Consider the following 56713-nt stretch of genomic DNA (forward strand, 5'->3'; position numbering starts at 1 on the left):
TATTTCCACAGATAGGCCGCCATCGCGCCGGTGGCTGATCCGGTAAACGGGTCCTCCGGTGGGCTGGGTGGCGCCATCAGCAGGCGTGAGAAGGTGTCACCTGCCTCAGTCGCGCCTTTCAGCGTCACCAGAAAGGGTTCTGCCATATCCGACCCCGAACAGCCGGCTTTCGCAGCAATCTTGGGAAGCGCGCCTACATTCAGCGTCGCTTCACGCAAAGCGTCGTGATCGCGCAGAACCGTAACGCAGAAGGGCAAGCCGGTAGATACAAATTGCGGCGGAGAGATTATCGCGTCCTCAGGAAGATTGATGGCAGTCGCAACCAGATCGGCCGGGACAAGATCGCCGAATTGCGGCGCGACTTGCGTCATCTCAATCTCATCTCCTTGCAGGCGGATTGTGACGATCCCGGCACCCGTCTCCAGTGTCAGCGCGTCGCCTTCGAACAGGCCACGAGAGCGCATCGCTGCCACGGTTGCAATGGTGGGATGCCCAGCAAACGGGATCTCCTTGCTGGCCAGGAAATAGCGCACCCTTATATCCGCCACATCGGAAGGCCCGGTGAAGGTGCACTCGACCAATGAAGTTTCACGCACATACGCCGTGCAGATGTCCTCGGGCAGAATCGCTCCGCCATGAACCACGGCACAGCCATTTCCGCCAAATGCGTGGTCACTGAAGGCGTCAACCCAGTCAAAGTCAAACCAGCTCATGTGTCGCCCCTTTTAGATATGCGAACCGCTAAATGTCCGCATTTCTCGCCTGCGGGGCGACAGTTGTCACGGCGAAATCCTATGGATCAGTGCACGGCAACCGGAGAAAAGTCGTGCTCGCGCGCCAGAACGAATGCAAGCTTGCGATCCGCGACCAGCGCCAGCTGCTGACCGTCGGAATCATGGACCGCATAAAGCTGGTCCAGATCACCGGCCTGCTCTCGCACTTCCCGAGGCAGATCAGCAACGTCGACTGCTTTTACATAGACGATCCGATTGCCTTCGGCTTTCAGTTCGATCGGTGTATTCATAGCTCTTACCCCTTCTTTATGTTGATCGTTTGCACCACGGTTTCAGGTATGGCGCGGGTCAGATCCACATGCAGCAGACCATTTTCCATGATCGCCTCGCCCACTTCGACACCATCGGCCAGTACAAACATGCGCTGGAACTGACGCGCCGCGATGCCGCGATGCAGGAATATGCGCCCCTCGCTGTCGTCACGTTGGCGGCCCCGTATCACCAATTGGCGATCCTCGATCGTGATCGACAGGTCCTCTTCCGCGAACCCGGCCACGGCCAGGGTGATGCGATACGAAAAGTCCGAGGTCTGTTCGATGTTATAGGGCGGGTATCCTTCGTTGCCAGCCTTTGCAGACCGCTCCAGAAGGCGTTCCAACTGCTCGAACCCCAAAAGATGCGGGTATGAGCCAAGAGTAAGTTTTGACACGTATTATCGTCCTTTATTGCCAAAGCGACGTGTGATGCGGCCCCAATTTTGGCAACCGCGTATAGTAGAATATGGGAATATGCAGGGATGTCCACAAGGTCTGGCCGGATAAACCCTGACACACTATCTTGTGTGGTAAGCACCACAACAAATACTGAGTCGCCTATGAACGCGCCCACCGATCTTTCGATGAAAACAGACGAGGTTTTACGGGTTGAGCTGGAGGTTTTCCGCCGCCAACACCGTGATCTGGATGAAGCGATCGAGGCGCTACAAGCCACTGGTACGGCCGATCAGCTGACGGTCAAGCGGCTGAAAAAGCAGAAACTTCGTTTGAAAGACATTATTCGCCTGATCGAAGACCGACTGACGCCGGATATCATTGCCTAATATACCCACTATCGGGGAAATGGCCTGAGCGTTACGCCCACCCAACCAAAATTGGGTGAGCGGTAATCAGAAATTGCAGGGCCTTAGTCAGGGTGTAATATTTGCGTTTGCGCTGAAGAAATTGGTTGGATCATATTTCCGTTTAACCTCCTTCAACTGGCTCAGATTTTCTCCAAAAGCTGTTTCTATCGCACTGTCTTCGTCGGCACCCAGATAGTTCAGATAGGTTTCCCCCGTTGAAAACGGCTTCATCGCGTCATGCATCCTTCGCGCCCACGCAATCTGATCCGCATCGTCGGACGGGTCCGTCCAAAGTGGCAGAATCGCGATCAAGTAGTCATGACCCCGTTGTGCAAAGGCGTTGTCCCCGTTCATTTTGGATTTCGCCGCCCCGGCGCAATGTTCAATCAGAATACCTGAGCCAGGAATGGTCATACCTTTGGACTGCGCAACAATAGTGTCGATTGCTTCGTCAGGCAGCGCGTTGAGGTATGCAGATTTCCAATAATTCCGACTTCCGGGGCCATAGGCTGCATCTAGCATGGATTGCATGGCTGGGAATGGCATTTCCTGCACGTCAGCAACCAATGGTTCACCGATTTCCGTCAAGGGTTGAATCGCCCGGTGCCCTGCTTCCTTGTCGTCGCCGATCCAGCACGGCACCAATGCAGTCAGTGGTGTTCCATCCGGTCCCCAAAGCAGCGCAGCGTATACGGTTAGTTCATCTGGAGCCCGAGACATAATATCCCGATAACCTCGAAGGATTTCTGGCGCCGCGTCACGCGGGTACGCGATCATGCCACCCAACACGGTGGAAAGAGGGTAGGCCTTATACAGAAAAGACGTGACCACTCCGAAATTGCCACTGCCACCGCAAATTCCCCAGTAAAGATCGGGGTTGCTGTTTACGCTGGCTGTTTTGATCGCCCCATCCGCCGTGACAACCTCGGCTTCGATGACATTGTCACAGGCCGGACCGTATTTGCGCGCCAGCCACCCGAATCCTCCGCCGGTTGTCAGGCCGCCGATCCCGGTCTGCGAAACAACGCCCAAAGGTACGGCGAGGCCGTGCTGATGCGTTTCACGATCCACGTCGCCCAACAAAGCACCGCCCTGGGCACGCACAGTCTGGGCGTCCGGATCGACATGCACGGCGCGCATGTTCGATAGATCAATGACAAGCCCGTCATCGCATACTGCCCGCCCACCAACATTGTGGCCGCCCCCTCTGACTGAGACCAGTATATTGTTGGAAAACGCAAACTTGGCCGCGGCTGAAACATCGGCGGTGCCTTGACACCGCAGAATGGCACCGGGGTGTTTATCGATCAACGCATTCCAAATGCTGCGCGCATTGTCGTACTCGGCGTCACCGGGCAAAATGAATTCCCCTCGAATTTGCGTCCTGAACTCTTCAATACGGTCTTGCGGCACGGGCTCACCAGCCCGGTTCTTCAATACTGTAACTGTCATGGGTTCCTCCTCGGGGAAAAAAATCCCGAGGTAATCATACACTATTTTGAATGTATTTTCAGCCGACCGCCAAAAGGGCTTTAGAGCGCCCATACCACATTGCCTACGGGGCCGATTTGGCTATAGTGCGCGCTCTTTCTGAACGGCAGGGACGCAAGCGGATGAGCGATGTGAAAGTGGGGATCATCATGGGCAGCCAGTCAGACTGGCCCACGATGAAAGAAGCCGCAAAAATTCTGGATGAGTTGGGCATTGCGCATGAAAAACGCATAGTCTCAGCGCACCGCACCCCCGACCGCTTGTGGGACTACGGCAAAACCGCCGCATCCCGTGGATTGCACGTTATTATTGCTGGCGCCGGAGGTGCCGCGCACCTGCCGGGCATGATGGCCTCGAAAACGCGGGTGCCGGTGATTGGCGTCCCCGTGCAGACGCGCGCGCTGTCCGGTGTGGACTCGCTGTATTCCATCGTTCAGATGCCCAAAGGCTTTCCAGTGGCAACCATGGCGATTGGATCAGCCGGCGGTGCCAACGCGGGCCTGATGGCCGCCGGCATTCTGGCCCTGCAGGACGAAGCTCTGGCCCAGCGTTTGGACGCTTGGCGCGATGCCCTGTCGGCCTCAATCCCTGAGGAGCCTGTCGATGAGTGAAGCACTGCAACCTGGCGCAAAGATCGGAATACTGGGTGGTGGTCAGCTGGGCCGGATGCTTTCTGTGGCAGCGGCTCGGCTGGGGTTTGTAACGCATATCTACGAACCTAGCGCCAATCCACCTGCGGGCCAAGTGGCCGACCGAGTGACCACTGCCGCCTATGACGACGCCGATGCGCTGCAGGCATTTGCTGAGTCGGTCGACGTAATCACTTATGAATTCGAGAACATTCCGACCCAAGCGCTGGATGTTATTGAAGCCCATCGCCCGATCCGTCCAGGGCGCGAGGCGCTGCGGGTCAGTCAGGACAGGCTGACCGAAAAGAATTTTCTGCAAGGGTTGGGCCTGAACACCGCACCGTTTGCCGATATTACCGATCTGGATAGCCTGAACGCTGCAATTGAGCAGATCGGCACACCTGCCATTTTGAAGACCCGTCGCTTTGGCTATGATGGGAAAGGTCAGGCCCGACTGCGCGAACCTGAGGATGCCGAGAATGCGCTGGCTGATATGGCTGGTGCGCCTGCGATCTTGGAAGGGTTTGTGGATTTCAGCCACGAGGTTTCAATCATCGCGGCCCGCGGCCTGGACGGTCAGGTTGCCTGTTTCGACCCTGGCGAGAATGTCCATCGTGACGGCATCCTGCATACCACGACAGTCCCCGCCCGCCTGCGCCCCGCGCAGCGCACCGATGCGGTCCTGCTGGCCGCAAATATCCTGAACGCGCTAGACTATGTCGGGGTGATGGGGGTTGAGCTGTTCGTGACGCCCGGTGGTTTGATCGTGAATGAGATCGCACCACGGGTGCATAATTCAGGCCACTGGACGCAGAACGGTTGTGCTGTGGACCAATTCGAGCAGCATATCCGCGCAGTGGTCGGGTGGCCCTTGGGCGACGGACAACGCCATTCGGATGTGGTCATGGAGAACCTGATTGGTTCCGATATGGACCGCGTTCCCGAGCTGGCACAGGAACGTGACGTGGCCCTGCACCTATATGGTAAGGCCGAGGTCAAGTCTGGCCGGAAGATGGGGCATTTCAATCGTATTTCGCGCTAGCGCGCGATGCCTCTGGCGGGAGTATTTGGGAAAAGATGATGCTGCGGGTTCAAGCCATGAACCGCGCTGCTATATCTCCGGCCATGTAACTGACGCGCCCACCCGCCAGCGTGGCGGCAACGCGATGTGTGGCGGCGTCTAGGATCACCAAATCGGCGCGTTTGCCAGAGGCAAGCGTGCCGCGGTCCTTCAAGCCAAGTACGCGTGCTGGGCCGGATGACACCAATGCCCAGGCGCCAGCCATATCCATCAATCCAGACTTGGCCAGCATCAACGCGGCTCGGCGCGGGCTAGGATAGTGGTAATCCGACGCCAACGCATCGCAATATCCCATTGTGATCAGATCCAGCGCACTGGCATTTCCCTTGTGCGATCCGCCTCGTACGACGTTGGGGGAGCCGAGGATGACGTAATCACCAGCAGATCGGGCGGCCTCGGCGGCCTCGATCGTTTCGGGGAATTCTGCTATTCGCGCCCCGCGCGCGCGCCATTCGGAGCGTGTCTGGGCTGTGGCGTCGTCATGGCTCCCCATGCGGACGCCTTGTGCAGCTAAAGTTGTGCAAAGATCATCCAATGCGGCAGGTACCTCGGCGTTGCGGGCATGCATGGATAGAAGCAAATCAAAATGCACATCCGGGTTTCGCCCCGCTTTCAACGCCTGCCCTGTCAGGCGCGGCGGCTTGCGCCCTTCGGCCAAACGGTCATGCGGCAGATGATCGTTGAACACGATATAAGGTACATGCCAGGCCGCAATGCGCTCGGGCAGGCCCGCGTAGTCGTCTAGCATATGCGTTTCAAACCGCAGCTGGGGCATCAGGTCGGTGACAACTCGATCCTTGACCGAAGCGATTGCATCAAAAACCTGCCCAGCAAATTCGGGGCCGCGTACGCCCCCCTCCCAGCTATGAAATTGGGCCAAAACAGCGGTGGTAATGCCGTTGGCGGCCAGCTCGGCCTCGACCGATAGAATACCTTCATCCATCTGCTTCATTGCCCCGCGGCGCGGCGCGATGTGGCGCTCGAACCCGTCACCATGCAAGTCGATGATACCGGGCAGGACAAGGTAGCCTGACAGATCGATTTGACGCCCGATCCGGTTGGCCTGAATGATGCCGTCGGCAAACGGCAGATCGACAGGCACAAGACCTTTTTCCGGCAACAGCACCTCTGCGCCAGTCAGCGTCAGATTCAATGCGGTCATAGCGATGGCTCCGAAGCAGGTTCCGAACAATCCTGCCCAATGCAGATTTCGTCGATGACATCCAACACCCCGTCCAGCCAGGTTATCTGGGGATCAAATTGACCGTATTCGATGAAATGCAGCGCCTGGGCCATCACACGGGGGTTGTTCATCATGAATGTGTGGGTGACCGGCAGAACGATGTGATCCTTCATCCCATCGACCTTTGTAGTCTCGACCGAGACCTTACCGTCATCCTTCCCTTCGATCAGGGATGAAAACAACGGGTTCAGCGAATTCTCACCGGCGATAACGCCCACCTCGAAATCGACCGGGGGCAGCTTGCGCGGTATGCCCTCTGAGCCTGTGCCCAATGCCAGACCGGCAGGGCCGTTCAACATACCGAAGACTTCATATGCGCCCAATTCGTCGACCAGCTGACTGCCCTGGTTCGGCGGGCCAAGCATGACCACACGCCCCAAATTTTCTGGATGACGGTCCTGCAGCCAATAGCGCAACAAGATGCCCCCCATCGAATGGGCCACCACATTCACTGTATCGTCGCCGCAGCCCGCGAAGGCGTCTGGAAGCGTCTGCTCGGCCAGTTCTGGGATTGGCAGGTCGGTCGACGGATACCCCGGACGAATGACCGTGTAACCGTGCGCCTGAAACAGCTGCTCCATGACGGTAAAGGAGGCCTCAGTTCGCGCCAGCCCGTGCAACAGCACCACGCATTTCGCATGGACCACTGCAGGAACAAGGAACAAAAACAAGGCGATCAGATATCTCATAGCCGCCAAATAAGCGCTAACCACCGGTGATGAAACCCCTAGCGCGGTTTCAAGCGCAGGACGGCCAGCGCAATCCCGCCCAGAACCAGCGCTGCACCCAGAACCAGGCGCAAGCTGATGGCCTCTCCCAACAAAGTAACTCCACCGAGAATGGCAATGATCGGTACGCTGAGTTGAACCACGGCCGCTGTCGTTGGTGCCAGCAGCGGCAGCACACGGTACCAAAGCGCATATCCCATCCCAGAGGTAACGCTGCCTGAAATCATGGCGAGGAAGCAGCCAAAACCGGTCATCTGCCAATCCCCTCCAAGTACCAGAAGGAACAGTGCAGTGACCGGCAGCGCGACTACAAAATTGGCAGCCGTCCCGGCCAAAGCGTCCGGCTCTGATCGTCCGACTAGGGAATAGACGCCCCACCCCACCCCGGCGGCGGTCATCAAGGCTGCCCCCGTCAAATCCACCTGCACGGTGCCCGCGGGCCAGAGCACATAAGCCAACCCCGCCAACGCGATCATAGCACCAGCCAACTGTCGGGCAGTAGGGCTATTGCCCGCCAATGACGTCACCAAGAACATGGTGATCTGCACTACTCCGAACAGGATCAAAGCACCCAGCCCGGCATCCAGCGTTAGGTATGCAACGGAAAATCCGATCATATAGAGCGACAACGCCCCCGCCCCTGCAATTCTGCGCTTGTTGCGCAGCGACAAATGCGCAGCCTTAGACCACACAAGAACCGTCAGTACCACGGCACCGGCCAATACCCGCACAACAGCAAAGCCCGCAGGATCGCTGGCCCCGCTTTCAATAGCCAGACGGTTCAGGATCGAATTCGCCGCAAAGGCGCACATAGTCAGAGCGGTGAGCAGGAACAGCTTCATATCAACCGCATAGCGCTTTCGACCTGCTTTGCACATACACTTTGCTGCACAAGACGATCCGCGCTTCATCTTTTCAAAAATACTCCTACCAGAGGCATGGCCGCGAAGCGGGCATTCAAAAATGAAACGGGGCCGCCCGAAGGCGACCCCGATCATAAGCCTATGGCTTAAGCAGCTTACATCATGCCGCCCATGCCGCCCATGTCGGGCATGCCGCCACCAGGTGCCGCGCCTTCTTTGGCCGGACGATCTGCAACCATTGCTTCGGTGGTGACCAGCAGGCCAGCAACCGATGCCGCGTCTTCCAGAGCGGTACGGACAACTTTGGCCGGGTCGATTACGCCGAACGAGAACATGTCGCCATATTCTTCGGTCTGCGCGTTGAAGCCGAATGCTGCGTCGGAAGATTCACGGACTTTGCCTGCAACAACCGCACCGTCAACACCTGCGTTTTCAGCGATCTGGCGCAGCGGCGCTTCGATTGCTTTGCGAACGATGTTGATGCCTGCGCTCTGGTCAGCATTTGCGCCTTCCAGCGATTCCAGTGCTTTACCGGCCTGAACCAGAGCAACACCACCGCCGACAACAACGCCTTCCTGAACAGCAGCACGAGTTGCGTTCAGAGCATCGTCCACACGATCTTTACGCTCTTTCACTTCAACTTCGGTCATGCCGCCGACGCGGATAACAGCAACACCGCCTGCCAGTTTGGCAACGCGCTCTTGCAGCTTCTCACGGTCGTAGTCCGACGAGGTTTCTTCGATCTGAGTGCGGATCTGAGCAACACGTGCTTCGATCTCGGCTTTCTCGCCAGCACCGTCAACGATGGTGGTCTCGTCTTTGGTGATTTCGATTTTCTTGGCGGTGCCCAGCATGTCCATGGTCACGGACTCGAGCTTCATGCCCAGATCTTCGGAGATTACCTGACCGCCGGTCAGGATCGCGATGTCCTGCAGCATGGCTTTGCGGCGATCGCCGAAGCCCGGTGCCTTGACAGCAGCAATTTTCAGGCCGCCACGCAGTTTGTTGACCACGAGGGTCGCCAGCGCTTCGCCTTCAACGTCCTCAGCAATGATCAGCAGCGGCTTTTGCGACTGGATCACCTGCTCGAGCAGCGGAACCATCGGCTGCAGCGAGGACAGTTTCTTTTCGTGCAGCAGGATCATGCAGTCGTCGAGTTCTGCGATCATCTTGTCTGCGTTGGTGACGAAGTAAGGCGACAGGTAGCCACGGTCGAACTGCATACCTTCGACAACATCGGTCTCGGTTTCCAGACCTTTGTTTTCTTCGACGGTGATAACGCCTTCGTTGCCAACCTTCTGCATCGCGTCTGCGATCTGCTGGCCGATTTCGGCTTCGCCGTTGGCCGAGATGGTGCCAACCTGAGCAACTTCTGCCGAGTCTTTGACTTCGCGCGACGCGTCTTTGATGCCTTCAACAACCTTGGCAGTTGCCAAGTCGATGCCGCGCTTCAGGTCCATCGGGTTCAGGCCCGCTGCAACCTGCTTCAGACCTTCGCGAACGATTGCTTGTGCCAGAACGGTTGCGGTGGTGGTGCCGTCGCCAGCTTCGTCATTGGTGCGGCTGGCGACTTCTTTCACCATCTGCGCGCCCATGTTTTCGAACTTGTCTTCCAGTTCGATTTCCTTGGCAACCGAAACACCGTCTTTGGTGATGCGCGGTGCGCCGAAGGATTTGTCCAGAACCACGTTGCGGCCTTTGGGGCCCAGGGTCACTTTAACAGCATCGGCCAGGATGTTCACACCTGCCAGCATGCGGTTACGGGCATCGGTGTCGAACTTGACGTCCTTTGCAGCCATGTCGTTTCTCCTTGAGAAAATGTATTGGAAAGAAGATCAGAGAAGCGCGCGGGCTTACTCGATGATCCCCATGATGTCGCTTTCTTTCATCATCAGCAGCTCTTCGCCGTTGACCTGAACCTCGGTGCCCGACCATTTGCCGAACAGGATCTTGTCGCCAGCTTTAACAGCCATTGCGATCAGCTCGCCGCTGTCCTTGCGTGCGCCTTCGCCGGTCGCAACGACTTCGCCTTCGCTGGGCTTTTCTTTTGCGCTGTCGGGAATGATCAGGCCGCCTGCGGTTTTCTCTTCGCTTTCGGTACGGCGAACCAACACGCGGTCATGAAGCGGTTTCAATGCCATCTTTGCAGCTCCTTGGGCTCAAAGTTTATTTATCTTCCCCTCGCCGGCCGGCGAGGCATTAGCACTCGACCCTTGCGAGTGATAACGACGAATAGCTAGGGAGTCTGCCACCCCGAGTCAACAAGCTGTGATGGATTTTTTAGCAATCAGCTACAGTCGGCCGATTCCCAGCTATAAGCCCAGTGTCTCAGGCCCTCCTGCCCCGCCTCAGTCAGGACGTAAACACCCTTCTCAACCTTGCCGAACCAGCCATAGTGATTGTCCCGCATCAGTCGGGTCGCCTCGGCCACGCCTGTCGCTCTGGCAACGTCGGCCCCTTTTGTGGCCCCTCTCTCGGCCAGATGGGCCGCGCACTTCAACGCATCCTGGCGGTAGGCCGTGACGATGCCGTGCCGAGTGGCGCCGCCCGCGTTGGGATCACCCTCCAAGCGATCAAATTCACGCAGCAGCCGGGCGGCCTTGGCCTTGTTTTTGCGCGGCGCGTAGGGGCCAGGGTCGCACTGAACCTCAACCACGCCATCAGCGCGCACCGTGATCAGCCCAAGACCCAAACGTCTGCACAATGTCAGATTATCCTTCAACGCCCGTCGGGCCGTGCGCCCCAAAGGCTTGCAGACCGCAATATAAACCTGATCGGTCATTTTCAGCCGCGTTATCGCCTGATGAAACAGCGCCAGAGAAAACCGTAGCTTGAGCTCGACTATCACCGGCTCTTCCCCTTCCCGAACGGCGACGATATCGGCCGCGCCGACCTCGCCTTTGACGATATAGCCCTGACGCTCTAACAGCGCTTTGATGGGGGGATAAAGGTCCTGCTCACGCTCCATGTCTGCATGCTAGGCGATTTGTTGTGGAATGCCAGACACAGATAGGCCGGACATCACAGCAAGTTGCTTGAACCAGCGCCACGGCCACGGCAAGGTCACAGTAAATATCATTTCTAAGTTCACTGGATGGCCCTGATGCGTATTTTGTTCCTTTTCATTTTTTTGTTCTTGCCAATCAGCGCCTATGCGGCCTGCAAAGGCCGCGACCTTAGGGCGGATCTGACACCCGAGCTAAAGGCCGAGATTGAACAGGCGCTGGCCGACACCCCATTTCCCGAAGGCAATCATTGGACCGCGACCAAAGGCGACACTGTTCTGCATCTGATCGGGACACTTCACAGCAACGATTCACGCATGGATGCTGTGGTCGAACGTCTGACACCAGCGCTCAGCCAAGCCGACGCATTTTTCTTCGAAGTCACCGAAGACGAATTGACAGCCTTTGAAAAGAGCCTTGCCAGCGATCTTAGCCCAGTTCTGATCACTTCGGGGCCGACTCTGATCGATATGATGCCAGAAGAGGACTGGACCGCCCTTTCAGCGGGACTGGCCGAGCGTGGAATCCCAAGCTGGATGGCCGCCAAAATGCGCCCTTGGTTTCTTAGCATGATGCTGGGCATTCCCCCCTGCATGATGCAGGACCCCAACGCCAAGCACGGGATGGACGCACGCCTGACCGATCTGGCCGAAGAACACAGCATTCCACAGTACTCGTTAGAGGAAATTGACGATCTGATGGCCATGTTCGACAGCCACCCCATTGAGAAACAGGTGCAGTCCCTTGTCCGGATGGCCGGAGCGTTTGAGGGTAGCGAAGATCAGTTGGCGACCATGGCCAATGCCTATATTGAAGAGCAGCACAGCCAGATCATTCAACTGGCACGCCTTCAGGGGCGCGATGCGTCCGGCCTGTCGCAAGAGGACTTTGATGAGGAGTGGGCCGGGTTCGAGCAGCAGCTTCTTGTCGGGCGGAACAACAACTGGATGAAACACATTCTGGACATCCAAGATCAGACCGCGGTGATCGCGGTAGGTGCAGGACATCTGGGCGGAGAGCACGGGCTACTGAACCAGTTGCAGCAGGCCGGATACACTTTGACTCGCGCCCCATTCTAAGCGTGCCCGCCAAATATCAGACCAACCGTCGCAGCCTGATCACTGCCGGGTGACAACCCCGGCAGAGCGCCCTATAAGGCGCGCAAATTTATCATCCTCAGGACGCTGACATGACAACCCTTGTATTTGGTCACAAATCCCCCGACACCGACTCCACCGGCTCACCGATCCTGTGGTCATGGTATCTAAACGAAGTCAAAGGCGAGAAGGCCGAGCCAGTACTGCTGGGCGAGCCAAACACCGAGGCCGCCTTCATGCTGCAGCGCTGGGACCTGCCCAAGCCGCGCATCATCGCCGATGTTGAAGCAGACGCACCGGTTGTCATCGTTGACACCAACAACCCGGCTGAGCTGCCCGCCAGCGTCAACAGCGCCGATATCCGCGCCATCATCGACCACCACAAACTTGTCGGTGGCCTGGAAACCAAAGGCCCAATCGACATCACCGTGCGCCCGCTGGCCTGCACCGCGACCATTATGGTCGACCTGATGGGTGATGACGCCGCCAAAATGCCCGACGCCATCAAAGGCGCAGCACTGACGTGCATCCTGTCTGACACGCTGGAATTCCGTTCACCCACCACCACCGCGCATGACCGCGACGTGGCCGAGAAACTGGCCGCCGATCTGGGCCTGGACGTTTCGACCTATGCCGCTGACATGTTCGCAGCGAAGTCAGACGTCTCGTCCTTCTCGGACGCCGAACTGATCCGCATGGACAGCAAAGAGTATGAAGTCGACGGCACCAAATTCCGCGTCTCGGTTCTGGAAACCACCGCACCCGGCGTCGTGCTGGACCGCAAGGCCAGCCTGGCGGACTCGATGACAGACGTCGCCAAGGAAGACGGCGTCGATCAGGTTCTGCTGTTCGTTGTCGACATCCTGAACGAAGAAGCCACCCTGCTTGTGCCCAACGATCTGGTCAAAGCTGTGGCCGAGAAAAGCTTTGGCGCATCGGTCGATGGTGACGCCGTGGTCCTGCCCGGCATAATGAGCCGCAAAAAACAGATCATTCCGAACCTCAAGGTTTGATCCGATTTGCATATTGCAGAAAAGGCGTCCAGTTCGGGCGCCTTTTTTCATGGCCACCGGAGAATTGCCCGACATACATCAATGCGGGATGGCCAACGCCGGAAAGCTTTGCCATAGGTGAGGCAACTCCCATTTCAGACCCCGAGGTCCCTCATGACACAGATCATTCACGCTCTTTCCGAGGTTTCAGACCGTTACAAGGCGCTGTTTGTTGACCTTTGGGGCTGCGTTCACAATGGCATCACGGCCTTCCCCGAGGCCGTCGCTGCCCTGCAAGATTACCGTGCAAAAGGCGGGATTGTTGTACTGGTCACGAACTCTCCAAAACCGCGCGCGGGCGTGGCCGAACAGTTGAAACAGTTCAATGTGCCTGCAGATGCTTATGACACCATTGCCACCAGCGGAGATTCAGCGCGGTCAGCGATGTTCCGGGGCGCAGTGGGCGAAAAAGTTTATTTCATGGGCGAATGGCAGCGCGATGCGGGGTTCTTTGAACCACTGAAACTGCTGCACCACCCGATCCACATAGAACGCGTACCGCTGGCCGAAGCTGAGGGGATCGTCTGCTGTGGCCCGTTTGATCCGATGGCAGACCCATCTGTGAACCGCGCGGATTTCCTCTATGCCAAACAGAAGGGTATGAAACTGCTCTGCGCCAACCCCGATATCGTGGTTGACCGGGGTGAGGTTCGGGAATGGTGCGCGGGTGCGCTGGCGAAGCTTTATACCGAGATGGGTGGTGAAAGCCTTTACTTCGGCAAACCCCATCCGCCGATTTACGATCTGGCCCGCCGCCGCCTTCAAGAACTGGGTCACGACATCCCGGATGCCGACATTCTGGTGATTGGTGACGGGCCCCATACCGACATCCTGGGGGGCATGGGAGAGGGGATTGATTCTCTGTTCATCTCGGGCGGATTGGCCGCGGCAGAAACAAAAACTGAGCACCATCCGCACCACGAATCTCTAACCGATTATATCGCCAGGGAAAATATAAACCCCACCTACACAATCGGCCGCTTGAGATAGTCAGAAAAGACTTGATTTTCTGCGCTTGCGAAGTAATAAAGTTGCCGAACCTGGGCGACATTGATCTTTTTGTTGCTCAATGATTGCAAGTGAGGGCGACATGTTGGACAATCTTCCGCGCGGCACGATCTGTATTGAAGACATCGAAATGGGCATGACCCGTCACCTGCGCAAAGTGGTGACGGACGAAGATATCGAGATGTTCGCGCAGGTGTCGACCGACCGGAATCCGGTTCACCTGGATGACGACTACGCTCGCGATACGATCTTTGAAGGCCGCATCGCGCACGGAATGCTGACTGCGGGGCTGATCTCGGCCGTGATTGGTGAACAGTTGCCCGGTCACGGCACGGTTTACATGGGTCAGTCGTTGAAATTCCTGGCCCCTGTGCGCCCCGGCGACATGGTATATGCCGAGGTCAAGGTGATCGACATCGACTTTGCCAAGCGCCGCGTGAAGCTGGATTGCCATTGCGCCGTCGACGGTAAGAAAGTGCTGATCGGCGAGGCGATGGTTCTGGCCCCGTCCCGCAAATTCGACTGATCGGCTTAATTGCACTATCGGAAGGCGCCAAGTGGCGCCTTTTTGTTGTCCAAAACAACAGCGTCGCTGATCATAGGATTATCAGGCTAGTCGCGTACGCTTGCGTCCCTTTAACGCGCCGGATTCCAGAATAATTTTAGAAACCAAGTGTTCGCGCCGGTAGGCCATAACATGCACGCCTGAGACTCCGGCGATTTCCCGAATTTGTTGGATCAATTCGATGCAAATCATTTTACCTTCTTCAGCTGGGTCGCTCGCTTTTTCCATCCGGTCGATGACTTCGTCTGGGACGTGAATACCCGGCACGTTGCTACGCATCCAACGGGCCGAGCGTGCGGACGCAATCGGGCCAACGCCAGCGATTATGAATACCTTCTTGTCCAAACCGCTATCCCGTACACGCGCCATGAATTTTTCAAATAGCGGAATGTCGTAAATATAATTAGTCTGAATATACTCAGCACCGGCCTCGACCTTCTTCGCTAACCGATCCGGACGCCAATCATATGGAGGAATACAGGGATTCTCTGCCGCCCCCAGAAACAGTTGCGGCGGGCGCGTGATCTTTCGACCGGACAGAAACGTCCCTTGATCGCGCATGGTTCGGATGGTGCGTAACAATGTAAGAGAGTCAAAGTCGAATACCGGCTTGGCCCCAGGCTGATCCCCGACGCCGACCCCGTCACCCGTCAGGCACAAAACATTGCTAACGCCCAATGCAGCGGCTCCGAGAACATCACCCTGGATGGCGATCCGGTTTCGGTCACGGCAAGAGATCTGATAGACGGGCGAATATCCCGCCCGCGTTAACAAAGCACAGATCCCGATCGATGACATATGGCAATTGGCGCCCGAAGCGTCCGTCGCATTGATTGCATCTGCAACTTCTCCCAACGGCTGAGCAGCCTGAAAAACATCCTCTGGGTCGGCACTGTCGGGTGGGTTCAATTCCGCTGTTACTGCAAAACGGCCCGAGCGCAGAACTTTCTCTAACCGACTATGCGAAACATACCCCTCGGGCGTTGGGACATAGCCCGTGGTTTCTATTTCGCCTCTGCGCGTATCACTCATTTCTTCAGATCCCGGTTAATCGCATTGGGCGGCTCAGCGGCCAGCGGTGCCGCAGAAGGCTCATTTTTGCGCGCCTCGGGAAAGGCCTGCGCCAGTGTCTCGCGCGCAGCATCCCGCGCCTCTCGTTCTTTCGCGGCGATTTCTCGACTGACGCGCAGCCACGACGATGATCCGCGTAACGTGTGCTCGACCGGAGGAAGGACTTCTTTTATCTTGTCCCCGCCGTCCCGCATGCGGCTGGCCCCGTCCCAAGCCAAAGCCCAAACACATTTCATGTCGGGCTTTACTTCGCAATATTCGCCGGGTCGAACGCCTCCACATGGTCCGTTTCGCAATTGTTTCGGACAATTCATTGGGCAGGACATTCCAGTCGAAGACAGGACACATTGCCCACACATCTTGCAGTCGAACAGCAAAGTCTTCACACCTTTTTCGACCAACGCGATTGGGCGTTCAACCCGGTTGTAACCGATTTTCGCGAATACCGGATCCAGCGAGACCATAGAGCGTTCGACGCACTTATAAATCCACTCGAAAGTGCGGGCATGGCGTATCGCGAACAAACGCAATCTATACACAACTCTGCCTCCTCTGCTGGGTTCACCTGAACCTCGTCAGGACGCTAACCCGGAACATTTCATTCCCGGTGGTCGAACTTTCAGTCTACACTCAGGTTTTTTTTTAACTCAAGCAGTTGTGGACCAACCACTGACTTCGCAGGAACACAGCCAACCTTGACCAAACCGAAAAGGGCTGTCGGTAAGTGCGCCAACGCACCGTCAAAGTTCATTCTGGAGCTTGAACATGTGTCCCTGCCCGGTTACGCAAACTCTCATGCGCATCATCCGGGATTTTCAATTTATCGAGCCTGAAGACCGCGGCGCCAGCGTGGCGATCGGGAACTTTGACGGCGTTCATATCGGCCACCAATCGGTGATCGAGCTGGCGCGAAATGCCGCGCCGGATGCCCCCCTAGGCGTGCTGACATTTGAGCCTCATCCACGTGAGTATTTTGCGCCGGATGCCCCCCCTTTTCGACTGATGCGCGGCAATGCCCGCGCGCACCGGCTAGAGAAGCTGGGTGTCAAGAAACTGTATGAACTGCCCTTCAACGCCGCCTTGGCTGGGCTGACCCCGGAAGAGTTCGCGCGAAACGTAATTTGCGACGGGCTGGGCCTGTCGCATGTGGTGGTTGGTGCCGATTTCTGCTTCGGCAAAGGGCGCAGCGGCTCGGCTGAGGACATGGTTCGATTTGGGCAACAATTGGGGTTTGGCGTCACCATCGCGCCACTGATGGAACGCTCTGAGAATGTCGTGTCGTCTACGGCCATCCGCACCGCCCTGACCGAAGGCCGCCCCAGTGACGCAGCCAACATGCTGGGCCACTGGCACCGGATCGAGGGTGAGGTGATCGGCGGTGAACAGCGCGGGCGCGAGTTGGGCTTTCCCACGGCCAACATGTCTATCGAAGGTCTGCACCCGCCGAAATTTGGCGTCTATGCAGTGCTGGTTGACGTCTTGGACGGGCCGCATCACGGCAGCTATCACGGCGCAGCCTCGGTTGGGACACGTCCGATGTTCAATGGCGAAGTACCCAATATCGAGACTTTCCTCTTTGATTTCTCGGGCGACCTGTATGGCGCGACCCTTTCGGTCGGGCTGGTCGAATACCTGCGCCCCGAGATGACCTTTGATGGCCTCGACGGTCTGATCGCACAAATGGATTCCGATTGCGACAAGGCCCGCACCGTGCTGGCGGCGCTATGACCACTGACCCGATTGATCGAAACGGCCTCGCTCCTCGGTTCTGGGAACGCAAACCGCTGACCAAGATGAACCAGCAGGAATGGGAGGCGCTTTGTGACGGTTGCGGCAAATGTTGCCTGAACAAGCTTGAGGACGAAGACACTGGCGAGGTTGCCCTAACCTGCGTCGCCTGCCGCCTGCTGGACGACGCGAGCTGCCGCTGCACGCAATACGACATCCGCCACCAATTCGTGCCGGAATGTATCGTGATGAAGCCCGAGAATATCGACGATCACGCCTATTGGTTGCCGCAGACCTGCGCCTATCGGCTGCTGTGGGAAGGGAAACCGCTTTACGACTGGCACCCTTTGATATCTGGTACGCCAGACAGCGTGCACGCCGCAGGTATTTCGGTTCAGGGGCGCACGGTATCCGAGTTTGAAACACCCATCGAAGAGTGGGAAGACTATATCATCGAGGAGCCCAACTGATGTATTTCGCTTCTGACAATTCCGGCCCGGTTCACCCTCAGGTCATGGCCGCTTTGAACGAAGCAAATCAGGGCTATCAGATGGCCTACGGGGCCGACACCGTGATGAACGAAGTGCGGGATCGCATTCGCGGCATCTTCGAGGCCCCCGGCGCGGCGGTTTATCTGGTGGCCACCGGGACGGCGGCAAACGTGCTGGCATTGTCGACACTGGCAAACCCCTGGGAGACGATCTTTTGCTCTCCTGTCGCCCACATCCATGAAGACGAGTGCAACGCGCCGGAATTTTACAGCGGTGCCAAGCTGTCGCTGGTACCCGGCGGCGACAAGATGGAGCCTGAGGCCCTGCGCCAGTCTATCCTTGCCGAAGAAACGCGCGGCGTACATGGTCCGCAACGGGGTCCAGTGTCGATCACGCAAGTGACTGAACGCGGCTCGGTCTATTCGCTGAGTGAATTGCACGCGCTGTGCGGCGTCGCCAAGGAATATGGGTTGCCGGTCCACTTGGACGGTGCGCGATTTACCAACGCTCTGGTGGCGCTGAATTGTTCCCCTGCCGAGATGACATGGAAGGCGGGCGTGGATGCCGTCAGCTTTGGCGGTACCAAGAACGGGTTGATGGGTGTAGAGGCAGTCGTATTCTTTGACGAAACGAAAGCCTGGGAATTCGAGTTGCGCCGGAAAAGGGGCGCGCATCTGTTCTCAAAACATCGCTATCTGTCTGCTCAGATGGCAGCGTATCTACAAGATGACCTTTGGCTGCAGTCGGCACGCGAGGCTAACGCCAAATGCGCCCGGCTGGCCGACGGTCTGCGTGAAAAGGGCGCGAGTTTTCTGCATGAACCACAGGCGAACATGATCTTTGCACAGTTTTCCCGCGCCCGGCATAAGCAACTGCACGAGGCCGGGGCCGTCTATCACCTGTGGGGGGCCGAACTGGACGGGGCAAACGACGAAGAAATCCTTGCCTGCCGCCTTGTCTGCGACTGGTCGATCAGCAACGAAGATATCGACCGCTTCCTCGCCCTACTCTGACGAAAGGTCTGTCAGCCGCTCAATTCGGTCAGGTGGCGGTCCAGGTCATCCAACCGGTCCTGCCCCCAGAACCTCTGATCGTCTTCAGTGATGTAGAACGGAGCGCCAAAGGCCCCGCGTTCAACGGCCTCTTCCAGATTGGCGGCATAGGTCTCGGCCCCAACCAACAATCCACTATCGGCAAGGCTTGGATCGAACCCGGCCTGCGACAGGCAATCACGGATCACGTCATCTTGTGCGATGTCCTTTTCCTCGGCCCAGCAGGCCCGCAGAAAAGATTGAACCAGTTTGCCAACATCCCCTGATCCATCCTTCACCGCCGCAATTACCGCATAGGACGACAGTGCCATATTGGTTGGCCAATGCGCGGGCTGCAGGTTAAAATCCATGCCTAGGGCTTTTGACTGCCGCAGCAATTCCTGGACCCTGTATTCAATGCGCGAGGGATGGCGATCTTTCGGCGGAGTTCCCCCGGTACGTCCGAACAGCGCCATGATATCCAGCGGTTTGTAATTGATCGTAGCGCCATGCTTGGCCGCAATCTCTTCTAGCCTCGAACCCGCCAGATAAGTGTATGGCGAGATTGTCGCAAAAAAGTAGTCAATTTGGGCCATGTGCACTTTCTCCGCTGCGTTACCTTTGCTGGACGGTAAGGCCATGCTAAGCGGTGTCAAAATCACGAATCTGTCACATTTGCCATAGCTGCCCGGGGACCTCAGCCGATGCCGACACTCCACGAACCCAAGCTAATCGCTGGGAACGCGAACCTTCCGCTTGCCGAATCCATTGCTCGCCGCATGAGTCTGTATCGCGGTGTCGATCAGGGTCTGGTCGATGCGCGAGTCGAGCGGTTCAACGACGGTGAGATTTTCGTCGAAGTGTTCGAAAATGTGCGTGGCGAGGATATGTTCATCGTCCAGCCGACGTCGAACCCAGCCAATGACAACCTGATGGAGCTGCTGATCATCGCCGATGCTCTGCGCCGGTCGTCGGCCCAGCGGATTACAGCCGTGATCCCCTATTTCGGCTATGCCCGACAGGACCGCCGCACCAAGGCCCGCACACCGATCAGCGCCAAGCTGGTCGCCAACATGCTAACCGGCGCCGGGATCGAGCGCGTCCTGACCATGGACCTGCACGCGGCCCAGATTCAGGGCTTTTTCGATATTCCGGTGGACAACCTCTATGCCTCGCCGATTTTTGCGCTGGATGTGAAAAACCAGTTCAAGGGGCAGATGGACGAAATCATGGTTGTCTCTCCTGACGTGGGCGGCGTGGCCCGGGCCCGCGAACTGGCCAAGCGGATAAACGCACCGCTGTCGATCGTCGACAAGCGCCGCGAGAAAGCCGGTGAAGTGGCCGAGATGACCGTAATTGGTGACGTCAAAGACAAAATCTGCCTGATCGTGGACGACATGTGCGACACCGCCGGAACGCTGTGCAAGGCGGCTCAAGTGCTGCTGGATAACGGCGCGAAGGAGGTACACTCCTACATCACTCACGGCGTCATGAGCGGCCCCGCGGTTGAGCGTGTAACCAACTCGGTGATGAAATCTCTGGTGTTGACCGACACGATCCAGCCGACGCCCGAGATCAACAAGGCCAAGAACATCCGTATCGTGCCGACCGCACCGATCTTTACGCAGGCGATCCTGAACATCTGGAATGGTACCAGCGTATCTTCCCTGTTCGAGGATAAGACCCTGACACCGATCTACGAATCCATGTACAATATGGACTAAACCCGATGGGCGGCCCGCTTGGTCGCCCTTTTTTACATTCACCGACACAAAGGCAGGACTTTTCCGTGACCGCCAGCAAACGCATTGTCCTATCCAGCGACCACGCAGCCATTGAGCTGCGCCAAGCTGTAGCAAACCACATCGCCGCGCTGGGCTGGGACGTGGTCGACATCGGCCCCACCACCCCTGAAAGCACACATTACCCACTGCACGGCAAAGCCGCAGCACAGGCCGTCGCATCGGGTGATTGCCATCTTGGGATCGTTCTGTGCGGCACCGGTCAGGGCATCATGATGGCAGCAAACAAAGTGCCGGGCATCCGTTGTGGCGTGTGCTCGGATGCGTTCTCGGCCCGGATGATCCGCCAGCACAATAACGCCAATATGCTGTCCATTGGTGCGCGTGTTGTCGGCGAAGGTCAGGCCTTGGACATCGTGGATGCGTTTCTGACCGCCGAGTTCGAAGGCGGCCGTCACGCAACGCGCGTGGACATGATCGAGGCACAGGACAGCTGACACCATTTCCAGCGCGCTACTCACGGCGCGCTAGGAAATATCCCAGTCATCCTCGTGCGCGACCTCTCCGATCGCGGTCCAGTTCACCCGAATTCGAGCAATCCGGGTGTCAGACCAGGTCCGAAAGACCGCGCTGAACCCTTCGGGTGTAATGTCAGCAGTCGTTACTTCGGCCCGCAGGGCCGAGGACGTATCCACATCCCAAAGTGACACGCCGATCTGAACCACGGGTGCCGAGCGGAACGGCTGGCTGAACTTAATGGCTGAATGCCGCTCACGCGGTCCCTCACCTGTCCACATATCGCCGCCGTCGGCGAAATCTGAAAAGAGTACGACCTCGCCTTGGTCAATACCAATCGGGTGGGTTCGAAATGTCTTTATTCTGGTAATCTTTGTCTATTTATTCCTTACACTTATCCTGCGCCCCCGGCAAAATCACGACAAAAAAACGGCCCCGCGCAGGCGGAGCCGTTTTTGTTCTTTAGCACTTCCAGAGCCTTATAGGCTCATATGCGTCCCAAGGGCTTCCATATCGGCCAGCAGCTTGGCGGCGTCGTCGACGATGGTTTGATCGTCGCCTGCCTTGGCCGCTTCGTGCGAGGCGCGTGCGTCAGCGATCAGGACGTCCAGATGCGACCGGGTCACTTCAGCTACCGGAATGGCCTTTTCGGCCAGAACCGACAGGCCATCGCCGTTGATCTGGGCAAACCCGCCGGTGACCAGGTATTCGCTGGACCCTTCGGGTGCCTCAACCTTCAGCAGACCGGGGCGCAGCGTGGTGATGGTGGGAGCATGATCGGGCATCGCCGTCATATCCCCGTCCGCGCCGGGAATCTGGACCGCGGTAACCGCGAGCGAAGCTAGGCTCCGCTCGGGGCTGACGAGGTCGAATTGCATCGTGTTTGCCATCAGGTGTGCTCCTTAGGCGGCTTCTGCTGCCATCTTCTCGGCTTTGGCGATCACGTCGTCGATACCGCCAACCATCAGGAAGGCTGCCTCGGGCAGGTGATCGTATTCGCCAGCCACAACGGCCTTGAACGACGAGATGGTGACATCCAGGGCAACCTGAACGCCCGGCGAACCGGTGAAGACTTCGGCCACGTCAAACGGCTGCGACAGGAAGCGTTCGATCTTACGGGCACGGGCCACGGTCAGTTTGTCCTCTTCCGACAGTTCGTCCATGCCGAGGATGGCGATGATGTCCTGCAGCGATTTGTAGCGCTGGAGGATCTGCTGAACGTCGGTCGCAACCTTGTAGTGCTCTTCACCAACGATGGCCGGGTCGAGCAGACGCGAGGTCGAGTCGAGCGGGTCAACCGCAGGGTAGATACCCTTTTCCGAGATCGCACGGTTAAGAACGGTGGTCGCGTCCAAGTGAGCGAACGAGGTTGCCGGCGCAGGGTCGGTAAGGTCGTCCGCAGGCACGTAGATCGCCTGCACGGATGTGATCGAGCCAGATTTGGTCGAGGTGATGCGTTCCTGCAGGGCGCCCATATCGGTGGCCAGCGTCGGCTGGTAGCCCACAGCCGAAGGAATACGACCCAGCAGAGCCGAAACCTCGGAGCCCGCCTGCGTGAAGCGGAAGATGTTGTCGACGAAGAACAGAACGTCGGTACCGGACTGGTCGCGGAACTGCTCGGCCAGCGTCAGACCGGTCAGAGCAACACGCGCACGCGCTCCCGGAGGTTCGTTCATCTGGCCGTAAACCAGGGCCACCTGCGATTCCGACAGGTTGTCCGGCTTGATCACGTTCGATTCGATCATCTCGTGGTACAGGTCGTTCCCTTCGCGGGTCCGTTCACCAACACCCGCGAACACCGAGAAGCCCGAGTGCACTTTTGCGATGTTGTTGATCAGTTCCATGATCAGAACGGTTTTACCAACGCCGGCACCGCCGAACAGGCCGATCTTACCGCCTTTGGCGTAAGGGGCCAGCAGGTCAACAACCTTGATGCCGGTCACCAGAACTTCCGACTCAGTCGACTGTTCCGCGAAAGTCGGCGCAGGCTGGTGGATCCCGCGGGTTTCGGTTGCTTCAACCGGGCCCTTTTCGTCGATCGGCTCGCCGACAACGTTCAGGATACGGCCCAGGGTGGCGTTACCAACGGGAACCGAGATCGGTGCGCCCATGTCGGTCACTTCTGCACCACGGACCAGACCTTCGGTCGCGTCCATCGCGATGGTGCGGACAGTGTTTTCACCCAGGTGCTGGGCAACTTCCAGTACCAGACGCTTGCCGTTGTTTTCGGTTTCCAGCGCGTTCAGAATTTCAGGCAGCTGATCTTCGAAGTGCACGTCGACGACGGCCCCGATGATCTGTGTGACTTTGCCTTTTGCATTCGCCATATTGTTGTCTCCGGTTTTCTTACAGCGCTTCGGCGCCGGAAATAATTTCAATCAGCTCGTTGGTGATCACGGCCTGACGCGAACGGTTGAACTGGATCGTCAGCTTGTCGATCATCTCACCCGCGTTACGTGTCGCGTTGTCCATCGCGGACATCCGTGCACCCTGTTCAGACGCTCCGTTTTCGAGCAGAGCCGAGAAGATCGCGGTCGCAACCCCCTTGGGCAGCAGGTCGGCCAGAATGGCCTCTTCGCTGGGCTCGTAATCGAAGATGGCACCGCTATCGTCACCCTCGGTTTCCTCGAACGAGGCGGGAATGACCTGCTGTGCCGTTGGGATCTGGGTCACTACGTTGACGAACTTCGAGTAGAAGATCGTGGCAACGTCGAACTCACCCCCGTCAAAGCGAGACAGGATGTCCTTGGCGATGTCTTGCGCGTTGGAATAACCCAGACGCTTGACCTCGCTCAGGTCGATATGTCCAACGAACAGATCGCCTAAATCACGCTTGAGCGCGTCGCGGCCTTTCTTGCCGACGGTCAGAACCTTGACCGTCTTGCCTTTGCCGCGCAGCTCTTCCGCCTTTTGGCGGGCCAGCTTGGCGATGTTCGAGTTGAAGCCGCCGCAGAGGCCGCGTTCAGCTGTCATCACAACCAGCAGATGGACATCATCACTGCCCGTACCACGGAGCAGCTTGGGGGCGCTGTCGCTACCCCCGACCGATGCCGCCAGCCCCGCCATCACGGCATTGAACCGCTCGGCATAGGGGCGCGAGGCTTCGGCAGATTCCTGGGCGCGGCGCAGTTTTGCAGCCGCGACCATCTGCATGGCCTTGGTGATCTTTCGGGTCGATTTGACCGACTCGATCCTGTTTTTAAGGTCCTTAAGATTTGGCATATGCCCGCCTCTCCCTTAAGCGAAGGTTGCGGCGTATTCGTCCAGCGCAGCCTTGATCTTGTCGGAAGCGTCACCCTTGATCTTGGGATCTTCGTCCGTGATCCACTGAAGCAGATCCGCGTGTTTGCCACGCAGGTGCGCCAGCAGGCCAGCTTCGTAACGTCCAACATCAGATACTTCGATCTTGTCGAGGTAACCGTTGGTACCGGCGAAGATAACGCAGACGATTTCAGCGTTGGTCAACGGCGAATACTGCGGCTGTTTCATCAGCTCGGTCAGACGCGCACCACGGTTCAGCAGCTGCTGAGTTGCGGCGTCGAGGTCGGAACCGAACTGCGCAAACGCAGCCATTTCGCGGTACTGCGCCAGTTCCAGTTTCACCGGACCCGCAACCGATTTCATCGAGTTGGTCTGAGCCGAAGAGCCCACACGCGAAACCGACAGACCGGTGTTCACAGCAGGACGGATGCCCTGATAGAACAGTTCAGTTTCCAGGAAGATCTGACCGTCGGTGATCGAAATCACGTTGGTCGGAATAAACGCCGAAACGTCACCACCCTGAGTTTCGATAACCGGCAGAGCGGTCAGCGAGCCCGCACCGAAATCTTCATTCAGCTTTGCCGAACGCTCCAGCAGGCGCGAATGGAGGTAGAAAACGTCACCAGGATAGGCTTCACGTCCGGGCGGACGGCGCAGCAGCAGCGACATCTGACGATAGGACACAGCCTGCTTGGACAGGTCATCATAGATGATCAGCGCGTGACGGCCGTTGTCGCGAAAGTACTCGGCCATCGCGGTTGCGGCGTAGGGTGCCAGGAACTGCATCGGTGCCGGGTCGGACGCGGTTGCAGCCACAACGATCGAGTATTCAATCGCACCGGATTCTTCCAGTTTCTTTACCAACTGCGCAACGGTCGAACGCTTTTGACCGATCGCAACGTACACGCAGTACAGTTTCTTCGACTCGTCGTCGCCTGCTGCGTCGTTGTAGGTTTTCTGGTTCAGGATCGCGTCCAGAGCAACGGCGGTTTTACCGGTCTGACGGTCACCAATGATCAGCTCACGCTGGCCACGGCCAATCGGGATCATCGCGTCAACCGATTTCAGGCCGGTTGCCATCGGCTCATGAACCGACTTACGAGGAATGATGCCCGGCGCCTTAACGTCCGCGACGCCACGCTTGGTTGCGTTGATCGGGCCCTTGCCGTCCAGCGGGTTACCCAGACCGTCAACAACGCGGCCCAGCAACTCGTCGCCGATCGGAACGTCCACGATCGAGTTGGTGCGCTTGACGGTGTCACCTTCTTTAATGTCACGGTCAGAACCGAAGATAACGACACCGACGTTGTCGCTTTCCAGGTTCAGCGCCATGCCCATGATGCCACCGGGGAATTCGACCATCTCACCGGCTTGTACGTTGTCCAGGCCGTATACACGGGCAATCCCGTCACCGACGCTCAGCACGCGGCCGATTTCGGCCACTTCGGCTTCCTGACCAAAATTCTTGATCTGGTCCTTCAGGATTGCAGAAATCTCTGCAGCTTGGATTCCCATTTATCCGACCTCTTTCATTGCATTCTGTAGGGAGTTCAGCTTCGAACGGATCGAGCTATCGATCATTTTCGAGCCCACTTTAACGACAAGACCGCCGATGAGGCTTTCATCAACGGTCGCATTGATTGTCACGGTCTTGCCCACACGCTCGGACAGCGTTTTGGACAGTTTATCCAGTTGCGTCTTGGTCAGCGCCTTGGCCGAGGCGACATCGGCGGTCACTTCGCCGCGTTCGTCTGTCAGCATGTCGCGCAGAACCTGCACCAGTTGCGGAATAACAAACAGGCGGCGCTTTTCGGCCATCAGACCCAGCGTGTTGCGCAGGATGGTATGCAGACCCATCTTGTCGGCAATCGCGGTAATCGCTGCTTCCTGTTCGGCGCGGGATACCAGCGGCGATGCAATCAGGTCGCGCAAGTCGGCGCTTTCGCCCAAAGCTGCTGCCAAATCGTTGATGCCGGTTTCCAGACCTGCAAGGTCATTATTCTCTTTGGCGATCTCGAAGATCGCTGTGGCATAGCGCTCGGCAATGCCTGTGGAAATCGAAGCTGGTTCGGACACGTCCACCCTTCCGATATTTGAGGCCCTAATTTTGAGTAGCGGCCGCTACTTTGGGGCGTGAGGAAACCCCGTCCATTTAGGGCGGGGATCAAAATCACCGGGGATGTAGCAGAGCCGAACCAACCTAGCAATACGCTATAGCGGTAACAGATTTATCCACAAATCTATATTTTTCATACACTTACCATAAGTGCGACGGTTTGAACCCATTGGCCCAGTTGAAAAATGTTACGAATATGCAGTTTTTTGCGATTCCTGTGACCTATTTCCCGCATTTTTTCCGCCCCAGGAGGATGAAATTTCACGCGGGCTTCAACAACCCATCCAGGGCCTTGATGGGTCGCCGCTCGGTCTCTTTGGTGACGCTGCCACTGGGTGGCTGGATATGTTTGGTAACCTCGACCATCAGAACGCCCCCAGCCATAACCGTGGGGACACGTTGCCCGGTTTTTTCAATCAGGCTTCCCGATTTTAGCCAAAAGCGTCGAAACGACGGCGGCATGTATAGAGCCGAGCAATGCCTTTCCGGCAGAAAGTGATGTGCCTTTAACTGGCTTTCTAATTGCGACGCCGAATAGGGGCGCCCAAACCCGAATGGCGTTCTATCCGTCCGAGACCAAAGACCCGCCCGGTTCGGCACAACGAACAGAGCCCGCCCACCGGGACCTAGAACCCTCCAGCATTCATTCAGCAAATCGCTGGGGCGGCCAGAGGTTTCTAGCCCGTGCATGACAACCAGCTTGTCGACATGGCCGGTTTCAATCGGCCACAGTGTCTCTTCAGCCAGGACCGAGACATTGGGCATCCCCGCCGGCCAGGGCATCACGCCCTGCGGACCGGGCATGAGACCAATCACCCGCCGCGCATCCGCCAAATACGGCCGCAGCAGAGGCACGGCAAATCCAAACCCCACTACAGTCTGACCCTTGGCTTCAGGCCACATTTCGGTCAGCCGACCACGAATGGCCGCCTGCGCAGCGCGACCCAATGTGCTGCGGTAGTAGAAATTCCTCAGATCCTGCACGTCAAGATGCATTGCGGACACCCTGTCAATCGGCTTAGCTGAGCACACTCTAGCAACGAAAGGGCAAAAGGCCATGCCTCTTGAGATCGTCACCATCCCGTGCCTCAGCGACAATTACGCATTTCTGGCCCATGATCCTGCCAGTGGCCAGACCGCCCTTGTCGACGCGCCCGAGGCGGCCCCGATTCTAGCCGCGCTGGACAAGCGCGGATGGACGCTCAGCCACGTTCTGCTGACGCACCACCATTGGGACCATGTAGACGGCTTGGCGGGTATTCTGGAAAAACAGCCCGCCAAGGTTATCGGCGCCGCCGCCGACGCCCACCGCCTGCCCCCGCTGGATGAACGCGTGGCCGAAGGCGATGAGTTTGAGATCGGCGGCGAACCCGTGCAAGTGCTGGATGTCTCGGGGCACACAGACGGCCATGTTGCATACTATATGCCGCAAAGCGATGCCGTATTTACCGCAGACAGCCTGATGGCGCTTGGATGTGGCCGCCTGTTCGAAGGCACCGCGCCACAAATGTGGGCCTCGCTGTCCAAGCTGGCCGCCCTGCCCGACAACACACTGGTGTGTTCCGGCCATGAATACACGCAATCCAACGCGAAATTCGCCATAACAGTCGACCCGGACAATGCCGCACTGCAGCAGCGCATGGCCGAAATCGAGAAAGCCCGTGCAGCCGGACAGCCCACAGTGCCGTCAACCTTGGCGCTGGAGAAAGCGACGAACCCGTTCTTGCGCGCCACTGATCCGGCGATTCAGGCCGAACTGGGCATGGAAAACGCCGATCCGGCTACGGTTTTTGCCGAAATCAGGGCTAGAAAAGACCGATTTTAATGCCTAATTCGCTCTCTTCATGGCAACGGTCACGTTAAATGTGACTGTCAAGTGAAAGAAAACCCTTGAAGCCGGGCCACGATCAACCAAACTCTAATAGTATGAGGACATGGTTGGAATGGGGTTCCGGCCGAAAACCTGCCCCTTTCGACCCAAGACAGAGGAGCACCCGCGTGCCTTCATTCTCGAGCACATTAGAACAAGCCATTCACGCGGCCTTGGCGGCTGCGAATGAACGGCGCCACGAATTTGCAACGCTGGAGCACTTGCTGCTGGCGCTGCTTGAAGAACCTGATGCCATCCGCGTCATGAAGGCCTGCAGCGTTGATCTGGATGAACTACGCAGCACGCTGGTCGAATTCATCGACGAAGATCTGTCGAATCTGGTGACGGATATCGACGGGTCCGAAGCGGTTCCAACTGCCGCCTTCCAACGCGTGATACAGCGCGCCGCGATCCACGTACAAAGTTCGGGCCGAACCGAAGTGACAGGCGCTAATGTGTTGGTCGCTATTTTTGCCGAGCGCGAAAGCAACGCCGCTTATTTCCTGCAAGAACAGGACATGACCCGTTATGACGCGGTGAACTTCATCGCACATGGCGTGGCGAAAGACCCGGCTTATGGCGAAAGCCGCTCGGTTTCTGGTGCGGATCAGGTCGAAGAAGAAGAACAAGCCACGCCGAGCGACGCCGATCAGAAAGAAAGCGCGCTTGGCAAATATTGCATTGATCTGAACGCGAAGTCGCGCGCAGGCGACGTTGACCCTCTGATCGGCCGCGCCGATGAAGTTGAGCGCTGCATTCAGGTGCTATGCCGCCGCCGCAAGAACAACCCTCTGCTGGTGGGTGATCCGGGCGTGGGCAAAACAGCCATTGCCGAGGGTCTGGCCCACAAAATCGTGGGCGGCGAAGCGCCGGATGTACTGTCCAATACCACAATCTATTCGCTGGATATGGGCGCATTGCTGGCCGGAACCCGCTATCGCGGCGATTTCGAGGAGCGCTTGAAGGCCGTCGTGACCGAGTTGGAAGATCACCCGGATGCGGTGCTGTTCATTGATGAGATCCACACTGTAATCGGTGCAGGTGCTACCTCGGGCGGCGCGATGGATGCGTCGAACTTGCTGAAGCCTGCCCTGCAGGGCGGCAAGCTTCGCACCATGGGTTCGACAACGTATAAAGAATTCCGTCAGCATTTCGAAAAAGACCGAGCGCTGAGCCGCCGGTTCCAGAAGATCGACGTGAACGAACCTTCGGTCGAAGACAGCGTGAAGATCCTGCGCGGTCTCAAGCCCTATTTCGAAAAGCATCACGAGATCAAATATACGGCAGACGCGATCAAAACCGCTGTTGAACTGTCGGCGCGGTATATCAACGACCGCAAGCTGCCGGATAAGGCCATCGACGTGATTGATGAGGCCGGTGCCGCACAGCATCTGGTCGCGGAAAGCAAACGCCGCAAAACCATCGGCGTGAAAGAGATCGAGGCGGTCGTCGCAAAGATCGCCCGCATTCCGCCCAAGAACGTCACCAAGGACGATGCAGAGGTTCTGAAAGACCTCGAAGCCTCGCTAAAACGGGTTGTGTTTGGTCAGGACGTAGCCATCGAAGCGCTTGCCAGTGCAATCAAGCTGGCGCGCGCTGGCCTGCGTGAGCCTGAAAAACCCATCGGCAACTATCTGTTCGCCGGTCCGACCGGTGTGGGTAAAACCGAGGTGGCGAAACAGCTAGCCGACACGCTGGGTGTTGAACTGCTGCGTTTCGATATGTCGGAATACATGGAGAAACACGCGGTTTCCCGTCTGATCGGCGCGCCTCCGGGTTATGTAGGGTTCGATCAGGGCGGTCTGCTGACCGATGGCGTCGACCAACATCCGCATTGCGTGCTTCTTCTGGATGAGATCGAGAAGGCGCACCCAGACGTGTTCAACATCCTATTGCAGGTGATGGACCATGGCGAACTGACTGATCACAACGGACGCACGGTTAATTTCCGCAACGTGGTGCTGATCATGACGTCGAACGCGGGCGCGCAGGAACAGGCCAAGGCCGCTATCGGCTTTGCCCGTGACCGCCGTGAAGGTGAGGATACTGCCGCGATCGAGCGCATGTTCACCCCGGAGTTCCGCAACCGACTGGATGCAGTGATTTCCTTCGCATCGCTGCCGAAAGAGGTCATCCTGCAAGTGGTCGAGAAATTCGTCCTGCAGCTTGAAGCGCAGTTATTGGATCGTGGCGTGACCATAGATCTGACGCCGAAAGCTGCCGAGTGGCTGGCCGACAAGGGATATGATGACAAGATGGGCGCACGCCCGCTTGGCCGTGTCATTCAGGAGCACATCAAGAAACCGCTGGCCGAGGAACTGTTGTTCGGCAAACTGGCCAAAGGAGGGGTTGTCCGTGTCTCGGTCAAAAAGGGCGAGTTGGATTTGCAAATCTTCGGCCCCGATCAGCCCCGCATTCCGGGGGACAAGCCTCCGTTGCTGACCGCCGACTGAATGCGATCCATTCTGACGGTATTGATAACGCTCGCTGCCACACCGGCGGCGAGCGAATTCGTTTTACGCCAACCCGTTGACTGCGTGTTGGGGGAAACTTGCTATATCCAGAATTATTTCGATCAAGATCCCGACGCAGGAGTTTTCCGCGATTTCCGCTGCGGCGAACTAAGTTATGATGGCCACAAGGGAACAGATTTTGCTCTGCCAACCCATGCCGACCTTGATAGCCGTGTCGCGGTCTTGGCCGCTGCAGCAGGTATCGTCAAGAATACCCGTGACGGCGTAGCAGACGGTGGTTTCGATCAGAGCATTTCCGGTCAGGAATGCGGCAATGGCGTTGTCATCGACCATGAAAACAAGTGGCAGACGCAGTATTGCCATATGCGCATGGGATCGGTCCGGGTCTCACCCGGCGACCGGGTCTCAGCTGGCGCAGTGTTGGGTGAAATTGGTCTTAGCGGAGCAACTCAGTTCCCACATCTCCACCTGTCTGTGCGAAAGGACGGAAAGCGCATCGACCCTTTTGCGCCACAAACCAGCGGTGACTGCTCCGCCCCCAATTCCAGCCTGTGGGAGCAACCGATACCTTACGTTCCCGGGGGGCTGTTATCTGTAGGGTTTTCCGATGACGTGCCCAACTATGATGACGTCCGCGCCGGAACCGCTGCACATGCGGTTTTACCTGTCGATGCCGCAGCGATTGTTCTGTTCGGTCACGCATACGGCAACCGCAAGGGCGATGTACTACGGCTGGAAATCACTGGCCCCGAAGGCGGGATTCTGTCGCAGGACGTAACGTTGGAAAAAACTCAGGCGCAGGTATTTCGCGCCTCGGGTCGACGTCTGTCAAAGCCCAACTGGCCTGCCGGGGAGTATCACGGCAAGGTCACCATAATCCGTTCCGGTGAAGCAATCAGCGAAAAAACCGTCGTGGTATTAGTCGAATAACGCTTAGCGTTCCGTCAGCTTCAATTCAATCCGCCGGTTCTGCGCGCGGGCTTCGGGCGTATCGGCTGGATTGACGGGTTGGAACTCGCCAAAGCCATTGGCCGCCAATCTGTTCGGCGGGATGTCCAGCGCTTCGACCATGTAGCGCACGACCGACAACGCCCGCCCCTGACTGAGCTCCCAATTGTCGCGATACCGCCCAGACCCGGCCAAGGGTACGTTGTCTGTGTGGCCATCAACCCGGATCACCCAGTTCAAACCATCAGGGATTTCGGCGGCGACGCTGCGCAGGATATTGGCTACTTTTGCGACATCCTGCTGACCAGCCGGTGACAAGACTGCTGACCCGGTATCAAACAACACCTCGGACGAGAAAACGAACCGGTCGCCTTCGATTCGAACGCCTTCCTCATCGCCCAGAACGTCACGCAGCCTGCCAAAGAACTCGGATCTATATCGCTGCAAATCCTCGGCCTGTGCTGCCAATTCTTCAGCTTCCGCCTCAAGACGGACACGTTCGGCTTCTTCCAACAGACGGCGGCGGCGCTCTTCCGAGGCCGCACGGGCCAACGCAGCGTTCAGGTCTTGGCCCAGCGTCTGAATACGGATATCGGCAGCGGCGTTGCGCTCTGCGTAATCGTCCAGCAGGGCCTGTAACCCGCCCAATTGCTCGCGCAGCGCGGCCATTTGCTGATTGAGTAACGCAGTCTCGCGCTGCGCTTTTTCGGAAATGGCCTGTTCAGCCGACAATGTGTCACGCGCCACAGCCAACAAGACCGCACGCTCTTCGGCCAGAGTGCGTTGTTCCTGTGCCTCAACCTGTGCCTCTGTTCGCGCCGCAAGCGCTGCCTCAAGCTGGGCTTTCAGGTCTTCTTTCTTCAGCTCGCCGAACTGCCTCTCCAATTCCGCTTTGGCGGCCTGTGCCGCCGCCAAAAGTGTCAAAGTTTCTTCGGCCTCTTTACGCTGGGCTTCCAAGGCAAGAGTCATCGCCGTCAGCTCGGCGTCTGCATTCTGAAGCCGGTTGCGCAGGTTTTCAGCGGCAGCAGCTTCGGCTAGCTTGGCGGCCTCTTCTGCGCTCAGCTGTTCTTCAAGCTCGGATATCCGAGTGGTCTGCGCCGCATCACTCTGTTCCAGATCAGCCACGAGGGCCTCTAGCGCTTCTCGTTGGGCTGCGGCCAAGCGGGCTGCCTCGGTTTGTTCGTCAATTTCTGCCCGGCTTTGTGCCAAGGCCCGGTTCAAGGCATTCTGTTCGCTTTGCAAGTCGGCAATTTCACCCTGCGCGCGCTCCTGCGCTAGCAGCAGGGCCGCAACCTGAGCTTCGAAATCGGTCAACTGGGTCTGCGCCTGTGCCAGCTCTGTCTCGACTTGATTCAACGTCGAGTTCAACACACCCAGCCGCGCCTGCAACCGGCTGTTTTCCCGTTCCTCCAGCCCCAATGCTCCGGCCAGCGCTGCGACCTCATCTGACAAGGCGCTTAGCTCATCCTCCTGACCCGAAATAGTCTCCCGCAACACGTACTGCACAACCATAAAAATAGTCAGTACAAAGGTCAGCACCATCAAAAGCCCGGTGATTGCATCCACAAAGCCGGGCCAGACCGACCCCTGAAACCGCTGACCTGTGCGTCGGGAAAGAGCCATCGACTACTCTCCTTCCGGAGCGGTACGTACAGCGCCTCGGGGTAATGTCAGGGCTTTGACCAGAAGCTCGATATCCTTGCGCAGTTCGCTCATGCTTTCCTGACGACCGGCCGAGATTTCTTCGAGGATGCGCAACAGTTGAACGTCCATCGACCGCAAACGCATGCGGCTCTCAGCGTCGATCCCTTCGCCACTGCCTTGTTCACGCATGTGATCCAGCAAGGCATCCTGCCCAAGTGCCACCCGTTCCAAGGCTGCTGTCACACCATCGTTGTTTTCCTGACGCTGGTTCATTTGACCAATCGAGTCCGCCAACTGGCCCAACCTGGAAGACACCGAAGCACGATCCGCTTCCTGCGCAGCAAACAAATCCTGCAACGCGTTCATCTGTTCAGACATTGCATCCAGAACAGGCGTCAGTACCGCCAGCTCGGCGCCGCCTTCGTCCCCGGCAGCAAAGCCAACACGCGTGATCGAAGAGAGCCATTCCTCCAACTCTCGATAAAATCGGTTTTGGCCATGGCCCGCGAACAATTCCAGCAGACCCACAATCAGCGACCCGGCCAACCCCAACAGGGACGACCCGAAGGCCACACCCATACCTTGTAGTTGCGCCTCCAGCCCGACCATCAGGCGGTTGAAGACAGCCAGCCCCTCTTCGCCCTCTTGCGGATTGAGGCTACGGATGGTGTCGACAATCGCCGGAACAGTCGTGGCGAGGCCAAAGAACGTACCCAAAAGACCCAGATAGATCAGAACGTTGGTGATATAGCGCGTGATCTCGCGCTCTTCTTCGACGCGTTCGGCCACGGAATCCAAAATGGACCGTGTCGAAGTCGAACTGATCTGCGATCGCGCACCACGGTCGCGCAGCAATGACGCCAAGGGGGCCAGCAATTGTGGCGTGCGCGCATCCTCGCGAACGACACCGCCGACAAAAGCCTCGATCCAGCGAACCGAGCCAATCAGCTGCGTGACCTGATAGAAACAGGCAAACACACCGATGACAAACACCAATAGGATAAAGCCGTTCAGGTATGGGTTGGCCTGAACCACCGGCATCACATATGGCAACGCCATGAACACGCCCAGCCCTGCCAGACCTATTGCGACCAACATCATCACAATCTGACGAATGGGATGCGAGAATTGGGGTCTCGCGCCCTGATGTGCCTGCGCCATGCGCGTTGTTCCCGGTTTTTATCTGCTCTGGGCTGAATCTAGCGAAAATCCGCCGGTGACGCCAAGGGTTTATGCGGTAATGTTACGCACCCGTTGCGCCAACCACTCAAGATCGGGGTCGCGCAGGTCAATCTCGGCCAGATGTTCGGCGGTATTATACAGGTATTCGGTATTCGGCCCGCGCCCGCCAACCGCATGCGCGATGATCTGGGCCTGTTCCTCAAGCGGTATGCCACCGCAATACTGCACGTGGTCAGCATCAATCACATAGGTCACTGCGTTGACCACCTCGCCATCGTCCAGATGCACATCCAGCATCTTCTCGATATAGGCAGAAGAGATCAGCTCGCGCTGGCGCAGCTCGTGCAGGGTACGGTCTTCGTGACCGGCTTCGACCGCCAGCGCCAGACCTGTACAATGCGAGTCATCCTGTTCATCAAGCGCAAGAACCAAGCCGGGATGGTCTTCGGTACCGCGGTGATGGATCGAGCTCATGCAAAAGGATCGGGCATAGCCATGCAACGTAGCAAGTTCGCTGCGGGCCACCGGAAAGCCCGGATTCCACAGCAGCGATCCATATCCGAAAACCCACATCGTCATAGCACTGGTCCTTGCCTGTTTGCGCCTATAAACATCAAAACCAAGGTGGGAAAAAGGGCGAACTGCCATGCGCGGCCTGATACGAGTTGTCATTTTCATAGTTGTGATCTGGAGCGCCTATTGGTTCGTCGCCGGTTTCGGGCTGCGCAATGCGATCACCGCCTGGTTCGACGCACAGCAGGACCGGGGTTGGCAGGCCGAATTCTCGGACGCCGAGACAGCCGGATACCCGTTTCACCACGTGACCCGACTGAACAGCCCGGCGCTGGCCGATCCGGTGAACGGCACCGCCTGGAGCGCCGACTGGATCGAATTCCAAAGCCCTGCAATCTGGCCCGGTCGTCAGGTGTTGCGGTTCGCCGATACGCCCCAGCGGCTATCCTACTACGATCAGACGGCCACCATCGAGGCCAACGATCTGCAGGCCGAATTGCAACTGCAGCCCGGCGTTGCACTTGTGCTGGAAAAGATGGCGCTCACCAGCGGAGCCTGGTCGATCGCTGACGAAACCGAGGCGCTGGCCGCCGGCGACACGTTGGCCCTTGTGATGGAACAGACGGCCACCCCCGAAGCTTACGTGATCAGCGCACGGGCCGACGGCTTCACACCCGGAGACGAATTGCGCGACCTGATGCGGTCAGCCACCACACTGCCGCAGGCATTTGACACGCTGGAACTGGACATGACAGCCACGTTCGACAAGGTCTGGGATCGGTCCGCCTTGGAGCTGAGCAGACCACAACTGGTCGAGATCGACCTGCGGCTGGCCGAAATCAAGTGGGGCGCGCTGCGATTGTTTGCCACCGGAGAGTTGGACATCGACGCACAGGGTATTCCAACAGGCGAGATCGCGATCCGGGCCGAGAATTGGCGGGACATGATCGCCATGGCCAACGCAGCAGGTGCCCTGCCCGATCAGGCCGTCGACACAGTAACACGGGCACTGAACTTTATGGCCGGTCTAGGTGGCAATCCAAATGCGCTGGATTTGCAGCTGAATTTCCGTGACGGATTTGTGGCATTGGGACCACTGCCTCTTGGCCCTGCCCCGCGTCTGATCCTGCGTTAACGACAGTAAGGTCCACGGCGGTGGCGTGCCGTGTCCAGATGGAAATGATCGCGGTGATAGCGATCCGCATTTGGCCCCAGCACCGTACCAAACGGGCCGCACGCCCCGCGCCAAATCTTGGTCAATTGGCGCTTTGAAGGGTTCTTGCGCCAGCCATTCAGAACGGTCACGACTTCTCCGTCCGCCATTTTGAAGCCTGATATATCTATCGCACGGCCTTTACCGTGTTCAGAAATCTTGGCCCCTTTTTGGTTATTCCGGGTCCGGCATGCATAGTGGGCGGCAACCTGAATCTCGGCTACCGGCCCGCGTCGCTTGAAGGTGGGTTTGACCGTCTTGTCGACCCATTTGTTCAACGCGATGGCCGTGCCGCAATCCATGGTCGACGGACGGCTGAGCGCCACACCTGAAACCGAGGTGATCTGAACCGCCTCCTTGATCCCGCATGCCTTGATTCTGCCGGGCACGTTGCCGACGGGTTTGCCCTGAATGTCGATGTCTCCACAGACCGAACCTTTGCGCAGCTTGCGTTTTTTAAACAACGCTTCCTGTTCCACCGATTTTGGCCGCAGGTACGGCATCAGAGAAGTGTCCGGCCCCAGCAGGGGTAAATCCGAAGGGCGCGCGGCAAACGCCAGCATCTGCGGCGACACCGGGCGCAGTTCTGGCCGAACTTCAGCGTTGGGTGCCGATGCGGAACTTGGCAATACGGGTTCTACCGCTGGTCGTGCCACGGGAACCAGAGATTGATCCAGAGGTGCCGCGATGGCTGCGGTGGCGCTGAAAGCCACGCAGCCAATCATCATGCCCCTCCAGACGCGCCTCATGAGCTTACTTTTCCCCGTCCGAAATCAGGCGCATCCGTATCCTGCCCTGCGTCGATGATCCCGCGCCGGATCGCGCGCGTGTGGGTGAAATAGTCGAACAGATGCTCACCATCGCCTGTACGGATGGCCCGCTGCAAGGCGAACAGCTCTTCGGTGAAGCGCCCAAGGATTTCCAGCGTCGCGTCTTTATTGGTCAGAAATACGTCACGCCACATGGTCGGGTCCGAGGCCGCGATCCGTGTGAAATCCCGGAAACCGGCGGCGGAGTATTTGATGACCTCACTGTCAGTCACCCGGCGCAGATCGTCGGCGACACCCACCATAGTATACGCAATCAGGTGAGGCGCATGGGACGTCACCGCCAGAACCAGATCATGGTGATCGGCATCCATTTCGTCCACATTCGCGCCCATGCCCTCCCACAGCGCGCGCAGGCGGGCAATGGCATCAGGTTCCGAGCCTTCGACCGGCACCACCAAACACCAGCGATTGTCGAACAACTCGGCAAACCCGGATTCGGGACCAGAATGCTCGGTCCCAGCAAGCGGGTGTGCGGGAATGAAGTGCACGCCTTCGGGGATATGCGGCGAGACCGCCTGAATCACGTGGCGTTTGACTGAGCCCACATCCGTCACCGTCGCACCCGTCTTCAATACCGGCGCGATATCTGCTGCAACCGTGCCCATAGCACCGACAGGCACGCAAAGAACAACCAGATCGGCATCCTGAACAGCCTCTTGCGCTGTGTCGCATACCCGGTCACACAGACCAATCCGGCGGGCAGTTTCACGGGTCGCCTCGGAGCGGGCATAGCCTGTGACCTCACCCGCAAGGCCCGAGCGTTTGATCGCCCAGAACATGGACGAAGCGATCAGGCCCAGCCCGATCAGCGCGACGCGGTCGTATATCTGGGTCATGCCGAACCCCCTTTGAACACGGTGATGGCCACAACGACGCGGCGGCAGGCTTCCTCATCACCGACTGTGATCCGCAGAGCATTTGGCAGGTTGTACCCCGCCACGCGACGCACGATCAGACCCTGAGTTTTGAGGTAATCGTCACAAGCCTCAGCCTCGGCCTGATCCGAGAAACGGGCGAGGATGAAATTGGTGCAGGACGTATCTGACGGTACGCCGATCTTGCCCAATTCTTCGGACAACCACACACGCAGGCGCGCGTTTTCAGCCTGACAGAAGGTCAGGAATTCCACATCTTTCACCGCTGCCTCTGCCGCCGCCAACGCGGTTAGAGACAGGTTGAACGGCTGGCGCACCCTGTTCAGAACGTCGATGATCGGCTGCGTCGCATACCCCCAACCGACACGCATGCCGCCCAAACCGTAAACCTTCGAGAAGGTTCGGGTCATGATTACATTGTCGAACCGATCTACCAGTGAAGCGCCGCCGTCAAAGCCGTCGACAAATTCGGCATAGGCGCCGTCAATCACCATCAGACAGGTCTGCGGCAGCGCCTCGGCCAGCCGCACCAGTTCGACCTCGGGGATCATGGTCGAGGTCGGATTGCCCGGATTGGTCACAAACACGATCCGGGTTTGTTCGGTCACCGCAGCAAGGATGTTGTCGACATCCACATGCCGGTCCCGCTCGGGCACCATGACCGGGGTCGCGCCGGCCATGCGGGCGATGATCGGGTACATGGAAAATCCATGCTCGGTATATATCACCTCATCCCCCGGCCCGGCATAGGCCTGAGCGATGAATTGCAGCACTTCGTCACTGCCCACGCCGCAGATGATTCGTGCTGGGTCCAAATTGTGGCGTTCGCCAATCGCAGCCCGCAGGCTGGCATGGTCGGTGCTGGGATAGCGATGAAGGGTGACGGCACTTTCGCGCACGGCCTCTATCGCCTTGGGACTGGGGCCGAACGGGTTTTCATTCGAGCTGAGCTTGATCACATGCTCGACCCCGGCCACATGCGACTGACCGCCCTGATACAGCGCGATGTCCATAATGCCGGGTTGAGGGGTGATCTTGTTCATAAGAGGCTCCGTTGATTGGAGCCTCTCATACCTGTCTCAACGCGTTGAGAAAAGCGGCAATTCCGTCACGCCGCTTTGAAGCGGGCCGTCGCCGGGTCAGCGCTGTAAAACGGCGCGAACTCTTCGGTTCGGCGCGACAGGTCATTGACGCTGTCGATGATGAACTGAACAGTTTCCTCGCTCATCAGGTACGAGAAGTTCAGGCGCACCCAACCGGGTTTCTTCATCTCTTCCCCAGCAGACAATGCCGCGTGCAACTCGTCCGACGTCTCACGGTCGATCCCCAACAGGCGATGCGCATAGGGCCCAGCGCAGGCACAGCCGCCACGGGCCTGAATGCCGTAGATATCGCTGAGCATCCGGGTGAACAGTTGCTGGTGAACCGGCTGACCCGAGTTATCATGCACGAGAAAGGAATAGATCGGCAGGCGATGCGGGTTGTCCGTGCCCAGTAGGGTCAGGTTCGGATTGTCGCCCCACCCTTCCAGCGCCATGCGATTGTACTGCGCCTCACGGTGGGCAATCTCATCGGTGCCAACCACGTCTTTGACGATGAAGGCCAGCGCCGCACGGATGTCGCCTATCACGTTTGGTGTTCCGGCCTCTTCGCGGGTGGCCAGATTCTCGCTGTAATCATGCCGCCACGGTGAGACGAAACTGACCGTGCCGCCACCGGGCCAACTGGGGCATGTGCGCTTTACCACATTCTGATTCACGACCAGAACACCAGATGCGCCCGGTCCGCCGGGGAACTTATGCGGAGAGACCACGATCGCGTCCTTACGGGCATCGGCAGGCCCCATATCCACCGGCAAGTAAGGCCCGCCGCCAGCATAATCCCAGACCGAAACCGCGCCATGTGCCTTGAGCAACCGCGTGACCGGATCCGGGTCCGTTACAATGCCTGTCACGTTGGATGCCGCCGAAAAGGAACCGATGATCAGATCGGACGCAGCATGGTCCACCAACATCCGCTCTAGTACAACAAGATCAACACCACCCTCAGGTGCCTCGGGAATTTCGATCACCCGCGCCTCGCTTTCTCGCCAGGGCAAGATGTTCGAGTGATGCTCATACGGGCCAATCAAAACGACCGGCCGGTCAGCCGCTTCCACTCCCAACAAGCTGACCAGCCGGTTTAGACCCGCAGTGGCGCCGGACCCGGTGAAAATCACCGCGTCCGCTCCCTTCGCACCAACGATGCGGGCTATTTCTGCGCGAGCTTCACGGCGTAACCGGGTCATGAAAGATCCGCAATATGAAGCCTCGGTATGACTGTTAGCATAGAATGGCAACACCTGTTCGGCCACAAAATCTTCAACCTGCCGCAGCGCGCGTCCCGAAGCGACATAATCCGCATAAACCAGCGGCACATCCCCATGCAGACCTGGGATCAGAACATTCTCTCCGATCAGACCATCGCTTAGGCGTGAATTGCGAGTGGTGGAAAGAATGTCTTCGCGAAATTTGGACAGGGTCATGATATGGTCTCCATACTGTTCCCACCAATATGATTGGATACACCCGAGGAAACTCCACCTTTCTTTTGATGGCTTTCTAACTTTTTGTGTCATATGATTGGGTATGTCGAAAAAAATAGATCAAATTGACAAACGCATTCTGCGCGAACTGCAAACGGACGCCACGCTGTCCCAACGCGAATTGGCGGATCGGGTCGGACTATCACAGAACGCCTGCTGGCGTCGCCTCAAGGCGTTGAATGACGATGGTGTGATCGTCGGCTCGACCGCGCGGATCGCGCGCGAGGAATTGGGGCTGAACCTTGTGGTGTTTGTTATGCTTCGCACGCGGCATCATTCCGCCGAATGGTTGCAAGCCTTTCGCAGCCATGTCCTGACCATCCCCGAGGTAGTGGATTTCCATCGCATCGGCGGCGACTATGATTATCAGTTGAAAGTCGTCACGCAGGACATGGCCTCATACGACAAGGTCTATCAACGACTGATCGAGAAGGTCGAGTTGGACAGCGTGACCTCGTACTTTGCAATGGAAGCCATAGCCGAAGGGCGACCGTTGCCTATCTGATCAGGTCCTAAACAAGGAACGGTTTTCGCGGAATTGAGAAAAGCAATCCGACGAAATGCTCCGAGCCTTAGTGACGGCCGGACATCCAGATCCGCGTCAACCCAGCCCACCGCGCCATTGTATCAGTCCCAGCAAAAAGTCAGCGCTGAATTAGCTCAACGACCCCAGCCTGAGGAATCTTCACGTTCTACGGAAACGCAGGCGATTCGGACATCAATTTGCTTGGCTGAAACGAAAAGAGCCGCGCTTGTCAGCGCGGCCCTGAATTTCAATCGGATCAGCGAAGATTAGTTCTTCGCGTAGAATTCGACCACCAGGTTCGGTTCCATCATGACCGGGTAAGGTACATCGCTCAGGCCCGGTGCGCGCACGAAGGTCGCGGTCATTTTCGAGTGATCGGCGTCGATGTAGTCAGGCACATCACGTTCAGCCAGAGCAGCAGCTTCCAGAACAAGAGCCAGTTGCTTGGATTTGTCACGAACTTCGATCACGTCGCCTTCTTTGACACGGTAGGACGGGATGTTGACCCGCTTGCCGTTAACTTTGACGTGGCCGTGGTTCACGAACTGACGTGCAGCGAAGACGGTCGGTACGAACTTGGCGCGGTAGACTACGGCGTCCAGGCGGCGCTCCAGCAGACCGATCAGGTTTTCACCGGTGTCGCCTTTGACACGCTCGGCTTCGGCATAGATGCGGCGGAACTGCTTCTCGGTCAGGTCGCCGTAGTAGCCTTTCAGCTTCTGCTTGGCGCGCAGCTGCAGACCAAAGTCCGACAGTTTGCCCTTGCGGCGCTGGCCGTGCTGGCCGGGGCCGTATTCACGACGGTTGACCGGGGATTTCGGACGACCCCAGATGTTTTCGCCCATCCGGCGGTCGATTTTGTACTTGGCAGACGTGCGTTTGGTCACGGCTGATCTCCTTCGTTTAGGTCGAGGCCCTGAAAGGCCACTATGAAGGGCGTTGTCCTCTTGAGGTTTCCCCCATGACAGGCATCCCCTTGCGGGGGCCACCAACACCAATGAAGCCGCGCTTATATCTGCGGAACCGGCAGAGTCAACACACCGTTCCGCCTCATATTGGAATTTCCGCTAAAAGGCGGGGCTTGCCAATGACTCAATCAGCTCCAAGGCAGGCAGAGACCGCCCGCCGCTCGCCCTGGTTACCCAGGTTCGGAATCTGTCTGTGTGGAAAGGCGACAACCGAAGTGTTCACTTCGGTTACTTCGCCATTTTCGATTTCAATCTCGGTGAACTCGCTGATCCAAAACTCTTGGTCACGCGCCGGGTAATCGCCATCAAAGACCAGAACCGGCACTGTTTCCCCCGCAACTTGGAATAAAATTGCCGAGAAGGTTTGCGCACCATTGGTCAAAACAAGCAAACCTCTTGCGGCCTCAGGCAGTATCTGAAGTTGTTTATAGTGTCCCAGATTTTTCGCTACGCAGCCATGGGCGCCTCTTGAACGCCCTATCGCTTGTTCGGTTGCTTCGGCCAGAAATTGCACTTGACCGCGCCAGGACCAAGCTGCCCCGACACTCAAAAAGGACAGAGGCGCAGCCTCTAGACCGTCAATTTCCGTTTGCCCCCACTGTATCGCTACACGACCGCTTTGTCCGGCTCTCATTGTACCGCCCGCACCTTCTACCCATCACTGCTCACAAGACCGTCTTATCAATGTAAAATAAGGCGGAAAAGAGACGTTAATACAGAGTTAACGAAAATGTGGCTTGAGAGAATCAGATACTCTACCCTTAGCGGGAGAATATCTGACTATACTAAACCCAACATTGTGAAGATGTGCTCATAGCACTTATCCACACTTGGAATGGCCACAGCTACGGCAGGTCATACACCCTTCGATCATCACCATGTCAAACTGGCCGCACGACGGGCACGCCTTGCCGCGAGGTGCATCCATGTTGACCACTTGCGCCTGCGGATCAGACTTCAGCCCCATGCCCTCACCTTCGAGAAAACCGATATTAATCAGGTGCTGTTCAATCACACCGCCAATCGCAGCCAAAATCGAAGGGATATACTTGCCTTGCACCCACGCCCCGCCACGCGGATCGAACACGGCCTTCAGTTCTTCGACAACAAACGACACATCGCCACCCCGACGGAATACCGCCGAGATCATTCGCGTCAGCGCCAGCGTCCAAGCGTAATGTTCCATGTTCTTCGAGTTGATGAACACTTCAAACGGACGGCGGCGGCCACCAATAACGATATCGTTGATGGTCAGATAAATGGCGTGCTCGCTATCGGGCCATTTCAATTTGTAAGTCGAACCCTCAAGCGACTGCGGACGGTCAAGCGGTTCGGACATGTAGACGACCTCACCTCCATCCACCTCATGCGGAGCACTGGCGCTTTCACCGGGTGCTTTGTCGTCGCTTTCCGAGACGGTCAGAACTGATCCGGTTACGTCATTTGGGCGGTACGTAGTACAGCCTTTGCATCCCTGATCCCAGGCCTGCATGTAGACGTCCTTGAAAGCATCAAAGCTGATATCTTCGGGACAGTTGATCGTTTTGGAGATCGAACTGTCGATCCATTTTTGGGCTGCCGCCTGCATCTTGACGTGATCAGACGGAGACAAAGTCTGCGCGTTCACGAAATAATCGGGCAATTCCGCATCCCCGAACTTGTCGCGCCACATTTGCACAGCGTAGTCCACGACCTCTTCTTCAGTTCGCGAACCATCCTTTTGCAGAACTTTGCGGGTATACGCATAGGCGAAGACAGGCTCGATCCCAGAAGAAACATTCCCAGCGTACAGCGAAATCGTCCCCGTCGGCGCGATCGAGGTCAGCAGCGCGTTGCGGATGCCATGTTCGCGGATTGCGTCCCGCACATCCTCGTCCATCTGCTGCATGGTGCCGCTGGCCAAATACTTCTCGGCGTCGAACAGGGGAAAAGCCCCCTTTTCCTTCGCCAAGTCCACCGACGCCAGATACGCGGCGCGAGCGATCGCATGCAACCAGCGCTCGGTCTGACGCGCCGCCTCGTCCGAGCCATAGCGCAGGCCCAGCATCAGCAGCGCATCCGCCAGACCGGTCACACCCAGCCCGATGCGGCGTTTGTCTTGCGCTTCGGCCTCTTGTTCGACCAGCGGGAATTTTGACGCGTCGACGACGTTGTCCATCATCCGTACCGATGTGGCGACAAGCTTTTGCAGGGCCTCTTCGTCCAGATGCGCCGCGTCCTCGAACGGGTCAGCCACCAACCGAGCAAGATTGATCGAGCCCAGCAAGCACGCCCCATAGGGCGGCAATGGCTGCTCACCACAGGGATTGGTCGCAGCGATGGTCTCGACATAGCTCAGGTTGTTGGCCTGATTGATCCGGTCAATGAAAATCACGCCCGGTTCGGCATAGTCATAGGTGGCCTGCATGATCTTATTCCACAGATCACGCGCCTGAACAGTGTGATAGACCTTGTCACCGAACACCAGTTCCCATGGCCCGTCCGCTTTGACCGCTTCCATGAAAGGATCCGTCACCAGCACAGACATATTGAACATGCGCAGCCGGGCCGGGTCAGATTTCGCGGTAATGAATTGTTCTATGTCAGGATGATCACAGCGCATGGTCGCCATCATTGCCCCACGACGCGAGCCTGCGGACATGATCGTCCGGCACATCGCGTCCCACACATCCATAAAGCTCAACGGGCCCGAAGCGTCCGCCGCCACACCATGCACATCCGCGCCACGCGGACGGATGGTCGAGAAATCATAGCCGATACCCCCACCCTGCTGCATGGTCAACGCGGCCTCTTTCAACATGTCAAAGATGCCACCCATGCTGTCGGGTACCGTGCCCATAACAAAGCAGTTGAACAGGGTCACCTGACGCGCGGTACCCGCCCCTGCGGTGATACGCCCAGCAGGTAGGTATTTGAAATCCTCCAGCGCCTCGTAGAATTCCTCCTCCCAATGCGCAGGGTCTTCCTCGACCCGCGCCAAATCGCGGGCGATACGCCGCCAGCTGTCTTCAACCGTCTGGTCGATGGGCGTGCCATCCGCCTTTTTAAAGCGGTATTTCATGTCCCAGATCTGCTCGGCGATGGGGGCGGCAAAGCGACTCATTGGTGCTCCAGTTGAAAAAGTTGGATAGGCATGGCGGCGGGACTTGAACCCGCATTCTCCTCGCCGTAGCCTGATAGGTGTCGAAACCTGCTACTAGAAAGCGAGGCGCTCTATCCGTTGAGCTACGCCACGTGATTGTTGATTCTTTGTCGAGACTCTACATTACAGCAGCGCCACCCAATGCCACAACACCTTGATGAAGGTATAAGTGAGGCTACAATATAAAGGTGTGCCTTGGGACGACTCTGTGGGAAAGCTGTGGATAAGTACGTAAACCTCATAAAACTTTCGGTTGGTTCCGAAAGCGTCGACACACTGATCGCGTGGCAGGATAACCGCAAGCCGCTGTATGAAGACGGATGCCCGCGCCATGTCACCCGCATGTGGCCCAAACGCGAGGCCGAGATTCTGAACGGCGGATCAATTTATTGGGTGATCAAAGGCGTGATCCAATGCCGTCAACGTATCCTGCGGCTGGATGAGGTACGTGGCGAAGACGGCATCCGCCGCTGTGCTATCGTGCTGGACCCCGAGGTACATCGCACCCAGACCGCACTGAAGCGCCCGTTTCAAGGATGGCGTTATCTGAAACCCGAAGATACGCCAGCCGACCTACCCAAAGGCCGAGAGCAGGACGACGCCCTGCCCGACGACCTGAACCGCGCGTTGGCGGAAATCGGGGTGCTTTAACTCAAGCGATCCAACAATTCGGAAAGAACCGCTTTGTCATTCGGCCCGTACTTGGGCACCCGGCTCCGCCACAGTGTGGCCTGCGATTTCAGGATCAACCCGTCCGCAAGAATCTTCAGGTGATTGGCGCGCAGAGTTTCCCCGGTCGAGGTGATATCCGCAATCGCTTCGGCCGTTTCGTTCATCACAGTGCCTTCGGTCGCGCCCTGACTGTCGACCAGCGTGTAATCGGCCACGCCCGCGTCGGTCAGGAACTCGCGTACCAGCCGGTGATACTTGGTGGCGATCCGCAAACGGTGGCCGTGGGTCTTACGAAAGGCGGCGGCGACTGCATCCAGATCGTCTAGCGTGTCAACATCCACCCAGCAGGCGGGTGTGGCAATAATCAAATCAGCCTTGCCGAAACCAAGTTGCGAGATTTCTTCAACCTGCTGCTCCCAGCGTGGCAGTTTTTCCTGCACTAGGTCGATACCAGTGACGCCCAGGTGAATGCGCCCAGCGGCCAGCTCGCGCGGGATTTCACCAGCGGAGAGCAGGATCAGGGAAACCCCATCGATTCCTTCGACCTTACCCGCATATTCCCGGTCCGATCCGCTGCGCGACAGGGTGATGCCGTTTTTTTCGAACCACGAGAAGGTCTTTTCCATCAACCGGCCCTTCGAGGGCACGCCCAGTTTCAGGCTCATTGTACGGCCTCCTCGACTTCCAGCATCAGGTCGGGGCGCAGAACGCCACCCACCGCAGGGATTTCAGCCCCGTTCCCCAGTTGCCGGGTGAGCGCGTCATAGCGGCCGCCAGTGGCAATGGGAGGCAAGTCAGGGCGGCCTTCGGCATAGAAGCCAAACACGAACCCGTCGTAATACTCCATCGAGGTCCGGCCATATGCGGCCTCGAAATCCAGCCGTTCAACATCGACACCGCGCGCCTGCAGTGCGGCCACGCGCGCCTCGAGCCTGTCTAGCGCCGGTGTGATCTGCGGCAGGTCCACCGCTACATCGCGCAACTGCTCCAACGCAAAGGGCATGGTTTCGCGCACATTCAACAGCGTTTCCAACCCGGCCAGTTCGTTGTCTGAGATCGGCGGCGTGTCGCGATCTTCGCGCAGAGCTTCGATCCTGGCCTCAATCTCGGCCGCGCGGCGTTTGCCGATCATCGGAATGTCGTTGTCCAGAGGATCCTCGACATTCAGGAGGTCATCGCGCCCCTCGGGGCCGGGTTTGCGGCCCGCGAAACGATCCAGAAGAATACGGAACCGACGTGGCCGCCAAAGGTGACGCATCAGCGCCGTCTTACGCCGGTCCGTGGTCCGCAGCCCCTGAACTGCCGCTGTTAGGATTCCGATATCGCCGGTTGCCGCACGTAGCGGCAGGCCCCGCAGTTGTAATGCGAACAGCGAGAATACCTCGGCATCCGCACCAGAGGGGTCGTCACGGTCAAAGACTTCATAGCCGACCTGAATGTATTCATTGGACCGGTCCGGGTCATGCTCCTGCCGCCGGAACACCTCACCCGAATAGGTGTAGCGCGCGGGCTCGGCCCCTTCGGTCATGTGCATCTGCACGACAGGCAGGGTGAAGTCCGGGCGCAGCATCTGTTCACCGCGCAGAGCGTCCGAGGTCACATAGGCGCGGGCACGGATATCTTCGCCATAAAGGTCCAACAGTGTTTCGGCCGGTTGCAGCAGTGGCGTGTCGACAACCTGAGCGCCTGCGGCCTCAAACCGGACGCGCATCATCGCGGCGCGGGCCTGTATCTGGGAACGGTTGGGCATGGCTTAGTCCTGACTGTCCAGTATTTCGCGCACCTTTGCGACCAGATCGCCGCGCGGCACTTCGAACTGGCTGGGGCGTTCTTTCCATTCCTCCAGCGTGGCGCTTTCGGCGATTTTGGCACCAAGGATCAGGTCCTTGATCTGCACGATGCCGTTGGCTTTTTCATCGCCGCCTTCGATCACCGCGATGGGCGAGTTCCGCTTATCCGCATATTTCAGTTGATTGCCAAAGTTCTTGGGGTTGCCCAAATAAACCTCGGCCCGAATACCAGCATTACGCAGTTCGGCCACCATCGCTTGGTAATCGGCCATCCGATCTCGATCCATGACGGTCACAACCACGGGACCCGTTGCCTGCGCGCTTATCCGACCCTTTTCCCGCAGAGCGGCCAGCAGGCGGTCAACGCCGATAGACACGCCAACAGCGGGCACTTTCTGACCCGTGAATCGGGCTACCAGATCGTCATAGCGTCCACCACCGGCAACGGAGCCAAATTGTCGTTTACGGCCTTTCTCGTCGAATATCTCGAAGGTCAATTCGGCCTCGAATACTGGGCCAGTGTAATATCCCAAACCCCGTACCACAGAAGGATCAATCAGAATCCTTGAAGACCCATATCCCTGGGCGCGTACCAGAGAAGAAATATCCTCCAATTCTTCGATACCCTCCTGGCCAATTTCGGATTGGCCCACCAAGCGCCGAAGATGCTTGAAAAGCATATCATCTCGGAATTGGTCGATTTGAGGATCATTAGCCGTAAGCGCTCCACCAGTTTCCATTTTCTTAGTCAAACCACGCGCAGCTTCCCAATCATCGCTGTCTTTCATAATGGTGCGGATGTCGTGCAGTTCCTGCTCCACACGCTGCCGAGACAATACGTAGTCTAGAACCAATTCAACTTGGTAGTCGGCCAAACCCACACCGTCGATGAAAGCGCCCGAGGCATCAAGACGACCTTTGCCAAGAAGCTCGCGCACACCTTGCTCGCCCACCTTGTCGAACTTGTCGATGGTGCGCAAAACGTTGTCACGAGCAGCGGCGTCTTCGCCAAGGCCCATCGCCTCAAGCACACCATTCAGAACCTTGCGGTTGTTGACTCTAATTAAATAGTCATCCTTATCAATTCCAACTGCCTCCAACGTGTCCAACAGCATCGCACAAATCTCGGCGTCAGCGGCCATCGAGGCCGTACCCACCGTATCCGCATCACACTGATAAAACTGACGATACCGCCCCGGCCCCGGCTTTTCGTTGCGCCAGACCGGGCCCATCGCATAGCGGCGATAAGGCGTCGGCAGATCATTGCGGTGCTGCGCGTAGACACGGGCCAAAGGCGCGGTCAGGTCATAACGCAGGGCCATCCAGTCGCCCTTGTCATTCTCGTCCACTTCCTGCCACGCAAACACGCCCTCGTTCGGGCGGTCGACGTCGGGCAGGAACTTGCCCAGTGCCTCGACCGTTTCAACCGCGCTGCTCTCCAAGGCATCAAACCCGTACCGATGATAAACATCCGCGATAGCCCGCAGCATCTCGGTGCGCTGCGTGACTTCCTGGCCGAAATAGTCGCGGAACCCTTTCGGCGTAATTGCCTTGGGGCGGGGCTGTTTCTTGGGCTTGGCCATGTGGGGCGTCCTTGGGATTTTCATGTTCCGCGCGCGGTCTATCCCATGGTCCGCATCGGGGCAAGGCGGGGTTTCTCTGGCCACGGCGTCACAGGGTCGCTATGACCAGCGCAGGAACAGGAGCCCAAAATGCAGCAGCTGGAAGAACAGATCACCCATCTGACCCGTACGGTCGAAGAGCTGAACACGGTCGTCACCCGCCAACAGTCAGAGATCGACCGCCTGACCCGCCGTGTCGAGATGCTGTTACAGCGCGAGGCCGAACGGGCACAGGAAGGCTTGGGAGGGGTTGTCTTCGGAGACGAACGCCCCCCGCATTATTGATCGATCACTGCCCCAGCGACGTCTTTACAGCATTGTCGACCACTCCGCCCAAGAGGGCATGCTTGTCCGCAGCGCATCCTTCCGACAGCGCGCCGATGAATGCTTCACGTAGTTGGGCCTTTTCCTCGTCAGTGCTTGCATGATCTTCAATGTTGATCTGGCGATTGTAGAGCGATAGAGCCGTCATCTTTTCGACTACAGACACAACAAAGGCTTCGTCACCATTCGCCTCCTCGGCAATCGAGGCGCAAGTATAGTGCATCACGGGCAATGCATCCTGAACCATCTGATCAGCCACGTCATCGGCAGTCGCCATAAACGGGGTCACAAGGATTGCGGCGCAAACGGGCGTTCTGAGACTAAAAAACCGCATCGCATTCACTTCCAGTTATGCCCGATAATTGCCCCTGCGACGCCGCCGATCGCCGCGCCCTTACCGTCACCGATCAACGCACCCACGCCAGCGCCTATCAAAGCGCCCTCGATCGTTTGCTTTTTCTTTTTGTCGTCCTTGTCATCCGCCCATCCGGCAGACGCCAAAGTCAGCGACGTCGCTGTCGCGACGAATAGCGTTCTCAATCCAATAGCTGAAATTGCCATAGCTGTGCCCTCCCGTGACACGCCCCGAAACGGGGCATGCCCTCAGCCTAGCGGTGCAAAAACGCTGTGGCAACAAATGGCTGGCTCAGATTTCCTCTACCGACATCACGCCATCCAGCGATTTAATCGCGCCCTTGATCTGCGGGTTGATCGGGAAATCCTGCCCCAGGTCCATTTCGACATCACCTGGCAGGCCCGGGTCCAGCAAGCAGATGGAGATCGGTCCCTTGGCTGCCCGTTTGGCTGCCCCGGCGGCCTCTTCAAGGACCTTGGCAACCGTTGGTAACACCTCCGGCACATCCACGAAAATCCGCAAACCTGTTGCTCCGGCCTCAGCAACAACCGCGTCCACGGGCCCGACAGAATTCGCAAGCAGCTTGAGCTGATCAGATTCCATTTCGGCTTTGACGGTCAGCGCCACTTGCGACCCACTCTCCAGAAACTCACGCGATTTCTCCAGCGTTTCCGAGAACAACGTGACCTCATACGCCCCCGACGGGTCGGACAATTGCGCAAAAGCAAAGCGGTTGCCCTTGGCTGACTTCCGCTCCTGCCGCCCGGAAACCACACCGGCCATCTTCGCGATGAAAGGACCCGAGCGCGCCTTTTCCGTCACCTCGTCTAACGTCATGACTTTCTTGCGTTTCAGCGCGGGCATGTAGTCGTCCAGCGGGTGGCCGGACAAATAGAACCCGATTGCCTTGAATTCTTCGCTCAGACGTTCCGCCGGCAACCAGTCGGGTGTGGGCGACAGCCGGGGTTCGGGCAGGTCATCACCCGCCTCTCCAAAAAGCGACACTTGGTTCGAGTTCTTCTGATCGTGGATGGCCGCGGAATACTGCACCAGAGGATCAAGGCTTTCGAAGACCCGGCGGCGGTTCTTGTCGAGCTGATCAAACGCCCCGGCGCGGGCCAGCATCTCAAGCGGACGTTTACCAACTTTCTTGAGGTCAACCCGACGAGCGAAGTCGAACAAGTTGACAAAAGGCTTATCCCCGCGTCCATCGACCACGAGGTTCATCGCCTCAACACCGACATTTTTCAACGCGCCCAGCGCGTAGACCAGTTCGCCATTCACCACGTCAAACGTCGACAAAGAACGGTTTACGCATGGCGGGACATAGGGCAATTCCAGCCCCTTGCGGACCTCTTCAAAATAGACGGCCAGCTTGTCGGTCAGATGGATATCGCAGTTCATAACGCCAGCCATGAACTCGACCGGATGGTTCGCCTTCAACCAACCAGTTTGATAGCTGACCACCGCATAGGCGGCGGCGTGGGATTTGTTGAAGCCGTAGTTGGCGAATTTCTCCAGCAGGTCGAAGACTTCGCTAGCCTTTTTGGCGTCCACGCCATTCTCACCCGCGCCCTTTTCAAATTTCGGGCGCTCGGCGTCCATCGCCTCTTTGATCTTCTTACCCATCGCGCGGCGCAAAAGGTCAGCACCGCCAAGGCTGTACCCTGCCATCACCTGCGCAATCTGCATCACCTGCTCCTGATAAACGATGATGCCCTGAGTTTCCTCAAGGATATGGTCAATCAGCGGATGAACCGAGGTGATCTCACGCAGCCCGTTCTTGACTTCGCAATAGGTCGGGATGTTCTCCATCGGACCCGGACGATAGAGTGCCACGAGGGCCACGATATCCTCGATACAGGTCGGCTTCATGCGCTTGAGCGCATCCATCATGCCCGAGGATTCAACCTGGAACACCGCAACGGTCTTGGCCGCTGAATAGAGCTTGTACGTCGCCTCATCATCCAATGGGATGGCGTTGATCTGGTTCTCGGCTCCATCGGCCGGTTCGTAAAGCTCGGTGCCATCCGCCGCGATGTGCAAAGACCGCCCGGATTTGAAGATCAGATCCATCGCGTTCTGGATCACGGTCAGCGTCTTCAGACCCAGAAAGTCGAACTTCACCAACCCGGCCTGTTCCACCCATTTCATATTGAACTGGGTGGCAGGCATGTCGGACCTGGGGTCCTGATAGAGCGGCACCAGCGCGTCCAAGGGCCGGTCCCCGATCACCACACCCGCCGCGTGGGTCGAGGCATTTCGCAACAGCCCTTCCACCTGCTGACCGTATGTCAGCAAGCGGTCGACGACTTCTTCGCTCCTCGCCTCTTCACGCAATCGGGGTTCGTCTTTCAGCGCCTTTTCGATGGAAACAGGTTTAACGCCCTCGACCGGGATCATCTTGGACAGACGGTCCACCTGACCGTAAGGCATCTGCAGAACCCGCCCGATATCGCGCACGGCGGCTTTCGACAGCAAAGCACCGAAAGTGATGATCTGCCCCACCTTATCGCGGCCGTATTTCTGCTGCACGTAGCGGATCACCTCTTCTCGGCGATCCATGCAGAAGTCGATATCGAAGTCGGGCATCGAGACCCGCTCGGGGTTCAGGAACCGTTCGAACAGCAGTGAATAGCGCAGTGGGTCAAGGTCGGTGATCGTCAATGCATAAGCCACCAGCGACCCCGCGCCCGACCCCCGCCCCGGCCCCACCGGAATATCGTGGTCCTTGGCCCATTGGATAAAGTCCGCAACGATCAGGAAATAACCGGGGAATCCCATCCCTTCGATGATCCCCAGCTCGAAATCCAACCGTTCCTGATATTCCTCGGGTGTCACCGCATGAGGGATCACCGCCAGACGTTTTTGCAAACCCTCATTGGCGATCCGGCGCAGCTCCGCAACTTCGTCATCGGCAAATTTCGGCAGGATCGGATCACGGCGATAAGCCATGAAGGCGCAGCGTTTGGCGATCTCGACGGTGTTCTCAATCGCTTCGGGTAGATCGGCGAACAGCGTCACCATTTCCTGCTGCGATTTGAAATAGTGCTGCGCGGTCAGGCGGCGGCGGCCCTCCTGCTGATCAACATAGGCACCCTCGGCAATACAGATCAGCGCGTCGTGAGCCTCATACATATCTGATGTAGGGAAGTAGACGTCATTGGTGGCGACCAGCGGCAGGTTCTTGGCATATGCCATCTCGACATGACCGCGTTCGGTCAGGCGTTCCACCTCAGGCTGGCCGCCTTCGCCGGGATGGCGTTGCAGTTCGACGTAGAGGCGGTCTGGGAACATCCCAGCCAACCGATCCACCAGAGACTCCGCCGCCGGGCGTTGCCCCTGCTGCAAAAGCATCCCAACCGGTCCATCCGGCCCGCCGGTCAGGCAGATTAGGCCGTCCGATCGGTCCGCGAGTTCTTCCAGTGTGACCTGCGGTAGCTGCCCACCTTTATCGACGTAAAGGCAGGAACTCAGCTTCATCAGGTTCTCATACCCCACCTCGGACTGCGCCAGCAGCACCAGCGGCGCCGGCGCTTTAGGCTTTTCACCAGGCTGCGCCTGCAGATAGGTCAGGTCGACCTGACAGCCCATAATCGGCTGCACCCCTGCCCCGCTGGCAGTCACGGAAAATTCCAAGGCCGAGAACATGCTGTTGGTGTCGGTAACGGCGACGGCGGGCATCTCCATCTTCTCGCACAGCGCTGGCAATTTTTTCAGCCGCACGGCACCTTCCAGCAGAGAATACTCGGTGTGAACGCGGAGGTGAATGAATCGAGGGGAACTGCTCATACCGCCTACGCTATCCCACCCGGCAGCGCGGCAAAAGCGGGAACCGACGCTTTTGGATGCTTAAAATATCGACTTGGATTATTCGGCTTTTTTAGAAGGTGCTTCGGGAGCGTTTACAGCACTCCGCAGGAAAACACTTTAATTTCAGAAGCATGGTCGCTACACAATTGCTGTATATTCGCGCAGATCAGGGGTAATGATACATCATATAGGCAGTTTTTCTTGCCAGATAAGCCGCCGTGTTTCTAACATCTGAAAGCAAGCTATCCGCCCGCTACTCTTTCTACGTCGCATCGAAGGAGGGCACTGAAGGGCGCAACCGGGTAAGGCGACGGGTTTCTCGTATGAATATCACGTTTCTTCTGAACGGAGAGACCGTGGAACTGGCGGATGTCGATCCGACAGCAACCCTGCTGGATTGGTTGCGCGAAGATCGCGGTCTGACCGGCACCAAGGAAGGCTGCAACGAAGGCGATTGCGGGGCCTGCACTGTCATGGTGACGGATGAGGGCGGTGCCAAGGCCCTGAACTCTTGCATCCTGTTTCTGCCGCAGTTGCATGGTAAAGCTGTGCGCACTGTCGAAGGTGCCAGCGGCCCGAATGGCGAAGCCCACCCAGTGCAACAGGCGATGGTGGACCTCCATGGTTCGCAATGCGGTTTCTGCACCCCCGGATTCATCATGTCGATGGTGGCCAGCCATGCCAATGGTGCAACCGACCACGACACGCAGCTTGCGGGCAATCTGTGCCGCTGCACTGGCTATGCGCCGATCATCCGCGCCGCGAAAGCGGCCGAAGAGCAGCCCGTACCTGTGTGGGTCAAAGACAAACCAATCGCGACATCAGCCGCATCACCCATGCTGCCCGGCTCGTCCGACGAGTTGGCGGCGGTTTACTCTGAGAACCCGAATGCAACTCTGGTTGCCGGGGCAACCGACGTTGGCCTGTGGGTCACCAAGCAACTGCGCGATCTGGATCCGGTGATCTTCCTCAATCGCTGCGAAGATCTGAAACAGGTTACGATTGCAGATGAAGAAATCCGTTTCGGTGCCATGGTCGACATGAACCGTATGGGCGAGGCGCTGGCCGACCACTACCCATCCTATGCCGAGATGATCCGCCGCTACGCCAGCGTTCAGGTGCGTCATGCGGCCACTGTCGGCGGCAACATCGCAAACGGTTCACCTATCGGAGACAACCCGCCAGCCCTGATTGCTCTAGGCGCGACCCTACATCTACGCAAAGGCGATGAGCGGCGCTCGATCCCGTTGGAGGAGTTCTTCCTCGACTACGGCAAACAAGACCGCGCCCCCGGCGAATTTGTCGAGGCCGTCAGCTTTCCGCGTCAGGTCGATCGGTTGAAGACGTACAAACTCAGCAAGCGGTTCGATCAGGATATCTCGGCCGTTTGCGGCTGCTTCAATATCACCGTTTCGGACGGCACCGTCACGCAAGCGCGGATTGCGTTTGGCGGCTTGGCGGGTATTCCCAAACGAGCCGCAAACGTGGAGGCAGCGTTAGTCGGAAACACGTGGACGCATAAGACCGTTCAATCCGCTCTGCCAGCATTTTCCGACGACTTCACCCCAATGACGGACATGCGCGCCTCGGCCACCTATCGTCTGGAAACCGCCAAAGCGATGCTTGAGCGGTATTACCTTGAGGATCAGGGCGAAGTGACCAATGTGCTGGAGGTGTCGGCATGAGCGTAACCAAGCCCCTTCCCCATGACGCGGCACCGTTGCATGTGTCCGGTTCGGCCCGTTACGTGGATGACATCCCCACCCCCAAAGGCAGCTTGCACTTAGCCTTTGGCCTGAGCCCAATTGCCAAGGGCAAGATCGCAGCAATGGACCTGTCGGCAGTAAAGGCCGCGGAGGGTGTCGTAATGGTCATGACCGCTGAGGATTTACCCTTTGCCAATGACGTCTCGCCCTCGATCCATGATGAACCGTTGCTATCGGACGGAACCGTTCACTATATCGGTCAGCCGGTGTTCCTGGTCGTCGCCAGCAGCCATCTAGCCGCCCGCAAGGCCGCCCGTCTCGGTAAGATCGACTATGCCGAAGAAACACCCATTCTGACCGTCGAAGAGGCACTAGCGGCTGATAGCCGGTTTGAGGACGGCCCCCGCATCTATGCCAAGGGTGACGCGGATGCCGCCATCGCAAGCGCGGCCCATGTGATCGAAGGGTCCTTTGAACTCGGCGGGCAGGAGCATTTTTATCTGGAAGGTCAGGCCGCTTTGGCCGTGCCGAATGAAGGCTCGGATATGCTGGTCCATAGCTCAACCCAGCACCCAACCGAGATACAACACAAAGTTGCCGACGCCTTGGGCGTTCCCATGCATGCAGTTCGTGTCGAGACCCGTCGTATGGGAGGAGGCTTTGGCGGCAAGGAAAGTCAGGGCAATGCGCTGGCGGTCGGCTGCGCCGTGGCCGCCCGCGCAACCGGCAAGGCCTGCAAGATGCGCTATCACCGTGACGATGACATGATCATCACCGGCAAGCGCCATGCGTTCCGGATTTCGTACAAAGCCGGGTTTGATGAGGACGGGCACATTCAAGGCGTGTCTTTCCATCAATACGCCATCTGCGGCTGGGCGCAGGACCTGTCCCTGCCCGTCGCTGACCGCGCGATGCTGCATTCGGACAATGCCTACCTGCTACCGAACGCGCGGATCGAGAGCCACCGGCTGAAGACCAACACCCAATCCGCCACCGCCTATCGCGGGTTTGGCGGCCCGCAGGGCATGGTCGGGATTGAAAGGGTCATGGACCACGCCGCCAATGAACTTGGGCTGGACCCGGTCGAGCT

General features: G+C 57.9%; 57 protein-coding genes and 1 tRNA gene (2 of these 58 running past the window's edge). 21 read left to right on the plus strand and 37 right to left on the minus strand.

Annotated elements, in window-relative coordinates; genetic code table 11:
• The 3 genes from ACR0D7_RS04520 to ACR0D7_RS04530 form a co-directional block, all read right to left on the minus strand.
• On the minus strand, window positions 1–713 hold the 5' portion of the coding sequence (locus tag ACR0D7_RS04520) for a PhzF family phenazine biosynthesis protein (protein ID WP_480677910.1). It extends 166 nt beyond the left edge of the window; only the first 713 of its 879 coding nucleotides appear in the window; its start codon is at window positions 711–713; the stop codon falls past the left edge of the window.
• A gap of 86 nt (window positions 714–799) precedes the next feature.
• Window positions 800–1024, minus strand: coding sequence for a DUF1150 family protein (locus ACR0D7_RS04525; protein WP_170383636.1), 225 nt, complete (start codon window positions 1022–1024; stop codon window positions 800–802).
• A gap of 5 nt (window positions 1025–1029) precedes the next feature.
• Window positions 1030–1443 (minus strand): Hsp20 family protein, encoded by a 414-nt coding sequence (locus tag ACR0D7_RS04530; protein WP_170495857.1) that lies wholly within the window; start codon window positions 1441–1443, stop codon window positions 1030–1032.
• Window positions 1444–1608: 165 nt separating this feature from the next.
• On the opposite strand from ACR0D7_RS04530, the gene ACR0D7_RS04535 reads away from it, so the two are divergent.
• A complete protein-coding gene (locus tag ACR0D7_RS04535; RefSeq protein WP_170383640.1) occupies window positions 1609–1833 on the plus strand; it encodes a YdcH family protein in 225 nt (74 codons plus the stop codon).
• A gap of 87 nt (window positions 1834–1920) precedes the next feature.
• On the opposite strand, the gene ACR0D7_RS04540 is transcribed toward ACR0D7_RS04535, so the two are convergent.
• Window positions 1921–3306: an FAD-binding oxidoreductase gene (locus ACR0D7_RS04540; protein WP_480677911.1), complete on the minus strand. Its 1386-nt coding sequence runs from the start codon at window positions 3304–3306 to the stop codon at window positions 1921–1923.
• Window positions 3307–3467: 161 nt separating this feature from the next.
• Here ACR0D7_RS04540 and purE point away from each other — a divergent pair, with 161 nt between their 5' ends.
• Complete coding sequence (gene purE / locus ACR0D7_RS04545) at window positions 3468–3956, plus strand: 5-(carboxyamino)imidazole ribonucleotide mutase (protein WP_480677912.1); 489 nt, start codon at window positions 3468–3470, stop codon at window positions 3954–3956.
• Window positions 3949–5016: a 5-(carboxyamino)imidazole ribonucleotide synthase gene (locus ACR0D7_RS04550; RefSeq protein WP_480677913.1), complete on the plus strand. Its 1068-nt coding sequence runs from the start codon at window positions 3949–3951 to the stop codon at window positions 5014–5016. Before purE ends, ACR0D7_RS04550 begins: the two co-directional genes overlap by 8 nt.
• A 49-nt stretch (window positions 5017–5065) precedes the next feature.
• On the opposite strand, the gene ACR0D7_RS04555 is transcribed toward ACR0D7_RS04550, so the two are convergent.
• The 6 genes from ACR0D7_RS04555 to ACR0D7_RS04580 form a co-directional block, all read right to left on the minus strand.
• Window positions 5066–6217, minus strand: a complete 1152-nt coding sequence (locus tag ACR0D7_RS04555) for an alpha-D-ribose 1-methylphosphonate 5-triphosphate diphosphatase (RefSeq protein ID WP_480677914.1) — start codon at window positions 6215–6217, stop codon at window positions 5066–5068.
• Window positions 6214–6987: an alpha/beta fold hydrolase gene (locus tag ACR0D7_RS04560; RefSeq protein ID WP_480677915.1), complete on the minus strand. Its 774-nt coding sequence runs from the start codon at window positions 6985–6987 to the stop codon at window positions 6214–6216. The genes ACR0D7_RS04555 and ACR0D7_RS04560 overlap by 4 nt, the downstream gene beginning before the upstream one ends.
• A gap of 38 nt (window positions 6988–7025) precedes the next feature.
• Window positions 7026–7868, minus strand: a complete 843-nt coding sequence (locus ACR0D7_RS04565) for a DMT family transporter (RefSeq protein ID WP_480677916.1) — start codon at window positions 7866–7868, stop codon at window positions 7026–7028.
• A 176-nt stretch (window positions 7869–8044) separates the two neighbouring features.
• Entirely contained in the window at window positions 8045–9688 is a 1644-nt protein-coding gene (gene groL, locus ACR0D7_RS04570) for a chaperonin GroEL (protein WP_480677918.1), read from the minus strand.
• A 54-nt stretch (window positions 9689–9742) separates the two neighbouring features.
• Window positions 9743–10030, minus strand: coding sequence for a co-chaperone GroES (gene groES, locus ACR0D7_RS04575; RefSeq protein ID WP_039523824.1), 288 nt, complete (start codon window positions 10028–10030; stop codon window positions 9743–9745).
• 146 nt (window positions 10031–10176) lie between these two features.
• Window positions 10177–10857: a DUF2161 domain-containing phosphodiesterase gene (locus ACR0D7_RS04580; RefSeq protein WP_480677919.1), complete on the minus strand. Its 681-nt coding sequence runs from the start codon at window positions 10855–10857 to the stop codon at window positions 10177–10179.
• Between the two features lie 135 nt (window positions 10858–10992).
• Between ACR0D7_RS04580 and ACR0D7_RS04585 the strand changes: the two genes are divergently transcribed.
• The 4 genes from ACR0D7_RS04585 (at window position 10993) to ACR0D7_RS04600 (ending at window position 14577) form a co-directional block, all read left to right on the plus strand.
• Window positions 10993–11973, plus strand: coding sequence for a TraB/GumN family protein (locus ACR0D7_RS04585; protein ID WP_480677920.1), 981 nt, complete (start codon window positions 10993–10995; stop codon window positions 11971–11973).
• A 110-nt stretch (window positions 11974–12083) separates the two neighbouring features.
• A complete protein-coding gene (locus ACR0D7_RS04590) occupies window positions 12084–13004 on the plus strand; it encodes a manganese-dependent inorganic pyrophosphatase (protein WP_480677921.1) in 921 nt (306 codons plus the stop codon).
• A 153-nt stretch (window positions 13005–13157) separates the two neighbouring features.
• Entirely contained in the window at window positions 13158–14033 is an 876-nt protein-coding gene (locus tag ACR0D7_RS04595; RefSeq protein WP_170573426.1) for a TIGR01459 family HAD-type hydrolase, read from the plus strand.
• 100 nt (window positions 14034–14133) lie between these two features.
• A complete protein-coding gene (locus ACR0D7_RS04600; protein ID WP_058275518.1) occupies window positions 14134–14577 on the plus strand; it encodes a MaoC family dehydratase in 444 nt (147 codons plus the stop codon).
• Window positions 14578–14658: 81 nt separating this feature from the next.
• Here ACR0D7_RS04600 and ACR0D7_RS04605 read toward each other — a convergent pair whose 3' ends face one another.
• A complete protein-coding gene (locus ACR0D7_RS04605) occupies window positions 14659–15648 on the minus strand; it encodes a methylenetetrahydrofolate reductase (protein ID WP_480677922.1) in 990 nt (329 codons plus the stop codon).
• Complete coding sequence (locus ACR0D7_RS04610) at window positions 15645–16226, minus strand: methylenetetrahydrofolate reductase C-terminal domain-containing protein (RefSeq protein WP_480677923.1); 582 nt, start codon at window positions 16224–16226, stop codon at window positions 15645–15647. Before ACR0D7_RS04610 ends, ACR0D7_RS04605 begins: the two co-directional genes overlap by 4 nt.
• 256 nt (window positions 16227–16482) lie before the next feature.
• On the opposite strand from ACR0D7_RS04610, the gene ACR0D7_RS04615 reads away from it, so the two are divergent.
• From ACR0D7_RS04615 to ACR0D7_RS04625, 3 genes are read left to right on the plus strand one after another with little or no spacing between them, the layout of a single operon-like run.
• Window positions 16483–17415 (plus strand): bifunctional riboflavin kinase/FAD synthetase, encoded by a 933-nt coding sequence (locus ACR0D7_RS04615; protein ID WP_480677924.1) that lies wholly within the window; start codon window positions 16483–16485, stop codon window positions 17413–17415.
• Window positions 17412–17885 carry a YcgN family cysteine cluster protein gene (locus ACR0D7_RS04620; RefSeq protein ID WP_480677925.1) on the plus strand — a complete coding sequence of 158 codons (474 nt, stop codon included), beginning with the start codon at window positions 17412–17414 and terminating at the stop codon, window positions 17883–17885. The genes ACR0D7_RS04615 and ACR0D7_RS04620 overlap by 4 nt, the downstream gene beginning before the upstream one ends.
• Window positions 17885–18919 carry a threonine aldolase family protein gene (locus tag ACR0D7_RS04625; protein ID WP_480677926.1) on the plus strand — a complete coding sequence of 345 codons (1035 nt, stop codon included), beginning with the start codon at window positions 17885–17887 and terminating at the stop codon, window positions 18917–18919. Before ACR0D7_RS04620 ends, ACR0D7_RS04625 begins: the two co-directional genes overlap by 1 nt.
• Before the next feature lie 11 nt (window positions 18920–18930).
• On the opposite strand, the gene ACR0D7_RS04630 is transcribed toward ACR0D7_RS04625, so the two are convergent.
• Window positions 18931–19533: a DsbA family protein gene (locus tag ACR0D7_RS04630; RefSeq protein ID WP_480677927.1), complete on the minus strand. Its 603-nt coding sequence runs from the start codon at window positions 19531–19533 to the stop codon at window positions 18931–18933.
• Between the two features lie 108 nt (window positions 19534–19641).
• Here ACR0D7_RS04630 and ACR0D7_RS04635 point away from each other — a divergent pair, with 108 nt between their 5' ends.
• Together ACR0D7_RS04635 and rpiB are read left to right on the plus strand one after the other, a co-directional pair.
• Complete coding sequence (locus ACR0D7_RS04635) at window positions 19642–20661, plus strand: ribose-phosphate pyrophosphokinase (RefSeq protein ID WP_170573438.1); 1020 nt, start codon at window positions 19642–19644, stop codon at window positions 20659–20661.
• 65 nt (window positions 20662–20726) lie between these two features.
• Window positions 20727–21176, plus strand: coding sequence for a ribose 5-phosphate isomerase B (gene rpiB / locus ACR0D7_RS04640; protein WP_170573440.1), 450 nt, complete (start codon window positions 20727–20729; stop codon window positions 21174–21176).
• Between the two features lie 30 nt (window positions 21177–21206).
• Here rpiB and ACR0D7_RS04645 read toward each other — a convergent pair whose 3' ends face one another.
• From ACR0D7_RS04645 to ACR0D7_RS04675, 7 genes are all read right to left on the minus strand, one after another.
• Window positions 21207–21557, minus strand: a complete 351-nt coding sequence (locus tag ACR0D7_RS04645; RefSeq protein WP_480678006.1) for an H-type lectin domain-containing protein — start codon at window positions 21555–21557, stop codon at window positions 21207–21209.
• Between the two features lie 117 nt (window positions 21558–21674).
• Window positions 21675–22085: a F0F1 ATP synthase subunit epsilon gene (locus ACR0D7_RS04650; protein ID WP_480677928.1), complete on the minus strand. Its 411-nt coding sequence runs from the start codon at window positions 22083–22085 to the stop codon at window positions 21675–21677.
• A 12-nt stretch (window positions 22086–22097) separates the two neighbouring features.
• Window positions 22098–23522 carry a F0F1 ATP synthase subunit beta gene (gene atpD / locus ACR0D7_RS04655; protein WP_480677929.1) on the minus strand — a complete coding sequence of 475 codons (1425 nt, stop codon included), beginning with the start codon at window positions 23520–23522 and terminating at the stop codon, window positions 22098–22100.
• Window positions 23523–23541: 19 nt separating this feature from the next.
• Window positions 23542–24417: a F0F1 ATP synthase subunit gamma gene (locus ACR0D7_RS04660; protein ID WP_480677930.1), complete on the minus strand. Its 876-nt coding sequence runs from the start codon at window positions 24415–24417 to the stop codon at window positions 23542–23544.
• Between the two features lie 15 nt (window positions 24418–24432).
• On the minus strand, window positions 24433–25971 hold the full coding sequence (gene atpA, locus ACR0D7_RS04665) for a F0F1 ATP synthase subunit alpha (protein WP_480677931.1): 1539 nt from the start codon (window positions 25969–25971) through the stop codon (window positions 24433–24435).
• A complete protein-coding gene (locus tag ACR0D7_RS04670; RefSeq protein ID WP_480677932.1) occupies window positions 25972–26532 on the minus strand; it encodes a F0F1 ATP synthase subunit delta in 561 nt (186 codons plus the stop codon). It lies immediately after the preceding gene.
• A gap of 301 nt (window positions 26533–26833) precedes the next feature.
• Window positions 26834–27568: a methyltransferase domain-containing protein gene (locus ACR0D7_RS04675; protein WP_480677933.1), complete on the minus strand. Its 735-nt coding sequence runs from the start codon at window positions 27566–27568 to the stop codon at window positions 26834–26836.
• 61 nt (window positions 27569–27629) lie between these two features.
• Between ACR0D7_RS04675 and gloB the strand changes: the two genes are divergently transcribed.
• From gloB to ACR0D7_RS04690, 3 genes are all read left to right on the plus strand, one after another.
• Window positions 27630–28397, plus strand: coding sequence for a hydroxyacylglutathione hydrolase (gloB, locus tag ACR0D7_RS04680; RefSeq protein ID WP_480677934.1), 768 nt, complete (start codon window positions 27630–27632; stop codon window positions 28395–28397).
• Between the two features lie 173 nt (window positions 28398–28570).
• Entirely contained in the window at window positions 28571–30895 is a 2325-nt protein-coding gene (clpA, locus tag ACR0D7_RS04685) for an ATP-dependent Clp protease ATP-binding subunit ClpA (protein WP_480677935.1), read from the plus strand.
• The gene (locus ACR0D7_RS04690) at window positions 30896–31846 is read left to right on the plus strand and encodes a M23 family metallopeptidase (protein WP_480677936.1); all 951 of its coding nucleotides are present in this window, start codon (window positions 30896–30898) and stop codon (window positions 31844–31846) included.
• A 3-nt stretch (window positions 31847–31849) separates the two neighbouring features.
• Here the strand turns inward: ACR0D7_RS04690 and ACR0D7_RS04695 are convergent, their stop codons facing one another.
• The 3 genes from ACR0D7_RS04695 to ACR0D7_RS04705 all read right to left on the minus strand — a co-directional run bounded on the left by ACR0D7_RS04695 (window position 31850) and on the right by ACR0D7_RS04705 (window position 35269).
• Window positions 31850–33487, minus strand: a complete 1638-nt coding sequence (locus ACR0D7_RS04695) for a peptidoglycan -binding protein (protein ID WP_480677937.1) — start codon at window positions 33485–33487, stop codon at window positions 31850–31852.
• Window positions 33488–33490: 3 nt separating this feature from the next.
• Entirely contained in the window at window positions 33491–34669 is a 1179-nt protein-coding gene (locus ACR0D7_RS04700) for a biopolymer transporter ExbB (RefSeq protein ID WP_480677938.1), read from the minus strand.
• A gap of 69 nt (window positions 34670–34738) precedes the next feature.
• Window positions 34739–35269 (minus strand): gamma-glutamylcyclotransferase, encoded by a 531-nt coding sequence (locus ACR0D7_RS04705; protein ID WP_480677939.1) that lies wholly within the window; start codon window positions 35267–35269, stop codon window positions 34739–34741.
• A 67-nt stretch (window positions 35270–35336) separates the two neighbouring features.
• Between ACR0D7_RS04705 and ACR0D7_RS04710 the strand changes: the two genes are divergently transcribed.
• Entirely contained in the window at window positions 35337–36338 is a 1002-nt protein-coding gene (locus ACR0D7_RS04710; RefSeq protein ID WP_480677940.1) for a DUF2125 domain-containing protein, read from the plus strand.
• Here the strand turns inward: ACR0D7_RS04710 and ACR0D7_RS04715 are convergent.
• The 4 genes from ACR0D7_RS04715 to ACR0D7_RS04730 form a co-directional block, all read right to left on the minus strand.
• Window positions 36335–37165: an extensin-like domain-containing protein gene (locus tag ACR0D7_RS04715; RefSeq protein ID WP_480677941.1), complete on the minus strand. Its 831-nt coding sequence runs from the start codon at window positions 37163–37165 to the stop codon at window positions 36335–36337. The genes ACR0D7_RS04710 and ACR0D7_RS04715 overlap by 4 nt on opposite strands.
• Window positions 37162–38082, minus strand: coding sequence for a prephenate/arogenate dehydrogenase family protein (locus ACR0D7_RS04720; protein WP_480677942.1), 921 nt, complete (start codon window positions 38080–38082; stop codon window positions 37162–37164). The genes ACR0D7_RS04715 and ACR0D7_RS04720 overlap by 4 nt, the downstream gene beginning before the upstream one ends.
• Window positions 38079–39164: a histidinol-phosphate transaminase gene (gene hisC / locus ACR0D7_RS04725; protein WP_480677943.1), complete on the minus strand. Its 1086-nt coding sequence runs from the start codon at window positions 39162–39164 to the stop codon at window positions 38079–38081. Before hisC ends, ACR0D7_RS04720 begins: the two co-directional genes overlap by 4 nt.
• A gap of 65 nt (window positions 39165–39229) precedes the next feature.
• Window positions 39230–40645 (minus strand): aminotransferase class V-fold PLP-dependent enzyme, encoded by a 1416-nt coding sequence (locus tag ACR0D7_RS04730; protein ID WP_480677944.1) that lies wholly within the window; start codon window positions 40643–40645, stop codon window positions 39230–39232.
• Window positions 40646–40748: 103 nt separating this feature from the next.
• On the opposite strand from ACR0D7_RS04730, the gene ACR0D7_RS04735 reads away from it, so the two are divergent.
• Entirely contained in the window at window positions 40749–41210 is a 462-nt protein-coding gene (locus tag ACR0D7_RS04735; protein ID WP_480677945.1) for an Lrp/AsnC family transcriptional regulator, read from the plus strand.
• Between the two features lie 287 nt (window positions 41211–41497).
• On the opposite strand, the gene rpsD is transcribed toward ACR0D7_RS04735, so the two are convergent.
• The 4 genes from rpsD to ACR0D7_RS04755 all read right to left on the minus strand — a co-directional run bounded on the left by rpsD (window position 41498) and on the right by ACR0D7_RS04755 (window position 45434).
• On the minus strand, window positions 41498–42118 hold the full coding sequence (gene rpsD, locus ACR0D7_RS04740; RefSeq protein WP_170383716.1) for a 30S ribosomal protein S4: 621 nt from the start codon (window positions 42116–42118) through the stop codon (window positions 41498–41500).
• A 205-nt stretch (window positions 42119–42323) separates the two neighbouring features.
• Window positions 42324–42833: a hypothetical protein gene (locus ACR0D7_RS04745; RefSeq protein ID WP_480677946.1), complete on the minus strand. Its 510-nt coding sequence runs from the start codon at window positions 42831–42833 to the stop codon at window positions 42324–42326.
• Window positions 42834–43019: 186 nt separating this feature from the next.
• The gene (locus tag ACR0D7_RS04750; protein ID WP_170383730.1) at window positions 43020–45302 is read right to left on the minus strand and encodes an adenosylcobalamin-dependent ribonucleoside-diphosphate reductase; all 2283 of its coding nucleotides are present in this window, start codon (window positions 45300–45302) and stop codon (window positions 43020–43022) included.
• 28 nt (window positions 45303–45330) lie between these two features.
• Window positions 45331–45434, minus strand: a tRNA-OTHER gene (locus ACR0D7_RS04755).
• A 126-nt stretch (window positions 45435–45560) separates the two neighbouring features.
• Between ACR0D7_RS04755 and ACR0D7_RS04760 the strand changes: the two genes are divergently transcribed.
• Window positions 45561–45992, plus strand: coding sequence for a DUF1489 family protein (locus ACR0D7_RS04760; protein ID WP_480677947.1), 432 nt, complete (start codon window positions 45561–45563; stop codon window positions 45990–45992).
• Here ACR0D7_RS04760 and hisG read toward each other — a convergent pair.
• Genes hisG through hisS form a run of 3 tightly spaced genes read right to left on the minus strand, consistent with a single transcriptional unit; the run spans window position 45989 to window position 49386 of the window.
• The gene (gene hisG / locus ACR0D7_RS04765) at window positions 45989–46678 is read right to left on the minus strand and encodes an ATP phosphoribosyltransferase (RefSeq protein ID WP_480677948.1); all 690 of its coding nucleotides are present in this window, start codon (window positions 46676–46678) and stop codon (window positions 45989–45991) included. The genes ACR0D7_RS04760 and hisG overlap by 4 nt on opposite strands.
• Window positions 46675–47763 (minus strand): ATP phosphoribosyltransferase regulatory subunit, encoded by a 1089-nt coding sequence (locus ACR0D7_RS04770; RefSeq protein WP_480677949.1) that lies wholly within the window; start codon window positions 47761–47763, stop codon window positions 46675–46677. Before ACR0D7_RS04770 ends, hisG begins: the two co-directional genes overlap by 4 nt.
• 3 nt (window positions 47764–47766) lie before the next feature.
• Window positions 47767–49386 carry a histidine--tRNA ligase gene (gene hisS, locus ACR0D7_RS04775; protein ID WP_480677950.1) on the minus strand — a complete coding sequence of 540 codons (1620 nt, stop codon included), beginning with the start codon at window positions 49384–49386 and terminating at the stop codon, window positions 47767–47769.
• Window positions 49387–49515: 129 nt separating this feature from the next.
• Here hisS and ACR0D7_RS04780 point away from each other — a divergent pair, with 129 nt between their 5' ends.
• Window positions 49516–49710, plus strand: coding sequence for a SlyX family protein (locus ACR0D7_RS04780; protein WP_480677951.1), 195 nt, complete (start codon window positions 49516–49518; stop codon window positions 49708–49710).
• Between the two features lie 4 nt (window positions 49711–49714).
• Here the strand turns inward: ACR0D7_RS04780 and ACR0D7_RS04785 are convergent, their stop codons facing one another.
• The 3 genes from ACR0D7_RS04785 to dnaE form a co-directional block, all read right to left on the minus strand.
• Window positions 49715–50026, minus strand: coding sequence for a hypothetical protein (locus ACR0D7_RS04785; RefSeq protein ID WP_480677952.1), 312 nt, complete (start codon window positions 50024–50026; stop codon window positions 49715–49717).
• Window positions 50027–50088: 62 nt separating this feature from the next.
• Window positions 50089–50310, minus strand: coding sequence for a YMGG-like glycine zipper-containing protein (locus tag ACR0D7_RS04790; RefSeq protein ID WP_170383744.1), 222 nt, complete (start codon window positions 50308–50310; stop codon window positions 50089–50091).
• A gap of 85 nt (window positions 50311–50395) precedes the next feature.
• Window positions 50396–53896 (minus strand): DNA polymerase III subunit alpha, encoded by a 3501-nt coding sequence (dnaE, locus tag ACR0D7_RS04795; protein ID WP_480677953.1) that lies wholly within the window; start codon window positions 53894–53896, stop codon window positions 50396–50398.
• 344 nt (window positions 53897–54240) lie between these two features.
• On the opposite strand from dnaE, the gene xdhA reads away from it, so the two are divergent.
• Both xdhA and xdhB read left to right on the plus strand, forming a co-directional pair.
• The gene (xdhA, locus tag ACR0D7_RS04800; protein ID WP_480677954.1) at window positions 54241–55602 is read left to right on the plus strand and encodes a xanthine dehydrogenase small subunit; all 1362 of its coding nucleotides are present in this window, start codon (window positions 54241–54243) and stop codon (window positions 55600–55602) included.
• Window positions 55599–56713 carry the start of a xanthine dehydrogenase molybdopterin binding subunit gene (gene xdhB, locus ACR0D7_RS04805; protein WP_480677955.1) on the plus strand. Its footprint extends 1300 nt past the window's final position, so only the first 1115 of its 2415 coding nucleotides appear in the window; its start codon is at window positions 55599–55601; the stop codon falls past the right edge of the window. The genes xdhA and xdhB overlap by 4 nt, the downstream gene beginning before the upstream one ends.

Source organism: Ruegeria sp. BB7, assembly GCF_056539365.1.

Coding starts and splice junctions, on each gene's coding strand:
- ACR0D7_RS04525 (WP_170383636.1), bottom strand. CDS start 1,024: ATGAATACACCGATCGAACTGAAAGCCGAAGGCAATCGGATCGTCTAT.
- ACR0D7_RS04535 (WP_170383640.1), top strand. CDS start 1,609: ATGAACGCGCCCACCGATCTTTCGATGAAAACAGACGAGGTTTTACGG.
- ACR0D7_RS04540 (WP_480677911.1), bottom strand. CDS start 3,306: ATGACAGTTACAGTATTGAAGAACCGGGCTGGTGAGCCCGTGCCGCAA.
- purE (WP_480677912.1), top strand. CDS start 3,468: ATGAGCGATGTGAAAGTGGGGATCATCATGGGCAGCCAGTCAGACTGG.
- ACR0D7_RS04550 (WP_480677913.1), top strand. CDS start 3,949: ATGAGTGAAGCACTGCAACCTGGCGCAAAGATCGGAATACTGGGTGGT.
- ACR0D7_RS04555 (WP_480677914.1), bottom strand. CDS start 6,217: ATGACCGCATTGAATCTGACGCTGACTGGCGCAGAGGTGCTGTTGCCG.
- ACR0D7_RS04560 (WP_480677915.1), bottom strand. CDS start 6,987: ATGAGATATCTGATCGCCTTGTTTTTGTTCCTTGTTCCTGCAGTGGTC.
- ACR0D7_RS04565 (WP_480677916.1), bottom strand. CDS start 7,868: ATGAAGCTGTTCCTGCTCACCGCTCTGACTATGTGCGCCTTTGCGGCG.
- groL (WP_480677918.1), bottom strand. CDS start 9,688: ATGGCTGCAAAGGACGTCAAGTTCGACACCGATGCCCGTAACCGCATG.
- groES (WP_039523824.1), bottom strand. CDS start 10,030: ATGGCATTGAAACCGCTTCATGACCGCGTGTTGGTTCGCCGTACCGAA.
- ACR0D7_RS04580 (WP_480677919.1), bottom strand. CDS start 10,857: ATGGAGCGTGAGCAGGACCTTTATCCCCCCATCAAAGCGCTGTTAGAG.
- ACR0D7_RS04585 (WP_480677920.1), top strand. CDS start 10,993: ATGCGTATTTTGTTCCTTTTCATTTTTTTGTTCTTGCCAATCAGCGCC.
- ACR0D7_RS04590 (WP_480677921.1), top strand. CDS start 12,084: ATGACAACCCTTGTATTTGGTCACAAATCCCCCGACACCGACTCCACC.
- ACR0D7_RS04595 (WP_170573426.1), top strand. CDS start 13,158: ATGACACAGATCATTCACGCTCTTTCCGAGGTTTCAGACCGTTACAAG.
- ACR0D7_RS04600 (WP_058275518.1), top strand. CDS start 14,134: ATGTTGGACAATCTTCCGCGCGGCACGATCTGTATTGAAGACATCGAA.
- ACR0D7_RS04605 (WP_480677922.1), bottom strand. CDS start 15,648: ATGAGTGATACGCGCAGAGGCGAAATAGAAACCACGGGCTATGTCCCA.
- ACR0D7_RS04615 (WP_480677924.1), top strand. CDS start 16,483: ATGCGCATCATCCGGGATTTTCAATTTATCGAGCCTGAAGACCGCGGC.
- ACR0D7_RS04620 (WP_480677925.1), top strand. CDS start 17,412: ATGACCACTGACCCGATTGATCGAAACGGCCTCGCTCCTCGGTTCTGG.
- ACR0D7_RS04625 (WP_480677926.1), top strand. CDS start 17,885: ATGTATTTCGCTTCTGACAATTCCGGCCCGGTTCACCCTCAGGTCATG.
- ACR0D7_RS04630 (WP_480677927.1), bottom strand. CDS start 19,533: ATGGCCCAAATTGACTACTTTTTTGCGACAATCTCGCCATACACTTAT.
- ACR0D7_RS04635 (WP_170573438.1), top strand. CDS start 19,642: ATGCCGACACTCCACGAACCCAAGCTAATCGCTGGGAACGCGAACCTT.
- ACR0D7_RS04650 (WP_480677928.1), bottom strand. CDS start 22,085: ATGGCAAACACGATGCAATTCGACCTCGTCAGCCCCGAGCGGAGCCTA.
- atpD (WP_480677929.1), bottom strand. CDS start 23,522: ATGGCGAATGCAAAAGGCAAAGTCACACAGATCATCGGGGCCGTCGTC.
- ACR0D7_RS04660 (WP_480677930.1), bottom strand. CDS start 24,417: ATGCCAAATCTTAAGGACCTTAAAAACAGGATCGAGTCGGTCAAATCG.
- atpA (WP_480677931.1), bottom strand. CDS start 25,971: ATGGGAATCCAAGCTGCAGAGATTTCTGCAATCCTGAAGGACCAGATC.
- ACR0D7_RS04675 (WP_480677933.1), bottom strand. CDS start 27,568: ATGCATCTTGACGTGCAGGATCTGAGGAATTTCTACTACCGCAGCACA.
- gloB (WP_480677934.1), top strand. CDS start 27,630: ATGCCTCTTGAGATCGTCACCATCCCGTGCCTCAGCGACAATTACGCA.
- ACR0D7_RS04690 (WP_480677936.1), top strand. CDS start 30,896: ATGCGATCCATTCTGACGGTATTGATAACGCTCGCTGCCACACCGGCG.
- ACR0D7_RS04695 (WP_480677937.1), bottom strand. CDS start 33,487: ATGGCTCTTTCCCGACGCACAGGTCAGCGGTTTCAGGGGTCGGTCTGG.
- ACR0D7_RS04700 (WP_480677938.1), bottom strand. CDS start 34,669: ATGGCGCAGGCACATCAGGGCGCGAGACCCCAATTCTCGCATCCCATT.
- ACR0D7_RS04705 (WP_480677939.1), bottom strand. CDS start 35,269: ATGACGATGTGGGTTTTCGGATATGGATCGCTGCTGTGGAATCCGGGC.
- ACR0D7_RS04710 (WP_480677940.1), top strand. CDS start 35,337: ATGCGCGGCCTGATACGAGTTGTCATTTTCATAGTTGTGATCTGGAGC.
- ACR0D7_RS04715 (WP_480677941.1), bottom strand. CDS start 37,165: ATGAGGCGCGTCTGGAGGGGCATGATGATTGGCTGCGTGGCTTTCAGC.
- ACR0D7_RS04720 (WP_480677942.1), bottom strand. CDS start 38,082: ATGACCCAGATATACGACCGCGTCGCGCTGATCGGGCTGGGCCTGATC.
- hisC (WP_480677943.1), bottom strand. CDS start 39,164: ATGAACAAGATCACCCCTCAACCCGGCATTATGGACATCGCGCTGTAT.
- ACR0D7_RS04730 (WP_480677944.1), bottom strand. CDS start 40,645: ATGACCCTGTCCAAATTTCGCGAAGACATTCTTTCCACCACTCGCAAT.
- ACR0D7_RS04735 (WP_480677945.1), top strand. CDS start 40,749: ATGTCGAAAAAAATAGATCAAATTGACAAACGCATTCTGCGCGAACTG.
- ACR0D7_RS04745 (WP_480677946.1), bottom strand. CDS start 42,833: ATGAGAGCCGGACAAAGCGGTCGTGTAGCGATACAGTGGGGGCAAACG.
- ACR0D7_RS04750 (WP_170383730.1), bottom strand. CDS start 45,302: ATGAGTCGCTTTGCCGCCCCCATCGCCGAGCAGATCTGGGACATGAAA.
- hisG (WP_480677948.1), bottom strand. CDS start 46,678: ATGAGCCTGAAACTGGGCGTGCCCTCGAAGGGCCGGTTGATGGAAAAG.
- ACR0D7_RS04770 (WP_480677949.1), bottom strand. CDS start 47,763: ATGCCCAACCGTTCCCAGATACAGGCCCGCGCCGCGATGATGCGCGTC.
- hisS (WP_480677950.1), bottom strand. CDS start 49,386: ATGGCCAAGCCCAAGAAACAGCCCCGCCCCAAGGCAATTACGCCGAAA.
- ACR0D7_RS04780 (WP_480677951.1), top strand. CDS start 49,516: ATGCAGCAGCTGGAAGAACAGATCACCCATCTGACCCGTACGGTCGAA.
- ACR0D7_RS04785 (WP_480677952.1), bottom strand. CDS start 50,026: ATGGCGACTGCCGATGACGTGGCTGATCAGATGGTTCAGGATGCATTG.
- ACR0D7_RS04790 (WP_170383744.1), bottom strand. CDS start 50,310: ATGGCAATTTCAGCTATTGGATTGAGAACGCTATTCGTCGCGACAGCG.
- dnaE (WP_480677953.1), bottom strand. CDS start 53,896: ATGAGCAGTTCCCCTCGATTCATTCACCTCCGCGTTCACACCGAGTAT.
- xdhA (WP_480677954.1), top strand. CDS start 54,241: ATGAATATCACGTTTCTTCTGAACGGAGAGACCGTGGAACTGGCGGAT.